Source organism: Anaerococcus tetradius ATCC 35098, assembly GCF_000159095.1.
Classification (GTDB): domain Bacteria; phylum Bacillota; class Clostridia; order Tissierellales; family Peptoniphilaceae; genus Anaerococcus; species Anaerococcus tetradius.
Genome location: NZ_GG666296.1, coordinates 8,799 through 60,268, shown reverse-complemented (window position 1 = coordinate 60,268; position 51,470 = coordinate 8,799). Strand labels below are relative to the sequence as shown.

41 protein-coding genes and 1 other annotated feature are annotated in these 51,470 nt (G+C 35.4%); of the genes, 32 read left to right on the top strand and 9 right to left on the bottom strand.

The window, feature by feature from the left end; genetic code table 11:
* The first annotated feature begins 71 nt into the window (after window positions 1-71).
* The 8 genes from HMPREF0077_RS03355 (at window position 72) to HMPREF0077_RS03320 (ending at window position 10,513) form a co-directional block, all read left to right on the top strand.
* Entirely contained in the window at window positions 72-1,340 is a 1,269-nt protein-coding gene (locus HMPREF0077_RS03355; RefSeq protein ID WP_004836553.1) for an ISL3 family transposase, read from the top strand.
* Window positions 1,341-1,534: 194 nt separating this feature from the next.
* A complete protein-coding gene (locus HMPREF0077_RS03350; RefSeq protein ID WP_004836551.1) occupies window positions 1,535-2,839 on the top strand; it encodes a DUF438 domain-containing protein in 1,305 nt (434 codons plus the stop codon).
* 182 nt (window positions 2,840-3,021) lie between these two features.
* Window positions 3,022-5,826: a DNA methyltransferase gene (locus tag HMPREF0077_RS03345; protein WP_004836550.1), complete on the top strand. Its 2,805-nt coding sequence runs from the start codon at window positions 3,022-3,024 to the stop codon at window positions 5,824-5,826.
* Window positions 5,813-6,112, top strand: a complete 300-nt coding sequence (locus HMPREF0077_RS03340) for a cupin domain-containing protein (protein ID WP_040349373.1) — start codon at window positions 5,813-5,815, stop codon at window positions 6,110-6,112. The genes HMPREF0077_RS03345 and HMPREF0077_RS03340 overlap by 14 nt, the downstream gene beginning before the upstream one ends.
* Window positions 6,113-6,256: 144 nt before the next feature.
* Window positions 6,257-7,330 (top strand): zinc-ribbon domain-containing protein, encoded by a 1,074-nt coding sequence (locus HMPREF0077_RS03335; RefSeq protein WP_004836547.1) that lies wholly within the window; start codon window positions 6,257-6,259, stop codon window positions 7,328-7,330.
* 9 nt (window positions 7,331-7,339) lie between these two features.
* Window positions 7,340-8,467 carry a hypothetical protein gene (locus HMPREF0077_RS03330; RefSeq protein WP_004836545.1) on the top strand — a complete coding sequence of 376 codons (1,128 nt, stop codon included), beginning with the start codon at window positions 7,340-7,342 and terminating at the stop codon, window positions 8,465-8,467.
* Window positions 8,452-9,204, top strand: a complete 753-nt coding sequence (locus tag HMPREF0077_RS03325) for a hypothetical protein (RefSeq protein WP_004836544.1) — start codon at window positions 8,452-8,454, stop codon at window positions 9,202-9,204. Before HMPREF0077_RS03330 ends, HMPREF0077_RS03325 begins: the two co-directional genes overlap by 16 nt.
* 13 nt (window positions 9,205-9,217) lie before the next feature.
* Window positions 9,218-10,513: a type IV secretory system conjugative DNA transfer family protein gene (locus HMPREF0077_RS03320; RefSeq protein ID WP_004836543.1), complete on the top strand. Its 1,296-nt coding sequence runs from the start codon at window positions 9,218-9,220 to the stop codon at window positions 10,511-10,513.
* Window positions 10,514-10,553: 40 nt separating this feature from the next.
* On the opposite strand, the gene HMPREF0077_RS03315 is transcribed toward HMPREF0077_RS03320, so the two are convergent.
* Window positions 10,554-11,462, bottom strand: coding sequence for a hypothetical protein (locus tag HMPREF0077_RS03315; RefSeq protein ID WP_040349372.1), 909 nt, complete (start codon window positions 11,460-11,462; stop codon window positions 10,554-10,556).
* 236 nt (window positions 11,463-11,698) lie between these two features.
* Between HMPREF0077_RS03315 and HMPREF0077_RS03310 the strand changes: the two genes are divergently transcribed.
* From HMPREF0077_RS03310 to HMPREF0077_RS03265, 10 genes are all read left to right on the top strand, one after another.
* Complete coding sequence (locus HMPREF0077_RS03310) at window positions 11,699-13,453, top strand: peptidoglycan amidohydrolase family protein (protein ID WP_040349370.1); 1,755 nt, start codon at window positions 11,699-11,701, stop codon at window positions 13,451-13,453.
* 325 nt (window positions 13,454-13,778) lie between these two features.
* Entirely contained in the window at window positions 13,779-15,920 is a 2,142-nt protein-coding gene (locus HMPREF0077_RS03305) for an ABC transporter substrate-binding protein (RefSeq protein ID WP_004836539.1), read from the top strand.
* 375 nt (window positions 15,921-16,295) lie between these two features.
* On the top strand, window positions 16,296-18,461 hold the full coding sequence (locus tag HMPREF0077_RS03300) for an ABC transporter substrate-binding protein (RefSeq protein ID WP_004836537.1): 2,166 nt from the start codon (window positions 16,296-16,298) through the stop codon (window positions 18,459-18,461).
* 334 nt (window positions 18,462-18,795) lie between these two features.
* Window positions 18,796-19,758: an ABC transporter permease gene (locus HMPREF0077_RS03295; protein ID WP_004836536.1), complete on the top strand. Its 963-nt coding sequence runs from the start codon at window positions 18,796-18,798 to the stop codon at window positions 19,756-19,758.
* A gap of 1 nt (window position 19,759) precedes the next feature.
* The gene (locus HMPREF0077_RS03290) at window positions 19,760-21,724 is read left to right on the top strand and encodes an ABC transporter permease subunit (protein ID WP_004836535.1); all 1,965 of its coding nucleotides are present in this window, start codon (window positions 19,760-19,762) and stop codon (window positions 21,722-21,724) included.
* An 8-nt stretch (window positions 21,725-21,732) separates the two neighbouring features.
* On the top strand, window positions 21,733-22,731 hold the full coding sequence (locus tag HMPREF0077_RS03285; RefSeq protein WP_004836534.1) for an ABC transporter ATP-binding protein: 999 nt from the start codon (window positions 21,733-21,735) through the stop codon (window positions 22,729-22,731).
* The gene (locus HMPREF0077_RS03280) at window positions 22,724-24,343 is read left to right on the top strand and encodes an oligopeptide/dipeptide ABC transporter ATP-binding protein (RefSeq protein WP_004836532.1); all 1,620 of its coding nucleotides are present in this window, start codon (window positions 22,724-22,726) and stop codon (window positions 24,341-24,343) included. Before HMPREF0077_RS03285 ends, HMPREF0077_RS03280 begins: the two co-directional genes overlap by 8 nt.
* Window positions 24,340-24,528, top strand: a complete 189-nt coding sequence (locus HMPREF0077_RS03275) for a hypothetical protein (RefSeq protein ID WP_004836530.1) — start codon at window positions 24,340-24,342, stop codon at window positions 24,526-24,528. The genes HMPREF0077_RS03280 and HMPREF0077_RS03275 overlap by 4 nt, the downstream gene beginning before the upstream one ends.
* A gap of 237 nt (window positions 24,529-24,765) precedes the next feature.
* Window positions 24,766-26,589 carry a glutamine--fructose-6-phosphate transaminase (isomerizing) gene (gene glmS / locus HMPREF0077_RS03270; protein WP_004836529.1) on the top strand — a complete coding sequence of 608 codons (1,824 nt, stop codon included), beginning with the start codon at window positions 24,766-24,768 and terminating at the stop codon, window positions 26,587-26,589.
* Between the two features lie 167 nt (window positions 26,590-26,756).
* Entirely contained in the window at window positions 26,757-27,044 is a 288-nt protein-coding gene (locus HMPREF0077_RS03265) for a hypothetical protein (protein ID WP_004836528.1), read from the top strand.
* A 226-nt stretch (window positions 27,045-27,270) separates the two neighbouring features.
* On the opposite strand, the gene HMPREF0077_RS03260 is transcribed toward HMPREF0077_RS03265, so the two are convergent.
* Window positions 27,271-27,510 carry a YkvA family protein gene (locus HMPREF0077_RS03260; protein WP_004836527.1) on the bottom strand — a complete coding sequence of 80 codons (240 nt, stop codon included), beginning with the start codon at window positions 27,508-27,510 and terminating at the stop codon, window positions 27,271-27,273.
* Between the two features lie 254 nt (window positions 27,511-27,764).
* Here HMPREF0077_RS03260 and HMPREF0077_RS03255 point away from each other — a divergent pair, with 254 nt between their 5' ends.
* The 10 genes from HMPREF0077_RS03255 to HMPREF0077_RS03210 all read left to right on the top strand — a co-directional run bounded on the left by HMPREF0077_RS03255 (window position 27,765) and on the right by HMPREF0077_RS03210 (window position 38,950).
* Window positions 27,765-28,928 (top strand): fused N-dimethylarginine dimethylaminohydrolase/saccharopine dehydrogenase domain-containing protein, encoded by a 1,164-nt coding sequence (locus tag HMPREF0077_RS03255; RefSeq protein ID WP_040349368.1) that lies wholly within the window; start codon window positions 27,765-27,767, stop codon window positions 28,926-28,928.
* A gap of 9 nt (window positions 28,929-28,937) precedes the next feature.
* Complete coding sequence (locus HMPREF0077_RS03250) at window positions 28,938-30,041, top strand: ornithine cyclodeaminase family domain (RefSeq protein ID WP_004836525.1); 1,104 nt, start codon at window positions 28,938-28,940, stop codon at window positions 30,039-30,041.
* A gap of 139 nt (window positions 30,042-30,180) precedes the next feature.
* Window positions 30,181-31,185, top strand: a complete 1,005-nt coding sequence (argF, locus tag HMPREF0077_RS03245) for an ornithine carbamoyltransferase (RefSeq protein ID WP_004836524.1) — start codon at window positions 30,181-30,183, stop codon at window positions 31,183-31,185.
* Between the two features lie 91 nt (window positions 31,186-31,276).
* On the top strand, window positions 31,277-32,284 hold the full coding sequence (locus HMPREF0077_RS03240; RefSeq protein WP_004836523.1) for a DUF4236 domain-containing protein: 1,008 nt from the start codon (window positions 31,277-31,279) through the stop codon (window positions 32,282-32,284).
* 140 nt (window positions 32,285-32,424) lie between these two features.
* The gene (locus HMPREF0077_RS03235) at window positions 32,425-32,742 is read left to right on the top strand and encodes a DUF6110 family protein (RefSeq protein WP_004836522.1); all 318 of its coding nucleotides are present in this window, start codon (window positions 32,425-32,427) and stop codon (window positions 32,740-32,742) included.
* Complete coding sequence (locus HMPREF0077_RS03230; protein WP_004836521.1) at window positions 32,742-34,817, top strand: heavy metal translocating P-type ATPase; 2,076 nt, start codon at window positions 32,742-32,744, stop codon at window positions 34,815-34,817. The genes HMPREF0077_RS03235 and HMPREF0077_RS03230 overlap by 1 nt, the downstream gene beginning before the upstream one ends.
* Window positions 34,818-34,971: 154 nt before the next feature.
* Window positions 34,972-35,982 (top strand): ornithine carbamoyltransferase, encoded by a 1,011-nt coding sequence (gene argF / locus HMPREF0077_RS03225; protein WP_004836520.1) that lies wholly within the window; start codon window positions 34,972-34,974, stop codon window positions 35,980-35,982.
* Between the two features lie 80 nt (window positions 35,983-36,062).
* Window positions 36,063-36,291: a binding site (T-box leader), on the top strand.
* 56 nt (window positions 36,292-36,347) lie between these two features.
* The gene (locus HMPREF0077_RS03220; protein ID WP_040349366.1) at window positions 36,348-37,322 is read left to right on the top strand and encodes an ABC transporter substrate-binding protein; all 975 of its coding nucleotides are present in this window, start codon (window positions 36,348-36,350) and stop codon (window positions 37,320-37,322) included.
* A gap of 10 nt (window positions 37,323-37,332) precedes the next feature.
* Window positions 37,333-38,208 (top strand): ABC transporter permease, encoded by an 876-nt coding sequence (locus HMPREF0077_RS03215; protein WP_004836518.1) that lies wholly within the window; start codon window positions 37,333-37,335, stop codon window positions 38,206-38,208.
* A complete protein-coding gene (locus HMPREF0077_RS03210) occupies window positions 38,195-38,950 on the top strand; it encodes an ABC transporter ATP-binding protein (RefSeq protein WP_004836517.1) in 756 nt (251 codons plus the stop codon). The genes HMPREF0077_RS03215 and HMPREF0077_RS03210 overlap by 14 nt, the downstream gene beginning before the upstream one ends.
* A gap of 125 nt (window positions 38,951-39,075) precedes the next feature.
* On the opposite strand, the gene HMPREF0077_RS03205 is transcribed toward HMPREF0077_RS03210, so the two are convergent.
* From HMPREF0077_RS03205 to HMPREF0077_RS03175, 7 genes are all read right to left on the bottom strand, one after another.
* Complete coding sequence (locus tag HMPREF0077_RS03205) at window positions 39,076-39,870, bottom strand: metal ABC transporter permease (protein WP_004836516.1); 795 nt, start codon at window positions 39,868-39,870, stop codon at window positions 39,076-39,078.
* Complete coding sequence (locus HMPREF0077_RS03200; protein WP_004836515.1) at window positions 39,864-40,535, bottom strand: metal ABC transporter ATP-binding protein; 672 nt, start codon at window positions 40,533-40,535, stop codon at window positions 39,864-39,866. The genes HMPREF0077_RS03205 and HMPREF0077_RS03200 overlap by 7 nt, the downstream gene beginning before the upstream one ends.
* Entirely contained in the window at window positions 40,532-41,914 is a 1,383-nt protein-coding gene (locus tag HMPREF0077_RS03195; protein WP_004836514.1) for a metal ABC transporter substrate-binding protein, read from the bottom strand. The genes HMPREF0077_RS03200 and HMPREF0077_RS03195 overlap by 4 nt, the downstream gene beginning before the upstream one ends.
* Window positions 41,898-42,593, bottom strand: a complete 696-nt coding sequence (locus HMPREF0077_RS03190) for a ZinT/AdcA family metal-binding protein (RefSeq protein WP_004836513.1) — start codon at window positions 42,591-42,593, stop codon at window positions 41,898-41,900. Before HMPREF0077_RS03190 ends, HMPREF0077_RS03195 begins: the two co-directional genes overlap by 17 nt.
* 303 nt (window positions 42,594-42,896) lie before the next feature.
* Window positions 42,897-44,426 (bottom strand): alkyl hydroperoxide reductase subunit F, encoded by a 1,530-nt coding sequence (gene ahpF / locus HMPREF0077_RS03185; protein ID WP_004836512.1) that lies wholly within the window; start codon window positions 44,424-44,426, stop codon window positions 42,897-42,899.
* 1 nt (window position 44,427) lies between these two features.
* On the bottom strand, window positions 44,428-44,997 hold the full coding sequence (gene ahpC, locus HMPREF0077_RS03180) for an alkyl hydroperoxide reductase subunit C (protein WP_004836511.1): 570 nt from the start codon (window positions 44,995-44,997) through the stop codon (window positions 44,428-44,430).
* A 363-nt stretch (window positions 44,998-45,360) separates the two neighbouring features.
* Window positions 45,361-46,275 (bottom strand): DMT family transporter, encoded by a 915-nt coding sequence (locus tag HMPREF0077_RS03175; RefSeq protein ID WP_004836510.1) that lies wholly within the window; start codon window positions 46,273-46,275, stop codon window positions 45,361-45,363.
* A gap of 176 nt (window positions 46,276-46,451) precedes the next feature.
* Between HMPREF0077_RS03175 and HMPREF0077_RS03170 the strand changes: the two genes are divergently transcribed.
* From HMPREF0077_RS03170 to HMPREF0077_RS03155, 4 genes are all read left to right on the top strand, one after another.
* Window positions 46,452-47,591, top strand: a complete 1,140-nt coding sequence (locus HMPREF0077_RS03170) for an extracellular solute-binding protein (RefSeq protein WP_004836509.1) — start codon at window positions 46,452-46,454, stop codon at window positions 47,589-47,591.
* A 227-nt stretch (window positions 47,592-47,818) separates the two neighbouring features.
* Window positions 47,819-49,282, top strand: coding sequence for an ABC transporter permease (locus HMPREF0077_RS03165; protein WP_248596429.1), 1,464 nt, complete (start codon window positions 47,819-47,821; stop codon window positions 49,280-49,282).
* 1 nt (window position 49,283) lies between these two features.
* Window positions 49,284-50,213, top strand: a complete 930-nt coding sequence (locus tag HMPREF0077_RS03160) for an ABC transporter ATP-binding protein (RefSeq protein ID WP_004836507.1) — start codon at window positions 49,284-49,286, stop codon at window positions 50,211-50,213.
* On the top strand, window positions 50,210-51,406 hold the full coding sequence (locus HMPREF0077_RS03155) for a glycosyltransferase family 4 protein (protein WP_004836506.1): 1,197 nt from the start codon (window positions 50,210-50,212) through the stop codon (window positions 51,404-51,406). The genes HMPREF0077_RS03160 and HMPREF0077_RS03155 overlap by 4 nt, the downstream gene beginning before the upstream one ends.
* The last annotated feature ends 64 nt before the right edge of the window (window positions 51,407-51,470 follow it).

Genomic DNA, 51,470 nt, shown 5'->3' with positions numbered 1-51,470 from the left:
GTAAAAAAATAAGACATATTTAATCATTTACCCTATAATTAAATCACCACAATCAAAAAAGGAGATTAAATATGTCTAACAATTATTTTATTACAAATTTACTGAATATCAAAGATGAAAATCTTAATTTTTCTGATGGAATACACCACAAAGTCATTAAAGGTGTAACATATACAATTCTAACAGCTAAATTAGAATATTCTGACCAAGTTTGCCCTCATTGTGGCTCTAATCATAATCTAATTAAATATGGCTTTAAGTCATCTAATGTCAGATGTTCTAGAGCTGGTGATTATCCTGTAATAATTGATTTAAAGAAGCAGAAGATGTTCTGTAAATCTTGTAATAAATATTTCTTGCTTGAAACTAAGATAGTTGATAAGCATTGTAATATTTCTAATCAAATCAAAAGACATATATTGGCTAGTTTAACCAAGAAATTATCAATGAAAGATATTGGTAGCAATAATTACGTATCTACTACTACAGTTGCTAGGTTCATGGCTAAGCTTGATAATGAATTCAATGTAGATTTTTCATATTTACCTTATCACCTATCATTTGACGAGTTCAAATCAACCAAAGATGCCAAAGGAGCTATGAGTTTTATATATCTAGATTCAGATAATCACAAGGTTATTGATATTGTAGAGAATAGACAGTTACCTTACCTAAGGAAATATTTCTTATGTTATCCAAGATATGTTAGAGACAAGGTTAAGACTGTATGTATTGATATGTATAGTCCATATATTTCACTTATCAAAGAACTATTTGTAAATGCAGAAATCATTATTGATAGATTTCATATTATAAAGTTATTTACAAACTCTTTTAACCATACAAGGATTGATACAATGAAGGCTTATTCTACTAGTAATATTAAATACAAAAGACTTAAAAAATATTGGAAGCATTTTCTAAAACCTTACAAGTTACTTGATCCTATACACTTTTTTAAACGTGTTCATTTCCCTGGCAGTCTTGTATCTGATGAGGATATAGTGGATATTAGTCTTAACATTGATAAAACCTTGAAAGATACATATGAATGTTACCAATGCTTGAGGGAAGATATTGAGAAGAGGAATTTTGAATTATTTACATTTCATTTAAGTTATTTTAAAGATAAGGTGAATGACAAAATGAAAACCTCAATAGATACTTGTTTTTATTACCTAGAATATATTAAGAACTCATTTATCTATGATTATTCTAATGGACCTATAGAGGGTGTTAACAACTTCATAAAAGTCTTAAAGAGAATAGCCTTTGGTTACAGTAATTTTGCTAATTTTAGAACAAGAATATTTATCACAAGGAATTTATTAGCAAACTAAAATTCAGGGATAGAAATTTCTATCCCTGATTAATAATTTGGTTGATTTTTATTTACCAACACGATTTGACAAAGAGCCGAAAAGATGAAATAGATCTCCAGTGGAGGTCTTTTTTCTTTTCTCCTGTAACAAATGTTACTGATTATTATTATCAAAAGCTATATAATAATAAAAAAGACATATGGAGGTAAGCTATGAAAATTGATATAAATAAAAATGTCTACGACCTAGTTACAGAAAACCCTCAAATAAAAGATAAACTTATAGACTTAGGCTTTAAGCCCCTATCCAACCCTATAATGTTTAACACCATGGCAAAGAAAATGTCCATCAAACGTGGGGCAAAGATGCTAGGCATAGAAAACATAAAAGAAAAACTAGAAAAAGCGGGCTTCGAGGTAATAGATGGGTCAGAAAATCCTGAAGTTAAAGAAAGAAAAGAATTAATAAAAACTTACATCAACAGATTGACCTCGGGCGAAGACCTAGAAACAGTAAGAAAAGACTTTGTAAAAAACTTCGATGGAGTATCCTCATCTGAAATAATGGATGCCGAAGAAGACTTGCTAGAATCAGGAGTAGATAAGGAAGAAGTAAGGAAATTATGTGACGTTCACTCAGCTCTCTTTCATGGAATGACGGAAAACGAAAAAAACAAAGAAACTTACACAGACCCCTTCATTTCCTATATGGCAAGAGAAAATGACAAGATAAAAGAACTTATCCAAAAAGCGAAAATTGGAGAAGAAATAGAAGAAACCATAAAAAACATAGGATCTCACTACAAGAAAAAGGGAGACCTCATTTATCCAATTCTCAAGGTAAAATATAACAAACCAGGCCCATCAGAAGTGATGTGGGCAGTAGATGTTGAAATAGGGAAAAATCTCAAAAAAGCCCTCAAAGAAAATAAGGAAAAACTCCTAAATGAAAGCCTACAAAGAGCGGAGGAGATGACCTACAAGGAAGAAAATATCCTCTATCCCCTAGTAAGTGATAACGTAAGCGAAGAAGACCTCGATCTCCTCTACCAAGACCTGGAAGACTATGACCACAACTTGATAGCCTACGGAAAAGAAAAGCTAGTCGAAGATAAGACTAACGAAGATAATTACATTCACTTCAAGAAAGGCAAACTAAGAATCGACCAAATAGAAGCCATGCTAGATACCATGGAATTTGAAATAACCTTTGTCGATGAAAATGACATAAACACTTACTACAACGACCACAAGGGATCAAAAGTCTTTAAAAGACCGACAAGTTCACTAGGAAGAGAAGTCTACACCTGCCACCCACCTCAAGTAGAGCCAATAGTAAGAGGGCTAATAAAAGACTTCAAAGACAAAAAGAAAGACTCCTTCAAACTAATAAAAAATATAGCTGGTAAGGACTTTGCCATCTCCTACTACGCAGTAAGAGACAAGGAAGAAAACTACAAGGGAGTCCTAGAAATAGTCCAAGATTTAAGCTTCTATAAGGAATATCTCACAAAATAAGAGTCTAACTTATAAAATTATCAAAAACTAAAATCATCACCTCTCAAATCATAATTGAAGCATGCTTTGAGAGGTGGTTTTTATTGGAAAATCTACCCAACCACAAACTAACCTCCCATCTCTTAACTTTTAAAAATAGGTCCTTATGATATAATTTAGATATAAATACCAAGGAGAAGACCGTGAAACTAAGTGAACAAAAAATAAGAGCTAAAGAATTTAGCCAAAGATGGGCAAATACAGGAGATGAAAAAAGCGAAAGCCAAAAATTTTGGCTTGATTTACTTGAAAATGTACTCGGAGTCAAAGATCCATATTCCTACATAGACTTTGAAACTAGGGTAAAACTAGACAACACCTCCTTCATAGATGGCTACATAGAAAAAACCCACGTCCTAATAGAACAAAAATCATCCAAAAAAGCTTTGGATAAAGCAATAGAACAATCTGACGGTTCCTACCTAACCCCCTTCCAACAAGCAAAAAGATACTCGACAGAACTACCCTACTCTCAAAGACCTAGATGGATAATAACCTCTAACTTCAAAGAGTTCTACATCTATGATATGGAAAAACCAACAGGAGAACCAGAAAAGATTAGGCTAAAAGACCTAGAAAATGAAATTTACAGACTAAACTTTTTGGTAAGAGAAGAAGAAGACTTCATAAAAAAAGAAACCCAAATTTCAATCGAAGCAGGCGAGATAGTAGCAAGCATCTATGAAGCCCTACTTATGGAATACAAAAACCCCGAAAGTGAAAAGACCCTACATTCCTTAAATATACTATGCGTAAGGCTAGTATTTTGTCTATATGCAGAAGACGCGGGTCTATTCGGCAACAAAAATATGTTCCACGATTACTTAAACAAGTACAAGGACACAAACCCGAGAACAGCCTTAATAAATATATTTAGAATCTTAAATCAAAAGGAAGAAGACAGAGACCCCTACGAAGACAAGGACCTCCTAGCCTTTCCTTATGTTAATGGTGGGCTTTTTTCTGATATGGATATAGAAATTCCTAGATTAAATCCAAACATAGTTGATATCATCCTAAATAGGGCTTCCCTTGGCTTCGATTGGTCAGAAATATCCCCAACCATCTTTGGCTCAGTATTTGAATCAACCCTAAACCCAGAAACTAGAAGAACTGGAGGCATGCATTACACATCTATAAAAAACATCCACAAGCTAATCGATCCCTTGTTCCTAGATGACCTAAAAGAAGAATTTGAAGAAATTAAGGAAATTGCCCAAGTAAAACAGAAAAAACAAAGGTTAGAAGAACTTCATAACAAAATAGCAAATCTTAAATTCCTCGATCCAGCCGCAGGCTCAGGGAATTTCCTCACAGAAATCTACATTTCCCTAAGAAAACTCGAAAATAAAATTATAGAAGAAAAAATAAGGAAAAAAGATGTTATATCCATATCCTTTATAGATGAAAGTTCAGAAGAATTAGAAAATCCTATTAGGGTTAATCTTGGTCAATTTTACGGAATAGAAATAAATGACTTCGCAGTAACCGTAGCTAGGACAGCCCTTTGGATTTCAGAAGACCAGATGATGAAAGAAACCATGAACATCATCCATCAAAAAATGGACATCCTTCCCCTCAAATCTTATGCCAATATAGTAGAAGCCAACGCCCTAACTATGGACTGGAATGACCTAGTAAAGGCAGAAGAGCTAGACTATATAATGGGCAACCCTCCTTTTGTAGGGGCAAGACTTATGGATAAGGAGCAAAGAAAAGATTTGGAAATAGTATTTGGATCTAAATATAAGAATATTGGAATGCTTGATTATGTTACAGGTTGGTATAAAAAAGCTTTTGATTATATAAAAGCTACTAAAATAAAAGTAGCTTTTGTATCTACAAGTTCAATATCAGAAGGGGAAATGGTTGGATATCTTTGGAAACCCTTGTTCGAAAATGGTTTAAATATTGTTTTTGCTCACGAATCCTTTAAGTGGATTTCTGAAGCGAGCGATATGGCTCAAGTCTATGTTGTAATAATAGGATTTAAAGATGGAATTTTCGATGAAAAAAAATATCTATACTCTAATAACAGTGTAAAAAGTGTAGCGAATATCAATGCTTATTTGAAAGATGCCCCTAATGTTTTCGTAGAAAGGATAAGAAAACCTATCTTTGATGTTCCTAAAATGCACAAGGGGTGTCAACCTACTGATGGTGGAAATCTTATAATAGAAGCAGATGAACTAGAAGCATTTTTGAAAAAAGAACCAAAGGCAAAAAAATTCATAAAAAAATTAATAGGTGCTAGAGAATTTATTAATAATAAAGATAGATATTGTTTGTGGTTGGTAGATGCGACTCCATCCGAACTTAGAGCAATGCCCTTGGTAATGGAAAGAATCAGAAAAACCAAGGAGATGAGGCTTGCAGCAAATTCTAAAGGAACTCAAAAATTAGCAGAAACACCCCATCTTTTTAGAGAAACCTATAATTATAAAGCATTTATAGCTATACCTAGGGTATCATCAAGTAACAGAAAATATATACCAATAGGTTTGTTGCGAGATGATGTAATCGCAACAGATGCATTATTAATAGCAAATTCAATTAATCTATATGAGTTTGGGGTTATATCATCAAATGTTCACATGGGGTGGATGAGAGTTATTTCAGGTAGATTGAAAAATGATTATAGATATTCAGCAGGAATAGTCTACAATAATTTCCCATGGCCAAGTCCTAATGAAAAACAAAGAGAAAAAATAGAAAAAACAGCCCAAAAGATTTTAGATGCCAGAGCCCTCTATCCTTCATCATCTCTTGCCGACCTCTATGACGATTTAACCATGCCAGCTGAATTAAGAAAGGCTCATATGCTTAATGACAAGGCAGTTATGGAAGCTTACGGCTTTGATTGGAGGACTATGACCGAGTCTGAATGTGTGGCTGAGCTTATGAAGATGTATAAGGCTTTACTAGGAGATGATGATGGAAGTTTTTGATTTATTGGATAATTTGAAGTTTTCGAAGGAAGAAGAAGTTGAAGAGAAAGTTTATGAAGATGAGAAAGTTAGAGTTCTTAGGACTATGTCCCTTGATCAAGTTACAGACTTTATGATCCAAGATGAGGATGAGTTTGTTGTTCTGATGGAGGGCAAGGCTTCTATTGAGACTAAAGGAGAAGTTATTGAAATGAAAAGAGGAGACTTTCTTTTTATAGAAAAAGGCCTTAGGCATAGGGTCATAGACCAGGATAAGGCTGTTTGGTTTTGCCTTTTTGTAAAATAAAGGATAGTTATTTGATAATCTTTACAAGTATTTAGCTAGATAAAACTTACAGTATTTATTTTAATGAATTTACTTAATAAATTATTTTGTTATCTATTGACAAAAGAATAAGGATATGATAAAAGTATCTTAAAGGAGCTTGTTATGTTTTGTAAAAAATGTGGTTATTTGAACAAGGATGATTCCAAGTTTTGCGAAAATTGTGGAGCGAAACTTGATGGGGATGATAGTCCTACTGAAAAATTAAATTTGAATGAGGATATGGATTCTTATAGGAGAAGTTACCAATCTTCTTCTCCTAAGCCTTCTTATGAAAGCCAAGCTAGGAACAGCTATAAGGCTTATAGTAAAGATTCTAGTGATGGTGGAGATAAGAAGAAGTTGTTTTTGTATGGGCTTGTAGGGGTTTTGATTATAATTCTTCTTGCCATAGTTGTTAAGTCTGCCTTTTTTTCTGATTATAGTAAAAATGCTGGTGATGATATTAGCGAGCATGAAGAAAATATCAGTAGCGAGGATAAGGAAGCTAAAGACGAGAAATCTATCTATAAGGATAAGTTAGCTGATGCGAGAAAGGCAATTGTAGATAAGGACTATGAGAAGGCTTTATCTTTAATAGATGAGATTCCAGCAAGTGCTGGCAAAGATTATAAGCTAGCACTTAGTGAGAAGAAAAAAGTTGAAATGGATATAGTTGAAGAGCTTAATAAGTACATTGAAGCTAAGGATTATGCAAAAGCCAAAGACTTATCTGATTCTTATTTGGGACTAATGCCTGATAGTCAAGATATATGGGATATTAATTTAAAAGCTAGTGAGCAAATCAAAAAGACTAACGAAGAAAAGTCGAAAAAAATCAAAGATAATGAAAAAAGCAATCAGGCTAAGAAAGAAGCTAATATAAAAAATAGCGAAGTATCCAATGATGAATTAGTAGATTTGGACGAGCTTAGAAGGAATAATTCTTATGGTGAAAATGGAAACCCTAAATATACAGATATTTATAAGGAAAGTGACTTCCTCCACAAGAGTTTTAGGGTCATGACTGATGTAGGTATGGTTAGACAAGGCCACAGCTTGAATTCTAAGGCAATAGGCAAAGTCTATAAGGGTGATGTAGTTTATGTAGAAGATTGCGTTAGTGATGGTGAAAGATACTGGTGTTATATAGGTAGCGGTTGGGTATCAACCAAGCTATTTACAGGAGAATATAATTAGGAGGATTTCATGGCGAAATTTTGTAATCAATGCGGTAGGCCTTTAAAAGAAGGCGAAGTTTGTGATTGTCAAAAAAATAAGACTGAAAAATTAGATAAAAAAGATTTTGCTAGGGCTGAAGAAAATAGGACCTATGATTATTCTAATAGTGCTTCTAATACTTCAAGTTCACATTCAGATGATAAGAACATCATGGATGATATAAGTTATTGGCAAGGTAAATTCCAAGATAAGCTAGGTGCATCTTTTAAGGAAAAGGTCGACGATTTCAAGAAGATGAATGAAGAAATTAATTCCTACAACGATGATGTTGTTATTCCTAGCCTTATTAATGCGAGTGAAGGGGAGGTTTGCGTAAAACAATACGATATAGCGACCTTTAAGAATATGATCATGGGCTTTATAACTTACTCTAAGGCTAATTGTAAGCTTTTGGTAACTAACAAGAGGGTGCTCCTATCTGCTAGGGGAAGGGATATAAAGGGAAATCTTAATTTCCAAAATGAGTTTTCTTTAAGTGATATAGCAGGAATTAGTCTTGTAAGCGAATATATACCTAACCCTTTTAAGTTTATACTAGGGCTTATCATAAGTATTTTTATCAATACTATATTAGTAACTATGGGTGGTGGAAATTATGATAGCGGTGGCTTCGTTATGGGTATCTTATGCATTATTATTGGACTTATATCCAGCATAATGATAAAAAATAACAATATTCTATCTCTTTTGGCATCAAATGTCATCCTTGCAGGAGCGACTTTATCGGGTGGAGTTGGTGCTTTAACATCAATGATGACTTTTGAATCTCGCCAAACAGCCCTACTAAAGCTAATTATTTTTGGTATAATAGCGTTTTTTGCCTTGATTTATACTTTTCTAAGGATTTGGGCATTTGCTCAAGTGCCAAATCTTACCTTATCTATAAATACCAGGTCTTCTTTTCCAGCTATAGATATGAGAAAGAGAGAGAAGAAAATGTTCGGTCTTATATCAGATGCAAGTGGAACTAATACAGGTTTTGATTATGTAGTTCCAGCCAGAGATACAGAATTGGCAATTAGGGAATTGGGAAGTCTAATTTCAGATATCCAATCTCATGGTGATTATGGTATCGAAAAATGGAAGAATATCTAAAGGAACAAGGAAAAAAATTTAATATTGAAAATTATTTTAAGCCTGAATCCTATACTATCCCTAATGCTTTAGGCTTTGCTATTGACGAAGATAAGCTTAAACAGAACAAGAGAAATGAGTTTGAAGAGGAATTTACAAAGTCTTTAGAAAATGCACCTAACTTAGAATCAGTTTCTCTCTTGGGGAAATCAAGTGGATATAATTTGTTTAAGCTTGGTAATACAGAAGCTTCGATCGATTTAGACCATGAAAAATTAATTGATTCACCAGAAGATGCTATTTCCATAGGAACTAAAGCAAAAATATCAGATAAATTCGCTCTAAAAAGCAAACATAGTTTCTATAAACAAAAGCTTAGCATCTCACAAACTATAGTAGAATCAAAAGATAAGAAGGTTAAATTTAGTCAGGACATGGGCCTTGCCCTTAAAAGCCCGAATCTATCTTCTGATAATGAAAAAGATGATTATGACCTAGAAGCATCTAATAAATTCGCCTTAAAAGTTGGGGATTTCAAACTAGAACAAAGTGGAACATTAGGACTATTGTCAGAAAATAGCGAAAAATTCGATTTTGATTTTTCCTATGAGCCAGAAGATCCAAATATCGCCCAAAAAGCCCTACTTGAGAGCATTAGGACTACATCAATACTTAAAAATTTTGCTTTGATGGATAATTCATCTAGCAAGGAGACTAACAAGAATGAAGAGGGTATTAACAATGATATCGCTCTATGATGAGGAGAATTAATTGAAGAAAATAGAAGTATTTGAAGGAGATGAGCTTTCTTTCAGCCCCAATTTTATCGAAAATACTGATGATTCTATATATCTTTTTGGTGAAAGCTTCCTAGGCCATCCTATGAACATTCCCCTAAGCCAAGACTTGTTAAGCAAACACGTCCTAATCTTAGGAAATATAGGTAGTGGTAAGACTAACGTCTTCTTTCAAATCCTAGATCAGTTAAGCTCAAGGATAAAGAAGGACGATGTAATAATAATTTTTGATACCAAGGGAGAATTTTACGAAAGTTTCTATAAGGCTGGTGATATTGTAATTTCTAACGATGGGACAGCGACAGGACGTGATGGTGAAGATTATTGGAATATATTTAGGGAAATTGACGATGATAAGCTAGAAGAAAGCATAATGGAGATAGCATCCACCTTTTTTGAGGGGAAAATTTCTTCTACTACACAAAAATTTTTCCCTATGGCGGCTAAAGATATCTTTGCAGCAATCCTTACTCATTTTTATAGGTCTAGGGATAAAATCGAAGTCAATAATGCCCTGCTTAGGGAATTTTTGGATATAGGTTCAGCTGACTTGATTAGAAAAATGTTAAGCCAACATGAGGATTTAGCTAATCTTATTTCCTACATTGATAATGACAAGTCCGGCCAAACTCAAGGAGTCTTATCCGAGCTTCAACAAGCTGTAAGGGAAATCTTGATAGGAAACTTCAAAAAGGAAGGCTCTCTATCAATAAGAGATGCAGTAAGAAATAAGGATGGAAGAAAAATTTTTGTCGAATATGACCTAGCAAGTGGCAAGGTCTTATCTCCAATCTATACCCTTCTCTTTGATTTGGCTATAAAACAAGCCCTATCGAGAAAAAAGAGTCAGGGCAATGTCTATTTTATTATAGATGAGTTTTCCCTCCTACCAAACCTATCCCACCTAAATGATGCCATAAACTTCGGCAGAAGTCTTGGAGTTAAATTTATAATAGGCGTTCAAAACATAGAACAAATCTATGACTCCTACAAGGAATACCAGGCAAGGTCAATCCTTTCAGGTCTTTTAACTTCGATTTGCTTTAAGGTAAACGAAGAAAGCTCTAGAAAGTTTATCAAGGACTTGTATGGGAGAAATCGAAAGAAGGATACCTTTATCTCAGCTATACAAAATCGAGGTATAGTCGAGCAAGTTAGGGATTCTAATGTAGTAGAGGATTGGAATATATCAAATCTTAAAGTAGGAGAAGCCATCATAGGTCTAGCTAATTCAAATCCATTTTTATATAAATTTAAAAAGAGTAAATGACAGAAAAAGTCTCTCGCAAAATGTGAGAGACTTTTAGTATTTATTCACCAGGATACATAGTTGATGAGCCTGGATACATTTTAGCAAGCTCGTTGATTATTAGTCCTATATCACCGAAACCTGTTTGTTCTAGTTTCTTTTGGGCTCTAGTATAGGCCTTATCAATATCGTCGTTGGTCATTTTATCAACGGCATCTTGCTTAAATTCATAATTATCTACTAGGGATTTTTTGAATTCTTCGTAATCGCTATCTTTTTCTCCAAATTTTAGGGTCTTATCTTTAGACTTTGAATCTTTAGAAAATAATTCTTCTCCAGCTAGTTCTACATAATCATTGTAGAGGCCTTCTGGTTTCTTATCGTAGGCCTTTTTGAAGGCTTCTTCCAACTTCTTGTCAGAAATTTTTGCTATTTCATCTTCATCATAGCCTAGATTTGCTATAGCCTTTCTTTCATCTTCATACTTATCAGTAACTTTATCTGTACTCTTTGGCCAGTTGTAAAGAGTCTCGATAGATTCAAGCGGGAATTTGTTTGAATAATTTTCGTAATCCTTAGCAAGCTCTTGGAAAATAAAATCTTTTATATCCCAATAACCAGTCTTTTCACTTGCAGCTTTGGCACGGACATAATATTCTTTGATATCTTCATCACTTAACTCATCAAGGATGGCTGGATTGAACTGTCCGATATCTACTATGTACTGTCTTATCTTTGCATAGTCAATTTTGTTAAGGGCATCTCCTATATCTTTCTTGTCAGAATCTTCTTTATCTGCTTTTACTTTATCGCCTAGGAGATCCTTATTATTATCCTTATCAGGATCTTCTTTTAGTGCTTTTTCTATAGTTTGTTCAGAAACATTTCCCTTGGCGTTTCCTGTTAAATTAGAACAAGAACTTAGTCCTAGTATTAGGGCAAATGCTAATAATATTTTTCTGCTTTTCATATAACCTCCTGTTTTTACTATCATACCCTTTTTGCATTTTTTTAATAATTCTACCTTTTATTGGAGGTGTTTTGTAGAAAAACCATAAAATTCATAAAATTGTAACCTTTTTGTTGCAATTTATCTTAAAATGGTCTATAATAGTCATGAAATATCAAAAAATCGGATTAAATTAAAAACTACTATAGAAATTGTAATTAAATTGTAATTTAAATATTTATGTGAAAGAGGTAGAGATGAAAAAGGTTAATAAGACAATACTCTTTGCATCAACTTTGTTTATATCTTCTATATTTGCAGGAGCGAATCACTCATATGCCCAAGAAGATTATAAGTTAGATGATAGCTTGACACAAGCACAAAATAAAGAAAGTTCAGATTCTGATTCGACTAAAGAAAATAATCAAGAGCCTGTGAACTATGATTATGAAGGCCTTGAAAAAGCCCTAAATGAAATCGAAAGCGATAAGGCTAGCGATGGTAAGGGAGAAATAGAATCAACAAAAGCTATCAATAAAGAAGAGCAAAATCTTCCTACACAAGAAGAAATCTCTATTAAAGAAATATCTGGAGATAAGGGTCCTAAGGATGCCAAGAACACTAACTACCAAGATATAGTTTATTATGATAATTCTAAACTAGATGAAATCTATAAAGAAGCAAAAACTAAGCCACAAAAGGCGAACTTACCAAGTTCTAGCAGGGGAGCTTCCAAAGAAGAAAGACAAGCTAGTAAAACTAACTGGTATGAAGAAAACTCTAAAGTATATCACAAGGACGATAAGGGTAGCCTTAGCAAGGGCCTTAGTGAAATAGAAGGTAAGAAATACTACTTTGACAAGGATGGAGTTCTTCAAACTAATAAAAAAATAATCACCAACAATTCCTACTACGAGGCAAATGATAGGGGAATCCTAAGCCAAAAACCTAATTCTTGGGTAAATGTTAATAAAAAAGTTTATCGCACTGATAATAAGGGAAACATCCTAAAGGGCATATCTAAAATCGGCAAAGATCTTTATAATTTTAGCGACGAAGGAGTTCTTCAAGCTAATATCAAGGAAATCAAAGACGATATGATCTATATGACAGATAAGTTAGGAAAGATTTCCAATCCAAAGAACTTCTGGGCAAATATTGGCGGAAAAACCTATAGGACTGGTAAGGATGGAAAAATTCTTACTGGGGCTAACAACATAGAAGGCAAGACCTATGTCTTTGATAAAGACGGGGTAATGGCTAAAAACAAAGGCATAATGTCTCAAGGTAGATTTTACAACACTGACAGCAGGGGTGTAGCAAATAACCCTAAAAATGCTTGGATAAACTTCAATGGTAAAAAATACCACACCAACCCTAATGGCTATGTTCAAGAAGGTGTATGGAAGATTGATGGAAAACTTTACTATTTTACATCTAATGGTCTTCAAGGAAATGCTGAAGTTGTTCAACAAGGAGTTGTATATAAGGTAGATGCTAATGGTATAGCAAAACCAGTCGATAACAATATAGATGGTGAAAAGAACCTAGATAAGGTTATAGAGTGGATGCTTACAGCAAGAAAAGCAGGCCTAAGGTACGATATGCATTGGAAAAACAGGGTTTCCGACAAGGCAGCCGACTGTTCATCAGCAGTATATAGGTCCTTAATATATGGTGGCTTCCTAAAACAAGGTAGTTACATAGGAAATACTGAAACTCTCTTTAAAATGGGAAGAGAACGCAAGATAATGTATGAAGTAAAAGAATCAGAAATAAGATATGGAGATATCTTCGTGGCTGGAACTCCAGGAGAAAGTAGTGGAGCTGGTGGCCATACAGGCTTTATCCTAAATAGAGCAAATGACACTATAATCCACATGTCTTATGGTCAAGATGGGGTTGCTATAACTCCTAGAAAAGGATACATGGGAGATAGCTCAGGCCTACCAGTAAGATATTATAGACTTATTGGAGCAGGTTCAAACAATATATATGAAAATGAGAAATAAAACTATAGGAGTTCTATTAGCTTAGCTAGTAGGCTCTTTTTTTTGTTTAAAAATTAAAAGATATACATAAATATATTTATATAGAAGTTGATTTTCTAAGTAAGAAGACAATAATACGAATAATATATGTATATAATTACTTTAGGAAAAGAAAAAACACAGGGGATAAAAAGTCCTTTAGGCTGATAGTACAACATCTAGAAATCTATTAAACTGAAAAAAGGAAATTAATATATATACAAAAATCTTTGACTGAAATGAATAAAGGAGGTAGAGTGTAGAAAATTTTATTAAATAATCTACATAGATTATAAGGAAGGTTAGTATGAAAAACAAAAAACTTTATTCATCCCTAATGGCTTTGGCCTTAGCCCTAAGTCTTTCGGCTTGTGGTTCTAAGACGGATTCTACTAAGGATACTGGAAAGAAAACAAGTGGACAAGAGGAAAGCAAAAATTCTAAAAATGATCAAGGACAAAGTCCTGATGATTTTGAAAAGCAAACAGCTGATGATACCATCGTTTTAGGTGTTGGTACTATCAATGGAGACTTCATCCAAGGTTACAATAATGATGCTAATGATGTAAATGTTAGAAAATTCATGGGTATTGAAGGTAATAATGGCTACAATTGTTATGTTGTAGATGAGTATGGACAGTTTAAAGCTAATACTTCTGCCCTTGAAAAAGAGCCTGAAGTAACTATGAATGAAGATGGGTCTAGAACTACTAAATTCACCATCAAAAAAGATTTGAAATGGTCTGACGGCGAGCCTATTACAGCTGATGACTACCTTTTCGGAATCCTCCTAGAATCTGACAAGGATTTTAATCCTCTTACAGCTTCTTTGAATGTTGGTGCTGATTCCCTCAAGGGATATAAGGCCTTCAAGAATGGCGATACAGATTCATTCGAAGGACTTAACAAGATAGATGATTATACCTTCTCTCTTACAGTTGATGCTTCTCAATTGCCATATTTTGAAGTGCAAGCCCTATCAAATGCTGGCCCAACTCCTATTCACTATATCGGAGAAAATTTAGCTGTGGCAAAAGATGGTAAGAAACTTATTGTCAAAGATGGATACAAAGTAACCGATAAGGATAAAGAAAATTATAAGAAATCTATAGATAGGCAAATCTCCCTCCTAAAAGAAAGCTTTGACAAAGATAACGAAGGAGTTGATAAGGCCAGTGATGATTACAAGAAAGCCAAAGAAGAGTTAGATAAAAAAGAAAAAGACTTAGAGGCTCGTAAAGCTGGTGATGTTGATCCAACAAGACTTCTAATTGAAGAAGCTATGATAAAAGAAACTAGTGATTACAGATTTAATCCTAAGGTTACTTGTGGGCCTTACAAATTCAATAAATTTGAAAATAACATGGTAAAACTTGACCTCAATGAGAATTACAAGGGTAACTTCAAAGGTCAAAAAGCAACTATACCTCACATAATCGTACAATTGGTAAATAGAAATATAGGCCCAGACCTTCTAGAAAATGGCGATATTGACATTTGGGAAGGAGAAACTGATGGTGCTAAAATAGACCAACTCAAAAAAGCGAAAGAGGCAGGGAAAATCCAATTATCTTCTTATGAAAGAAATGGTTATGGAAATATAATCTTCTTAACAGATAGGGGAGCTACTAAATACAAAGAAGTAAGACAAGCTATAGCAAGTCTAATGGATAGAAATGAGTTTGTTCAAGCATTCCTCGGTGGTTATGGAGTTGTAACAAATGGTATGTATGGCACGAGCCAATGGATGTATAAGGAAAGAGGAGCAGACCTAGAAGGAAAACTTACAAACTGGGTTTTAAATATTGACAAGGCAAACGAGTTATTAGACAAGACCCCTTACAAGTTCGAAAAAGATGGTAAGACTGCCTGGGATAAGAAGAAAGCCTTGGATGAATTTAGCAAAAACCAAGAAGGCTTTGACTATTATAGATATGACGATAAGGGAAATAAACTTGTTGTTAACCAATATGGAGCAGAACAATCTCCAATAACAAGTCTAATATCCAATCAACTTCCTCCAAATGCCAAACAAGCTGGTTTGGAATATAACGTAACAGCAGGTTCCTTCTCAACCCTAATGGATCTATTAAGTTTCCCAAAAGATGATGCCCAATACACAGCCTTCTCAATGGCTTCAGACTTTTCAACACCATTTGACCCATGGTTTTACTATTCATCACAAGGGCCATTTAACAGAAGCAAGGTCAACGATCCAAAGGCTGATGAAGTAACAGCAAAGCTAAGAAAAACAGATCCATCTGACAAAAAAGGCTACCTAGACAAATGGGAAGAATTCCAAAAATGGTACAACGACTATCTACCAGAAATCCCACTATATTCAAATGTCTTCCACACAGGATATTCAAACAGGATTAAAGGTTTTGATGTTATTACACCAGTATGGCAAGCAAGTGATCAAATTAACGCTATGACTCTTGAAAAATAAATATTGTTATTCAACTTATTACAAAAACTGGACTAGTTAACAAACTAATCCAGTTTTTTTGAATATTTTATATTTTGCAAGATATAGGCCTTATCAATAAAAAAATAAAAATACAAGTATTATTTATTCTAAAAACATTTATATTTTTTTCGAATGTGGGAAAACGTTGGAATTTAGGATATCATCGCTTTATTGGGGCTTAAAAGTCTGAATTATATTGCAAAGACCCTTGCAACAATAGCCAAAATTGAGGATATTTAAAGAATAAAAATACCTAATGATGTATAAAATAAATGGGGAAGCTTGACAAAATCCATTTATTAAGTTAAAATATATAAATATAAAAGTTACTTAATTTTTTTAGGGGGAAAACCAATGAAAATGAAAAGAGTTTTTTCTTCATTGATGGCACTTGGACTAGCTAGTACACTAGTTGCTTGTGGCGGTGGAGAAAACAAAGACAAGAAAGCCGATGACAAATCAGCTGATAAAAAAGCGGAAGATAAAGGCGAAGCCAAAGAAGGTGAACAAACTGCTGAAAATTTCCAAAAACAAACCTCAGACGATACTCTAGTAGTAGGTCTTGGTGAGCTTAATGGAGACTTCTACACTGGTTGGACCAACAACGCTGGAGATGTTAAGGTAAGAAGATATCTTGGTATCGAAGGAAACAACGGTTACCAAACAGTAGTTCAAGATGAATCTGGTGCTTGGGTAAACAACCCAGTAGTTCTTGATGGTGATCCTGTATCTGAAAATAATGCAGATGGTTCTAAGACTGTTACTTTCAAAATCAAAAAAGATCTTAAATGGTCTGATGGTAAGCCTGTAACAGCAGATGACTACCTATTTGGTTCACTACTTCACACTCATCCAGAATATGCTAAGCTAACAGCTTCAACAAACCCAGGTTCTGATTCACTTAAAGGCTATGAAGCTTATAAGAAGGGTGATAAGGATGTATTCGAAGGACTCCAAAAGGTTGATGACTATACATTTAAGATTACTATAGATAAATCATTCCTTCCATACTTCGAAGAAGCATCTCTACTAGCATTTACTCCACACCCAATGCACTATCTAAACGAAAACTTAGCTGTTTCTAAAGAAGGTAACAAACTTGTTGCTAAAGATGGATATAAGCCAAGTGATGAAGAAAAGAAGAAATACGTTGAAGGAATTGATGCTCAAATCAAAAAGCAAAACGAAGACTTCAAAGCTAACAACCCAGCTCCAGATGATAAGGCTAATGAACAAGACAAGAAGGCTTACGAAGAAGCTAAGAAAGCTCACGAAGAAGCAATCAAAGACCTTGAATCTCGTAAGAGCGGTGATGTAGATCCTACTCAACAACTTATCGATGAAGCTATGCTTAAAGAAGTAAATGAATACAGACTTAAACCAGAAGTTGTTACAGGACCTTACAAGTTCGATTCTTTCGAAAACAACATGGTTAAACTAAGCCTAAATGAAAATTACGCTGGAAACTTCAAGGGTGATAAAGCTACTATCCCACATGTAATTCTTCAAACTGTAAACAACAAGATTGCTGCTGACCTACTAGAAAATGGAGACATCGATATTTGGGAACAAGAATCTGATGGTGCTGCAATTGACAGAATCAGAGCAGCTAAAGATAAGGGAAAAATCGGTGGATATAACACATTCGAAAGAAATGGTTATGGTAACGTTCAATTCCTAACAGACAGAGGAACAACAAAATACAAAGAAGTAAGACAAGCTATCGCTCACTTGATGGATAGAAACAGCTTCGTACAATCATTCGCTGGTGGTTACGGTGTAGTAACAAATGGTATGTATGGTACAAGCCAATGGATGTATAAGGAAAGAGGAGCAGACCTAGAAGGTAAGCTAATCAACTATCAAATGAACCTTGACCAAGCTAACGCCCTTCTTGACAAAACACCTTACAAGTTCGAAAAAGATGGTAAGACTCCATGGGATAAGAAGAAAGCTGATGAAGCATTCAAGGCAAATGCTGATAGTTTCGACTACTATAGATACAACGAAAAAGGTGAAAAACTTGTAGTTAACCAATATGGTTCAGATGAATCACCAATTACTACATTAATTTCTAACCAAGTACCAAACAATGCTAAACAAGTTGGTATGGAATACAATGTAACAGCTGGTTCATTCGCAACCCTACTAAACTACTACTACTACCCAGAAGAAAACCCACAATATACAGCATTCAACATGGGTACAAACTTCGGTACACCATTTGATCCATGGTATCAATACAACTCACAAGGACCTTACAACTACTCAAAAGTTAAAGATCCAAAGGCTGATGAGTTAACAACAAAACTTCGTAGAGTAGCACCAGATAAGAAGGAAGAATACCTAGACGCTTGGGAAGAATTCGAAATTTGGTACAATGATTATCTACCAGAAATCCCACTCTACTCTAACCAATATCACACAGGTTATACAAAGAGAGTTAAAGGATTTGATGTTAACACACCAGTATGGCAATCAGAAGATCAAATCAATGCTATCAAACTAGAAAACAAATAATAATTAACAAATAATTTGGGGCTCACGTGAGTGAGCCTTTTTATTTGATATAAATATATACATTAATTATTAGATGAAATACTGAATAATCATAAAAATATTAAAAAATATTGAATAATAATGTCGTAATTTCGCCGAGCCTTAAATCTTTATATGATTTTTATTTACAAATTAAGTAATGGTCATGGTTGACAAAAGGCGACTAATATTATAACATATAACTTATAAAAATTATTAACTTGGGATTGTTTAATCTTTTTTAAAAATACTACATAATTATCAGTGCACTTTAGCTAGATAATCAGTTTCAAGTCACAAAATAGGAAGGGAAAATATGTTTCGTTATATAGTTAAGAGAATAATAAATCTAATACCAGTTGCTCTAATTATATCTGTTATGCTTTTTGCTTTCTCAAAGGCTATGCCTGGAGATCCAATCAAAGCCATGATGCCAACTACAGGGCGAATGACTAAAGCAGAGCAAGAAGAGTTATACCACACTCTTCAAGCAAGATATGGGCTTGATAAATCTTTGCCAGAGCAATATGTAAGATGGTTAGGAAGAACTCTCAAGGGAGATTTGGGAGAATCTACAAGGGTTAGAAGACCAGTGTCTGAATACCTTGCAGAACCTTTGAAAAATACAATTTTTCTAAATATAGGCTCTACTATCTTATCATTTGTCCTTTCGGTCTTGATAGGAATTAGGTCGGCTACGCACAAGGGAGGATTTTTCGATAAGACCTTCCAGACTTTAACCCTAGTTGGTTTATCAATTCCAGTATTCTTTATTGGACTTATATTGATATTTGTTTTTGCCTTTAGGCTAGGATTATTCCCTGCCAATGGTATGCCTAGAGAAAATACTTTCTCCGAATGGGTAAGATATTTGGTGCTTCCAACGGCAACTCTTACTATAGGTTCTCTTGCATCCTTATCAAGATATGTAAGAAACTCTATGCTAGATGCCCTAGACCAAGATTATATTAGAACTGCAAGAAGCAAGGGTCTAAAGGAGAAGACTGTTGTCTATTCACATGCCTTTAGAAATGCGTTAATTCCTGTAGTTACCGCCCTCACATGGGCTATTCTTGGTATGTTTTCAGGATCAGCTATAACAGAGAGAATATTCTCTTTTAGGGGAATTGGTAATGAGTTGATACTTGCAGTAATGGCTCAAGATTACAATGTAATCCTTGCTCTTTCAATGTTTTACGCAGTCCTAACACTTCTCGGAAACCTACTTATGGATGTGGCTTATGCCCTAGTAGACCCAAGAGTACAATTGGAGGCCTAAGATGAATGCAATAGTTAAAAAATCTTTTAAATCATATGGAAATTTCTTGAAAAATTTCTTCTTTAAGGCCTTTACTTTCTCTAAGGGAGAGGAGTTTGAAGGAGATTTTGATTCTAATAGAAATTTAGGAGAAGATGAACTTCTTCACTCAGATAACAAGAACATAGACAATGGACCAAGAAAAGAAGATGAGAATGACAAGCTTAAAGAAGAAGCTATCATGTCACCTGGTAGGGTTGCTATAAGAAACTACTTTAGAAACCCTCTAGGTATAATTGGACTTGTTCTTTTCCTAGCTATTGTTCTTGTAGTTTTTGTAGGAAGCAAGGTTCTTCCTTTTAATCAATATTACTCACAAGGTAACTTAACAAATGTAGCTCCAGGTGGGGCATATATGAATTATCCTTCTGCTATTGAAAAAGAAGGAGTTGAAAAAATTGCTATCGGTAATACTTTCTCAGCTGGCCTTACCAAAGAAGGCAATATCTATGTTTGGGGCTCAGACAATGAGGATAAAGTTTTACAAATACCAGATAAGGCAAAGGAAGCCTTCAAAAATAGCAAAGTTAAGGATATAGCAGCAGGTGATAGACACATTATTGTTGCTACTGAAGATAATCAAATATATGGTTGGGGAAATAATTCCTTCCAACAAACCCAAACTCCTCCAATGGAAGAATCTAAGATTAAAGAAGAGGGAATCAAGAAACTTGGTGCAGGAGTGCAATATTCTGTAATTCTAACTAACAAAGATAATTTGGTAGTTTGGGGTTCTACTCTTGCAAGTAGACTAAACCTTCTTCCTTCAGATATTAAGGGAAAGGTTGTTGATTTTGCTACAAATCCTATCAATATCTTAGCTATCATGAAAGATGGCTCAATAAGATTATTAGGAGTTATGGGGGCAGAAATTGATACCCAAATGCCTGCCGAGCTTAAAAGCGGCAAGGTTAAGGTTAAGAAGGTTGCCCTAACGAGCTCATCTGCAGCAGCTCTTTCAGAAGATGGCAAGCTTTATGTATGGGGCCCATCAAGAGATCAAGTCTCTGGAGAATATCTACCAAAATTCGATGCAAATATTGTAGATATCAAAGCGAGTGATTCAGTTTTCACTGCCCTTGATGAAAAAGGAAAAATTTATCAATGGGGTAAGGAAAACTACGGCGAGCTAAAGACTCCTGAAGGAGAATTTGATCAAATTTATTCTTCATACTTTAACAATTACGCAGTAAATAAAGAAGGAAAAGTAGAAACTTGGGGTCTTAATGGATTTAGATTTGGATCAGATGATCAAGGTCGTGATATCTTTACAAGGCTTATCCATGGTGGAAAGATGACTATGGTTATCTCCTTGATTTCTACTGTTATACAAATTGTCCTTGGTGTACTAATTGGTATGATATCTGGTTTTGCTGGAGGAAAGATTGATAACGTATTGATGAGATTTTCTGAGATTGTATCCTCATTCCCATTCTACCCAATGCTTATCTCTCTATCTGCCCTCTTGCCACCAGGGGCAAGCCAAGAGCAAAGAATTACTATGGTAATGATTTTATTAGGTCTTTTGGGATGGACGGGTCTGGCAAGACTTGTTCGTGGTCAAATCTTAGCAGAAAGAGAACGTGACTACATTACAGCTGCTAGGGCCTTGGGAGTTAAGAACTGGTCAATAATGATCAAGCATATTTTCCCAAATATCTTATCAATAGTTATAGTAAATGCTACAATAGGCTATGCAGGAAACTTATTAACAGAGTCAGGTCTATCCTTCCTAGGTTTTGGTGTTCAAGAACCAACTCCTTCTTGGGGTAATATGCTAACTGCTGCTCAATCATCAGATGTACTTAATACATACTGGTGGAGATGGGTATTCCCAGCACTTGCAGTATTTTTGACATCATTTTCTGTAAACCTAATCGGTGATGCATTAAGAGATGCCATCGACCCAAGAGCAAATGAGAGATAGGTGATAATATGAGTTTATTAGAAATAAAAAATCTACACACCTACTTCGAAACAAGACGTGGTCTTATCAAGGCTGTAAATGATGTTTCTTTTACAGTCGATGCTGGTAAGACCTTGGGTCTTGTTGGAGAGAGTGGATCAGGTAAGAGCCAAACAGCTATGAGTATCCTCCAGTTGTTTGAAGCTAACCAAAAGATTTACGAAGGTGAAATAATATTTGATGGAGAAAAGATTTCTTCCTACAAGACTAGCCAAATGGAAAAAATCAGAGGGAATAAGATTTCTATGATTTTCCAAGAGCCAATGAGCTCCCTTAACCCAGTCTTTACTGTAGAAAAACAGATTTCAGAAGTTCTTATGCTCCATAAGGGAATGAACAAGAAAGAAGCAGCCCACAGGTGCGAAGAGCTTCTAGCTGCTGTAAAAATCCCTAACCCACATGTTGTAACTAAGCAATATCCTTTCGAGCTTTCTGGAGGAATGAACCAAAGAGTGATGATTGCCATGGCCCTTGCTTGTGAGCCAAAGCTACTAATAGCTGATGAGCCTACAACAGCCCTAGACGTAACAATCCAAGCCCAAATCCTAAGGCTTATGAATGACCTAAAGGAAAAAGCTGGAACATCCATCCTTTTTATCACCCACGACCTTGGTGTAATCAACCAAATGGCAGATGAAGTTGCGGTTATGTATTGTGGTCAAATTGTTGAGCAATCTCCAGTAGAGTTTATCTTCAAACACGATATTACAGATTATAACCATCCATATACAGTAGCCCTTCTTAATTCAATTCCATCTATCACTTCAGATAGAAATGAAAGACTTGATATCATACCTGGAAGCGTGCCACATCCACTTAACCTACCAAAGGGTTGTAAGTTTGCCGACAGGTGTAAGTATGCTACAAAAAAATGTATAGAAGTAATGCCTGATCTTGTTGAAATTAACGAAAATCAAAAGATTAGATGTCATTATCCAAATAGAAAGGAGAGGGAGGAAAATGAGTAATAAAGAAGAGAAAAAAGTCTTATTTAAGATTAGAAATCTAAAGAAATATTTCCCTCTCAAGAAAAAATCCTTATTTGATAGGGGACCTGGTGAGTATGTTCACGCCAACGAGTCTATAAGCCTAGATATCTATCAAGGTGAGACCCTTGGTCTAGTTGGAGAATCTGGTTGTGGTAAGTCTACCTTTGGTAGAACTCTTCTACAAATTTATGACCAAACAGAAGGAACTACCCTTTATTATGGCAAGACAATCGAACAAACAGCTCCTGCCTACATGGCTGATATGATTAAGAAAATCCCTAGCCAGTTTCCTAAATACCACAAGGAACTTGACGAACTTAATGAAATCTACAAGGGCCTAGAAGAAGCTAATACAGACGAAAAAAGAGCAGAGCTAAATGAAAAGGCTATGTTTAAGCGTCGTGAGATAGAAGAAGACTACCTAAATATGATAAGAATTGCTGGGGGCCTTTTGGCAAGCGATGATCTAAACAAGGTTTCTTCAATGCTAAAAGAAAAATATGACATCCTAAAGCAAAGAGCAGCTGTCCTAACAAGCCTAGAAGAAATTGAGCAAAAAACTCAGATGAGATCTAGAACTTGGGATGAATACTATGCTTATCTAGAAAAAAATCCAAAATACAAGGAGCTTCAAAATCAAAAAGAAGCTAAAACTAAAGAAATTGAAGCGAAGGATGCTATTATTGAAGACTTTAGAAAAACCCTTGAGTCTAAGGATAAATTTGATGAGCTTGAAGCTCTTCGTGATGATGGAATTGACCTTTCAGAACTTAACAACGAGGAGATGAGAGCCCTTCGTAAAGACCTACAGATGATCTTCCAAGATCCATATGGATCTCTTGATACCAAGATGACTGTTGGAAATATAATCGGCGAAGGAGTTTTGGGTCATGAGCTCTTTAAGAGTAGAAAAGAAGAGGGCTATAACGAATATATAAGAGAAACTATGGAAAAATGTGGACTTGCTCCATACTTCCTCCATAGGTATCCTCACCAATTTTCTGGTGGACAAAGACAAAGAATTGGTATAGCAAGGGCCCTTGCCTTAAAGCCAAGCTTTATAGTTTGTGATGAGGCAGTAAGTGCTCTAGATGTATCTATCCAATCGCAAATCATTAACCTTCTCCAAGACCTAAAGGATGAAAACAACCTAACCTATCTTTTCATCACCCACGATTTGTCAGTAGTAAAATATATATCTGATAGAATAGGTGTAATGTACTTGGGTGTGTTGGTAGAACTTTGCGAATCAGAAAGAATCTTTGAGAACCCTCTCCATCCTTACACAAGTGCCCTACTTCGTGCTATTCCTAGAACGGATGTAGACCAAGGTCAAGAGCTTCAAATAATTGAGGGAGATATACCATCAGCAGTAAAACCACCTAAGGGATGTAGGTTCCATACTAGATGTGAATATGCTATGGATATCTGTGCCCACTTTGAGCCAGAGCTTAAAGAAAGAGAAGAAGGCCATTTTGTTGCCTGCCACTTACTTGATGTAAGCGAAGAGGAAAAACAAAAGGCTTACGAAAAAAATAAAGCAGAAAAAGCTAAAAAAGAAGAAGAATTGGAAGAAATGAGTGCTATATGAAAGCTCCTATAGATAGATTTAAGGGAAAAAGTCTGGAAGAAATCTATAAAAAAGAGAGACTCCTAGATAGGGATAATCTCGATAAGAACGATCAATTAGCCATGTTTCTTGCAGCGATGAAGGTGTTTTTGCCTTGGCTCTTACTAATACTTTCACCACTGATAATCTTTGCTTTACTAATATGACTTAAATCCCCTGCAATTGTAGGGGATTTTGTTTTAGCCTAATTTAAGAAGTATAATAAATAGATGAGGCAAAAAAATAAGAAGCGCCAGATCCCTTAGAGGATGACGAGGAAGACAGTTATCGAAAATTCGGCGGGTGCTGTCTGGGTTCACAGCCCTAGTATCTAACAAAACATGGGAGTAATCCTATGGACAGAGAAGATACAGTGGCCTCATAAAAATAAATAGGAGGTTACTATGTGCGGAATAGTATCGTATAAGGGAAAGCTTGATGCAAGAGATGTAATTGTCGATGGTCTAGAAAAATTAGAATATCGTGGTTATGACTCAGCAGGTATAGCTGTGATTGAAGATGGTAAGATTTCTTGTGTAAAAAGAGCAGGAAAACTCAAGAACTTAGAAGAGGCTTTGAAGGAAAATCCTATAGATGGAAATATTGGTATAGGCCATATCAGATGGGCAACTCATGGGGAAGCTAACGATGTAAACAGCCATCCTCATCTTTCAAATAATGGCAAGATTGCTGTAGTTCATAATGGAATTATAGAAAACTACAGACAACTTAGGATGGAGTTGGAAGAAGAAGGCTATAGCTTTAAATCATCAACAGATACAGAAGTTATAGCTGTAATGCTAGAAAAATATTATGATGGAGATCTCTTAGAGGCTGTAAAAGAAGTAAGAAAAAGACTAGAAGGAGCCTTTGCTTGTGGAATAATTTCATCTGATGAACCAAATAGACTTATAGGAATTAGGGTTGAAAGTCCACTTGTTGCAGGAATTATGGATGATTCTTATATCATGGCAAGCGACATTCCTTCAATCTTAAAATATACCAGAGATGTAATCTATCTTGAAAATGGAGATATAATCGACTTTTCTGATGATGGCTACACTATCTATGATGAAAATGACAAGAAGGTTGAAAGGGAGATTAAAAAGATTCAATGGTCAGTTGATGCAGCAACTAGGGCTGGCTACGATCATTTTATGATTAAGGAAATTAACGAACAAGCTTCAGTAATTAATGAGCTTATAAGGTTAAATATCAAAAATAATGATGTCGTTTTTGATGGAGACTCTTTTAGTAAAGAAGAAATAGAAAAATTCAAAAGAATCTATATAGTAGCTTGTGGAACAGCCTACCATGCTGGTCTTATAGGAAAGGTAGCCATAGAAAAGCTAGCCAAGATTCCTGTCATTTGTGATCTAGCATCAGAATTTAGATATAATGATCCTTTTCTTGATGAGGACAGCCTAGTTATCTTTATTTCTCAATCAGGAGAAACAGCTGATAGCCTCAAGGCCCTAAGACTTGCCAAGGAGAAAAAGGCTAAGACCCTTCTTATAACAAACACCCTGGCATCATCTATGGATAGGGAAGCTGATAGGTCTATTTATTGCTATGCAGGCCCAGAAATTGCCGTAGCAAGCACTAAGGCCTATACCAGCCAAGTTCTAAATCTCTATCTCCTAGCTCTAGATTTTTCTAAGAAACTAGGAAGAATTGATGATAACTACCATAAAAACATCATAGAAAATTTGAGGGAAATTCCAGGAAAGATCGATCAAATCCTAGCTTACGATGAGCTTATAAAAGGCTTTGCCGAAGAGATTAAAAATCAAAAGAGTCTATTTTATATAGGTCGTGGTATTGACTACGCAACAGCTATTGAAGCAGCCCTCAAACTCAAGGAAGTTTCATACATTCACACAGAAGCCTTCGCAGCAGGCGAGCTAAAGCATGGAACAATCTCTCTAATAGAAGATAAAACCCCAGTAATAGCTATAATGACCCAAGAAAATCTAATCGGCAAGAGCCTATCTAATGTAGAAGAAGTTGTAGCAAGAGGAGCTAATGTCTTTATAATCACATCCCACAAAGACACAAGAATGGAAAAAATTACTGAAAATATCCTAGTAGTTCCAAAGACCTTGGATATACTCTATCCTCTCCTAACAGCCCTACCTTGCCAGCTTATGGCCTACTACACATCTCTTGCCAAGGGCATTGATGTAGATAAGCCAAGAAACTTAGCTAAATCTGTAACTGTTGAATAAGAAAATTTGTAAATATTAATAAGATATCGTCATTTATTTTGTAGATGGCGATATTTTTTTGGAAAATCTCCATAAAAAACTAAAAAAGATGTTTAGAAAATAAATATGGGGGTAATAAAATAACAAGAAAGATTAATCATTCTAATACAATCAAGGAGGAAGGTCCGATGGGTGATTTCGAATCGTTTAGAAAAACCCCATACGATACTTGTCCTAGAGTTTATTATCTATGTAAAGGAAGAATGGATAGGCTCTCATCCGATTTTGAATCTCACTTAGACTCAGAGATTACTTTTAGGCAAAGATTAGCTATGAAGGATGCAATTGGCAAGCTAGCTTGTGGGGATAGATTAAAATTGAATAGAGATGGACACATGGTCTTTGATGAAAATATTAATTTAGGAGTAAATAAAGATATGGTCTCTGATGTATTGACTAACCTAGGTTGGCTCTAATCGCTTATTGGACTTAACTAAGCTTTATTAGAAGATGAAGCTATGAATGTTAAGTGAGACTTAAAAATTATTAAGCGATTCTTGCAGAAATCTAGGTTTTTTATTTACCCAAAGATCAAAGGAAAAATACAAAGACTTAGATTTTCATTAAGAAAAAAATGATAGTTTCTCTAAGAAGGAGAAAACCTATCATTTTTTTGATTTTACTTATTTTAATTTCCTATCCTTAATTAGGATAGACTTTTTCAGGAATCATCTTGCTTGTTAGATAGATTAGAAAAGGAAGAACTACGGCATCGTCTAAAATTCCTAGGAAGGGAATAAAGTCGGGAATCATATCCGAAGGTGTTATGGCATAGGCTATGGCAAATAAGCCTAGTAGCTTTGCTAAAAGAGGTGTATCTTTATCTTTCATAGCTCTTAGATATCTTGGTATGAAATTTTTAATCTTTATCAATTTATTCATTATAAACTCCTTGTAGAAAGTTCACATATCTTTATATGTATCTTAATTATACTTGAAATATTACTATGTCAAATTAATTATATAAAATTATACTTAAAATAAGTTCATGAAATGTTTTTAATGAAGATTACAAAAGTAAAAGAAGATAAAGGAAAAGTCACAAAATTAATAAGAATATTAAGGATATTGACTTATTAATTATTATCCACTATCATAATATAAAGAGTTTTTTGTTTAATAAGCAGGAGGAAGAAATGAGAGAAGACTTACTATTTACCCCACCTGATTTTTCAGATGAGAAATACGCTTCTTCTAAAGATGTTTCGACAGTAGAAGTTAAGAAGGACGGGGTAAGCCCACAAGGATTTTATTTGACAAGCCATATGCCAACCTACTACAAAGTAGATGGTAAGTGGCAAATTCCTGATAGAAGCTCCCAAGATTGCCTAGCAGTTGTTGAAGAAGGAAAGATTTATATAAGAGAATTTAGAAATCTTAGGAAGGGAGATAGGGTCGTTGTAGCAAGGTCTAGCGATGGTTCAGAAGGGGTATTAAAATACCCAGAAGGTTTTTCTGATGAAGTTATAAATCATGGTGGTGATTTTGTCGAAGCTTCTAATACTTCTAATTACAAACTTCTTTATGAGTTAATGAAGAAAAAAAGGGCTAATAAGGGAAATATTTGCTGGGTCTTGGGCCCTGCAGTAGTTTTTGATTATGATACTAGAAATGCCTTATCAAAACTTGCTGAGAATGGATATGTTAATTCTCTTCTTGGTGGAAATGCCATGGCAACCCACGATCTAGAGGGAGGTTACTTAAATACTGCCTTGGGTCAAGATATATATACACAAATTTCTGATCCCCTAGGTCATTACAATCATCTGGATACCTTAAATGCTATAAGAAAGCTTGGCTCCATTGATGAATTTATAAATAGGGGCAAGGTTCGTGATGGTTTTGTTAAGACCCTAAAGAGGCTAGGTGTTCCTATAACTCTTGCAGGATCAATTAGAGATGATGGACCCCTTCCAGAGGTTACAGGAAATGTTTATGAGTCTTTGGATAATGTTAAAAGACAAACTGATGAGGCTGATTTAATCATATGTCTGGCAACAACTCTTCACTCAGCATCAACTGCTGAAACAGCTTCAAGCTATAAGATAGATGAAAATGGCAAGCTAATCCCAGTTTTCTTATTTACAGTAGATGTTACAGAAAATGCTGTAAGAAAGGTATCTAGTGCTAGAGATAAAATAGCTGTAAGAAGCCTTGTGACCAATGTCCAAGACTTTGTGGTAAATCTAGAAAAGGAGCTTATTGCAGGCGATTACCAATCCTATGATGAAAAACACTTAAGGGATGGCAAGGATACTTTGGAAGAAAACAAGTTAGAAGCTTCTGGAAAAAGATATTAAGGAGTGAGTATGGACTATAAATTTGAAATGCCAAAATACTTCCCAAAAGAATTTGACGAAAGATTTGATAAATATCCTAATGCAAAACTAGTAGAAGTAGAAAAAGACGGTATAAGCCCAGAAGGCTACCATGCTCTATCAGTATTTCCAGAATACTTCAAGATAAATGGCAAATGGGTGCTCGCCCTCCAATCTAGGATGGATACAGTAGCTGTTGTTAATGATGAAGCTGGTAAAGAAAGAGTCGATGTAGTAGAGTTTAGAAATCTCAAAAAGGGAGATAAGGTAGTCCTTGGACGTAAAGAAGATGGATCTGAAGGGATTTACGTCTATACTGAAGGCTTTGTAGATAAAACAGAAAAAGAAGAAGCTACCTTTGGTTTTAGGGAAGGAAGATCTAGAGAAACCGCCTTTTCCAAAGATTATGACGAGCTTTATGAGATTTTAAAATATGAAAAAAAGAATAAAGGCTTTGTAACATGGGTCTTGGGTACAGCAACAAGCTTAGATGAAGATAGCGATGATGCCCTAGCAAGGATAGTAGAAAATGGCTATGCCAATGCAATCTTTTGTGGAACAGCAGCAGTAGCCTATGATCTTGAGAGGGCTAAATTTAATACAGTCGAAGGTCAAAAAGAATACCTCAAGATCCAAAACACTAGAGAAAATTTCTATGAAATAATAAATAGGGTAAATGAAGTAGGCTCAATTGCAGAATATGTAAAAAAAGAAGGAATAAAAACTGGTTTTGTTCAAGCAGCAGTTAGAAATAAGGTGAAGCTTGTAATTGCAGGTACTATAAGAGATAGGTACACCTTTAAGGACACTTATAACAATGTTTACGAAGCTCAAGATGCTATGAGAAGTAATATCAAAAAATCATCGACAGTAATCATGTCATCAGCTATACTCTTTACAATAGCCACAGGCAATATGACCCCATCATATAACGAGATAAACGGAGTTATAAGACCAGTATTTATGTACACAGTAGATATCCAAGAGTTTGCGGTAAATAAACTATCTGACAGGGGAACCCTAACAGCTAAGTCTATGGTAACCAACTCTCAGGACTTTGTAAAAAACATCGACAGGAATATAAATAGAAAATAAAAAGTTTCTTTCGTAGGAAGATTTCTTAATGTATAATTATTAGTGAGATAAGATAAGAAAAGCTTATACTAGGATAAGAAAATCAGCAAAGGGGTCTTAGGATTTTTTCGGACCCTTGTAAAAATTAAGGAGAATAAAAATGGGAGTTAATTTAAGAGGACGTAGTTTACTAGCGATTAAAGATTTTACAGAAGATGAAGTTTTGTACTTAATCAAATTATCAGAACAATTCAAAAACCTTAAACTTACAGGAACGCCACATAACTATCTTCAAGGCAAAAATATAGTCTTATTATTCGAAAAAACATCAACAAGAACAAGATGTTCTTTCGAAGTAGCGGGTATGGATTTGGGAATGGGAGTTACTTACCTAGATCCAGGTTCAAGCCAAATGGGCAAGAAAGAATCAATAGCAGATACAGCAAAAGTCCTCGGCAGATTCTATGATGGTATCGAATATAGGGGCTTTAGGCAAGACTTAGTAGAAGAATTAGCAGCAAATGCTGGAGTTCCAGTATGGAATGGTCTTACAGATAAGTGGCATCCAACACAAATGATTGCTGATATGCTTACAATCAAAGAAAACTTCGGTAAACTTCGTGGACTAAACTTTGTATATATGGGAGATTGTAGAAATAACATGGCCAACTCCCTTGCAGTAACTTGCGCAAAACTTGGTCTAAACTTCATCGGTTGTGGTCCTAAGGACCTATGGCCAGAAAAAGAAGTCCAAGATATAGCTAGAGAATTTGCCAAAAAACACGGCTCAAAAGTTGAATTTAGTGAAGATGTAATGGCTTCAACAAAGGATGCAGATGTAATCTATACAGACATTTGGGTATCAATGGGAGAAGCGGAAGAAGTTTGGGGAAAGAGAATCGAAGAACTTCATCCTTACCAAGTAAACAAAAAAGTTATGGCCAATGCCAAAGAAGAAACAATTTTCATGCACTGTCTCCCATCCTTCCATGACCTAAACACAACAGTCGGCAAAGAAATCTACGAAAAATTCGGCGACAAATACGACCTAAATGGCATGGAAGTTACAGAAGAAGTATTTTTATCTAAACAATCCAAAGTTTTTGATGAAGCAGAAAATAGGATGCATACTATAAAAGCCATAATGTATGCTACACTTAAATAATACTTTATAATGAAACTGTCAGTTTTGCTGGCAGTTTTATTTTGTGAAAAATCATAAAAATTTGATATAATTATAAAAAAAGGAGACGTTCATGGGATTTAGATTTAGAAAAAGCATCAATTTGGGCATGGGCTTTAGGATTAATATGAGTAAGAGTGGGCCGGGATTTTCTTGGGGTGGCAAGGGCTTTAGGCTAACCAAGACTGCCAAGGGAAACATTAGGGGCACAGCCTATATTCCTGGTACAGGCCTTTCTTACCAAAAAGAATTTAAGAATCCCCTTGCTTCAGGCTTAGAAAAAACTTCTAAGGCTAAACAAAGCTCTAGGATAGAAAATACCATCAAAGAGCAAACTTATGAAAATACAAGAAACTACAAAGTGGACTTTGGTCAAATACACTCAACTGCCCTAGAGGAAATAATACAAAAAAGCGAGGCGAAAAGACCTTACAGGCTTTTGGGTCTTATATTATCAATAGGAGGAATATTTTTATTCTTCATTAACCATTACCTGATTGCCCTCACACTTATTGGAGCAATTCTTTACTTCTACAAAAAAGAAGGCGATGATATCAAGATTGATTATGACTTTACTGAAGATTCGCAAAAAGAGTATGACTTAACTCAAAAGCTTCTAGCTGGGATACTCGAAAGTGACCAAGTATTCTTTATTGATAGGCTAGGAGAAGATGGAGATAAACTTGTTATTCTTGAAAGAAGTCCGATAAGGCTAGATAATAAGCTTCCAGGAAAAATTTCTACAAATGTAGAAGTAACAAGCCTAAGGGCAAATGACATTGGTCTAAGCTTTTTGCCAGATGCACTATTATTTGACAAAAATGCTTCCTACAAGGCTGTTAGCTATGAAGATATGAAGGTGGATTTAAGATCTGATGAATTTGCTGAAAGAGGAAAAGTAGCTGATGATGCAAGTATAATAGGGAAAACATATATCCATACAAACAAAAATGGTGAGCCTGATAGGAGATATAAAGAAAATCCTGAAATAACTTTAGTAGAGTATGGGATTTTGGAGATGAAAAACTCTGATTTTGATTTTATGATAGGGTTTTCGGACACTATAATCGATGGAAAGTAAGAATTATTTTAATTTTAGAAAATTTTCCTATTTAAAAGTCAAAAAAAGGGGTATAATTGTTGTATAACAAGGTCTTAGCCACTGATGAGTTTTTTAATTTAAGAAGGTGTCTAAGCACTTGGATTTTAAGGAGGTTTTTTATGTTAGAAAAGAAAGCACTAAGTATCGGAGCAGGACTATTGGTAGGAGTAGTTGGAGGAAAGATTCTTAACTCTAAACTTGCCAAAAAGGCTACAGTAAGCACAGTTGTTGGAGGACTCAAGGTTAAGGAATCCATTGACAAAACACTTGAATCAATCAGAGTTTCAGCAGAAGATGTTATCGCAGAAGCTAAAGAAGTAAAGGCTAAAGAAGAAGCTGAAGAAGCTAGAAGAGAAGCTGAAAAAGATATCGAAAAAGTATCTTGCGGATGCGGATGCGAAGAACATGAGGAAGAAGCTGAGGAAGAAAATAAATAATGAGAGCCTCTATTGCTCATAGGATCGAGGGAAGAAGCCGTTTTACCTATGAAGATTATATTAAAGAGGAAAATCTCAATAAATTAAAATACTGCATAGAGGGTATTTCTGGGGTCAAATCATGCAGGGTATCTATTCTTACAAAGTCAATGACAGTCTACTATGAAGAAAGTAAAATTTCTCAAATAGCAAGGGCCATCCTTGACTTAGACCTTAGGACAATTGAGGAAACATCAATAGAAAGAGCTGACTTTGAGGCTCAATCTGATAATGATATTTTCCATATCCTAAGAGATGCCATGTACACCAGGATATTTTTCAAATATATCCTACCTCAACCTTTTAGCACTATCGGTCTATTTATTAGGGCCTATCCATTTATCAAAGCTGGTTTTAAATCTTTGATTAAAGGAAAGGTTAATGTTGAGCTTCTTGATGCAACTGCAATTTCCGTTTCACTTGCCACTAGGCAGTATGGAGATGCGGGTAACATTATGTTCCTTTTGGGACTTGGTGAGAAGCTTGAAGATTATACAATGAAGAAGTCCCAAGAAGACTTAGCCCATTCTCTCGCTTTGAATGTTGATAATGTATTTGTAATTGAAAATGGCAAAAAGATTATCAAAAATATCAAAGAGGTAGAAAAGGGAGATTTGGTTGAAGTTGAGATGGGTAACTCTATTCCTGTAGATGGCAAGGTTGTAAAGGGTGTAGCTATGGTAAATGAATCTTCTTTCACAGGAGAATCAAATCCAGTTAAGAAATCTATCGGAGCTACAGTTTTTGCTGGTACAGCTATCGAAGAAGGAGCTATACTAATAGAAACCAAGAAGAAGTACGATGAATCTAGACTAAGCCATATTATAGAGCTAATTTCTGATAGTGAAAAAAATAAATCTTTAGCTCAAAAAAATGCGGAGAATATGGCAGATAGCTTAGTTAAGTACTCATTTATTGGAGCTGGGCTAACCTATCTACTTACAAGAAATCTACAAAAAGCTAAGTCATTCTTGATGGTAGACTTCTCATGTGCATTGAAACTTACAATTCCTATTGCTATCATGAAGGCAATCAGCCAAGCATCTGAACAGAAAGTCTTGGTAAAGGGTGGCAAATACCTAGAAAACTTGTCTAGGGCCAACACCATAGTCTTTGATAAGACTGGTACCCTAACTAAGTCTGAACCAAAGGTTGCAAAAGTTATTGCCCTTAGCGATATAGAAGAAGACGAGTGTCTAAGAATTGCAGCCTGTCTTGAGGAGCACTTCCCACACTCAATAGCAACAGCAGTAGTAGAAGCTGCCAAGGAAAAGAAGCTAAGGCATGAAGAGATGCACTCTAAGCCAGAATATATCGTAGCTCATGGAATAAAGACTACTATAGTCGATAAGATAGCTATGATAGGCTCAGAGCACTTCGTTCTTGATGACGAGGGAATCCAAATAGATGATAAGACTAGAGAGATAATTGATAGGCTAAAAGAAGACTATTCTCTTCTCTACCTAGCCTTTGCTGATAGGCTTATAGCAGTAATTTGCATCGAAGATCCTCTAAGAGAAGAGGCTAAGGATATAGTCAAAGAACTAAGAGCCTTGTCTTTCGACAATATAGCAATGCTTACTGGTGATGCAGAAAATGCAGCAAGAAGTGTAGCTGAAAAGCTCGACCTTGACTATTACCAGTCCCAAGTTTTGCCAGAAGATAAGCAACAATATATTATGGATGAGAAAAACAAGGGAAGAACTGTTGTAATGATAGGAGATGGAATCAATGATTCAGTTGCCCTATCAAGTGCAGATGTTGGTATATCTATGCATCAAGGTGCAGATATAGCTAAAGAAATATCAGATATTTCTATAGGAAGCGATAGTCTAGATGGACTAATCGATGTTGTAAAAATTTCTAAGGCTATGGATAAGAGAATAAGAAGTGATTACAGACACATAGTATCCTTCAATTCAAGTCTAATACTCTTAGGAGTTTTGGGTATGCTATCAAATACAAACTCATCTCTCCTTCATAACCTATCAACAGTTATGATAGCTGGTAGAAATATGAAGTCTTATAAAATTTAATTAAGATTTGTAAAAGCAGGACTTACTCAAAGAAGAAGGTCCTGTTTTTTTATCCTCTTTTTCTCCTAGAAAATATAAAACAAGCCTAGGCTTTCAGCAAGGATTTTATGTAAAGAGAGCCTAAATATGGTATATTAATACAAAGGAGTAAGAGATGGAAATTGATTTAAGAAATAGAAATTTCCTCGATATGAAATATTTTTCTGAGGAAGAAATTCTTTATTTAATAGATTTGGCGGCTGACTTTAAGAAGCTCAAAAAAGAGAAGAAAGCCCACAAGTATCTGGAAGGGCAAAACTTGATTTTACTTTTCGAAGAAGCCTCCACTAGGACTAGGACCTCCTTCGAGGTTGCCGCCTTTGATTTGGGTATGGGAGTAAGTCTCATCAATTCAAATTCAAGCAAGCTCGGTGAGAAGGAATCCATAGAAGATAGTATAAATGTTTTTGATAGATATTTCGATGGAATTGTTTATAGGGGTAACAAGCAAGCCATGCTTGAAAAGCTTGTCAATATGACAGAAGTACCGATCTATAATGCAATGACCGACAAAAGCCATCCTAGCCAGATGATTTCCGATATGCTAACTATTAAAGAAAAATTCGGCTATCTTCGTGGTTTGAATTTGGTTTATTTGGGCTATCCGGGGGATATAATGCCTAATTCCCTTTCGGTAACTTGTGCTAAGCTTGGAATAAATTTCACAGCTTGTGGTCCTAGGGAGTACTTTCCTAAAAGGGACTTCATAGACCAATCTCAAGATTTTGCTGAAAGTCATCATTCGCAAGTGATTTATACGGAAAATCTCGAAGAAGCTGTAAGGGGAGCTGATATCATCTATACAGATATGTGGATTGCCCTAACTGAGATGGAAAATGTTCCTCTAGAAAGGATTTATAAGCTATATCCTTATAGGGTTGATAGGAAGGTTATGGCAAAAACCCATGACAATTCTATATTTATGCATTGTCTACCTGCCCTTCACGATAAGAAATCAAAGCTTGCCAAGAAAGTTATTAGTAAACTTCCAAAGGATATGGATTTTGATGGGATGGAAGTTACTGATGAGGTATTTAGGTCAGAAAAGTCTATGGTCTTTGATCAAACAGAAAATAGGATTCCAGCTGTAAAGGCTATTTTGTATTCTACCTTAAAGACAGAATAGTGAATATTATCTAGCAGAATAAATAATTTCACATAAATATTTGACAAGAATACTAGAAAGCTGTATTATCTATTTAACGAATAAATGTGATTACAGAAAGACAGTTTATAAGAATTATCTTAGAGAAAAGACGGTTGGTGCAAGTCTAATAAGGATTATTTACTTATTCCCTCTGTAGGCAGAATAGCTGAAATAAGTAAGCTGTTACGGGAGCTTCCGTTATCTGAAGCAAGGAGTTGATAGACTCTTGTGAGGTAATCTTTTAGATTATAAAATTAGGTGGTACCACGAATTTCACTCGTCCTATGGAGGGCGAGTTTTTTTATTGGAAGAACCTATCTATCAAAATTATTTGGGAGGACATTATGAAAAAGACAATCAAAAAAATGTTAGGAATCGGTGTTATGGCTTTGTTATTAGCCTCATGTGGAAAAGCAGAAAATAAGGATCAAGCCAAAGAAGAAGCATCTAGTGGAGATAAATTAAAAATCGGTATAGTTCAAGTTGCTGATCATCCATCTCTTGATGCTGCTAGGGAAGGCTTTATTGAAAAGCTCGATAGCGAAAATATTTCCTATGAATTAATTGATCATAGGGCAAACGGAGATCTCGCCCTTATAGCACAATTTGCTACTGACCTTAACAATAAGAAGGCTGATTTAGTTTATACCATAGGAACTCCAGCTGCCCAAGGAGTTGCCAATACTATAAAGGATAAGCCAGTTATTTATTCAGCTGTAACTGATCCAGAAGGGGCAGGGCTAAAGGCAGATAATCTTACAGGAGTTTCTGATTATGTAGAGGCAGGAAAGCTTATAGATGACTTTATAAAATTATATCCAGATACTAAGGTTTTTGGAACTATGTATAACACCAACGAGCAAAACTCAGTAGTTCAAATCGAAGCCCTAGAAAAGGCCCTAAGCCAAAGAGGACTAAAGCTTGAAAAGCAAGGCGTTTCATCTATAAATGACATCCCTCAAGCTATAGCTAGCCTAAAGGGAAAAATTGATGCTATGGTTACAGTTACTGACAACGTGGTAGTAAATGCCATGCCAGTTATTAGCGAAGCCTTGATTAAGGATAAGATTCCATCAATAGCTTATGATGAAGGAAGTGTTAAGAATGGAGCCTTAATGAGCGAGGGAGTTAATTACAAGGAGCTTGGTAGCCAGGCTGCTTCTTTGGCAGTACAAATCCTAAAAGATAAAAAAAGTCCAAAAGACCTTCCTTATGAGAAGGCTACTAGCATAAAGACTTTAGTAAATGAAAAAACAGCTAAGGCCTTGGGTCTTGATCTTAATAAGGGAATCTTAAAAGAAGCTGAAAAAGTAGATTGAGGAAGAAAAAATGACAGCTTTAATATCATCAATGGGAGCGAGCATTGAAATAGGATTGATTTTCGCAATCCTTGCCATGGGCTATATGCTCACCTACAAATTTTTAAAATATTACGACCTATCCTTGGAAGGAACTTATCCACTAGGAGCTTTCCTTGCAGCAGTTCTTATCCAAAAGGGCCTTGGCCCTTATCTAGGAATTATTGGTTCAATTGTAGCTGGAGGACTTGGAGGATGCCTTACCTACTTTTTCTACAAAAAAGTAAAGGTAGATCCCCTTCTTTCAGGAATCTTGACCCTCACCATACTCTATTCTATAAATCTTAGGGTTGGAGGAGCAAGTAATATTCCAATAGCAGGAAGCCCAAGCATCTTCGGCAATCTGCCAAAATGGCCAATCCTTCTAATCCTTACAATTCTAATCAAGCTTGCTATTGATTATTATTTAAGAAGTGAGGCAGGATATCTTCTAAAAATCACCGGAAATAATAGGAAATTAGTTAAGCAATTAGGAAAAAATCCTGATGGGATGATTATGATAGGCCTTATCCTATCAAATGCCCTAATAGGCCTTAGTGGGGGACTTATGGCTAACTACCAAGGCTTTGCCGATATACAAATGGGAACTGCTATGATAGTAACAGGCCTTGCTTCAATAATCATAGGAGATACTATAATGAAAGCTTCTGATAGGCTTAGAGATACTTCTAGGGCTATTATGGGAGCTATAGTCTATAGGATTATATCAGGCCTTGCTATATACTTAGGACTAAATCCAAATGATCTAAAACTAATCACAGCCCTAATAGTTATAGCCTTCATCGCCTACAACAACTACCTATCTAAAAGAAAATATAAAAGGATGGTAAACAATGCTAGAGATTAAAAATATATACAAATCCTTTAACCTAGGAACTAGTGAGGAAAACACAATATTTAAAGATTTCTCCCTAAGTGTTGAGGAGGCAATTGCTACAACTATAATAGGACCAAATGGTTGTGGCAAGTCTACCCTAATGAATCTAATTACTGGGGCCCTACCCCTTGATGGTGGACAAATTCTCGTAAATGGTGAAGATGTATCAAAGCTTAGCGAAGAGAAAAGATCAAAATACATGGGAAAGGTCAACCAAGATCCCAAAGATGGAGTGGCGACCAACCTCGATATCTATGAAAATATGGCCCTAGCCCTAAAAAAGGGGGAAAGATTCGGCCTTAGGTCATTAAGAAAATCTGCTGATAAAGAAGATATAATAAGAAGGCTAAAGAAATTAAATCTAGGTCTAGAAAATAAGCTACACACAAAAACTGGCCTCTTATCTGGAGGTCAAAGGCAATCCCTAGCTCTTCTAATGGCTACAGCCAAAAGACCAGACATCCTCTTATTAGACGAACACACAGCAGCCCTTGATCCAAAAACTAGCAGAAATATAATGGATATGACAAGAAGCCTAATAGACAAAGAAAAAATCACAACTCTTTTAATATCTCACAACCTAAGAGATGTAGTGAGGTATTCTGATAGGATAATAATGCTAAATAAGGGACATATAGCCCTAGATTTAAGGGCAAAGGATATAACAGAAGATGAACTTATAAAGTTGTATAAAAAAGAACTTGGCGAATAGAAAAACTGGCTAGGCTATAGGATTTCTACCGATAATATAGCTTGCCAGTTTTTATTTGCTAAATTTTAAGCTGTTACTCATTTTTCCTAAAAGTCTTATAGGTAAAATAAATCTTTTTAGTTAACTCATTTTCTTAAAAATTTTTTATAAAGTGCAAAGACAGCCATGCCGATAATTGCATTTACTACAATAGCCCCGCCTGGTTTGATGTCAAAATTATAGGATAGGATAATACCTAGCATCATATAAATAACACCAAGAATAGTAGTGATGAAAAAAGTTTGTTTGTAGGATTTAGCTACTATAAGGGCTGTTGCAACTGGAAGAACGATGAGGCTTGTAACCATCAAGGCTCCAATTATTTTAACAGATAAGGCTATAGTTATAGCTGCAAGGAGGGTAAAGATAGCATCAACAGCTTCTACCTTAACCCCAGAAAGCCTTGCAGTATTTGGATCTATGGCAATAGCTAAAAGGGCTGAATACCTGCTTACAGAAAGGATAATAACTAAGACAAACACAATGGATGTATTTATTATATCAGCAGTGGTAACTGATGAGATCGAACCAAAAAGGTAGGACTCGAAGGAATTACCACCGGGAGCGAAATCTGACAGGATGGCTGCTATACCAAGACCTGTCGACATTATTACTGCTGTTGCCATATCACCATATTGGGGAAATTTTTTTCTTATTAATTCTATAAGAAAGGCTGCTATTACACAAATAATAGCAGATCCTAAAAGAGGATCAAAGCCAAGGATAAGCCCCATACCAACGCCTGCAAGGGCCGTATGAGATAGGGCATCGCCTATCATTGAGGTCTTTCTATTGACAATAACTATTCCTATAATAGGAATCATAATAGAAAGGAGAAAACCTAGAAGTAGGGCTTTTCTCATAAAAGCAAATTCTAACATTCTACAAGCCTCCCTTCAGTCATTTCATATTTTTTCATAGTGAAGTTAAGGCTTTCCATTTCCTTTAGTTCATGAGTTACCATGACAATAGTTATGGAAAATTTCTCTGAAAGAATGTCTATGGTTTCAAAAAAATTAGCCTTACTTTCCTTATCTACACCTGCTGTAGGCTCATCTAAAATGAGGATTTGTGGGTTATTAATCATCGCTTTGGCAATCATTGCTCTTTGGGCAAGTCCGCCAGATAATTCATTAACAGGAGTATTGATAAAATCCCCCATGCCCATCTTGTTAAGGATATCCTTAGCCTTTTTGTAATGGGATTTTCTAGGGATTTTGATAAAACCGAAATCCTCATAAAGATTTAAAGATACAAGCTCCAAACAAGTTATAGGAAAAGAAATCTTATTTACAATATTTATTTGAGGAAGGTAACCGATATCTTTATAGGACTTATAATCTTCGATATTCTTTCCTAAAATCTTTATCGAACCTGTATCTTTTTTTAGTTCACCTAACATTAATTTAATCAAAGTTGACTTACCACTGCCATTACCACCAAGGATAAGGGCCAAATCTCCCATCTCTAGGCTAAAATCACAGGATTTTATGACGGGGATTTTGTTGTAGGCAAAGGTCACATCTTTTATTTCTATTGCTTTCATTTTTCCTCCTCGGCCATAGAATTGTAGAGATTTTCTAGATTCATTCTCATCAAATCAATATAGTCTTGATTTTTGTCTTTTTGTTCTTTGCTTAAAAACTCCATAGAGGCAAGAGGAGAGATCTTAGCCCCTATTTCTTCTGCCAGTGCCTTGGCTTGTTTTGGATTTTGACCATATTCATAAAAGACAGTTGAAATATGGTAATATTGCGAAAAGTCGATAGCCTTCTTGATTGTCTTTAGACTTGGACTTTCAAGGCTAGTTAGGCCCTGGAGAGGGTATTGGTTAAGATTAAAATCTCTAGCTAGATAAGCGTAAGCATAATGGAGGGTTAGGAAATTCTTCCTATTTTTATCAAGCTTTGCGAATTTATCTCTATATTCTGCATCTATATCTGTCAATTTATCAACGTATTTTAACTTATTTTTTCTATAAAGTCTTTCGTGGTCCGGATATTTTTCAATAAGTTTTTCTTGGATGGCATTTAGGTATTTCTTAGCATTGACAATAGATATCCATGAGTGAGGGTCATAGGTAATTTTATCAAAACCTGACGAAGAGCCCTCCATAAGGGAGACCTCCTTACCCTCATCCTTTAAGAAATTTCCCTTGCCATCAGCAAAGTTGTATGGGAGCAAGTCCTCGCTTATCCTATCAGAGATGAAAATCCATTTGCCAGCTTCTGGGAAATCAAAAAATACTTCACCAGATTCATGGCCCATCTCTATACCGTAAACCTTGCCCTCTTCTATCTTGCTTGTAGATTTTTGATGGACTAGTTCGCCCTTTTGGCTCATCACTTCCTTGGCCTTTTTTACCAAATCTTTTTGGCTAAGTCCTTCGTCTTTAATAAAAGCGACCCTCATCATATCCTCGTGGGTGTGGCCGAAGTCGATTTTATTCTTACCCGCTTCGACATCAATCCTTGCTAGATATTGAAAATCACCAATAGCTGCTGCCCCCTTATAAGTAATGAGGTCCACAGAATCTGAAAGCTTTAGGATATCAAGATTTGGCAAATTCTCTCTAACAGTATCAAGCCAAGGCTCCATATTTGCTCCATTAACAACTAGAAGGTCGCATTTGGCTAGCTTTTTCATATCCTTTGGACTTGGTTCCCAAATATGAGGATCCTTATCCAAGGGCATGAAAGATTCTACATTTATAGTATCCCCACCAACCATCTTTGTTAGGTCACAGATTGGATAAAAAGAAGTATAAATTAAGGGAGAATCTTTAGTCTTTTTACTGTCTTTTGAACATCCGCTTGCTAAAAAGAGGATTAGTAGGGGAAAAACTACAAGAAAATTCTTTAGCCTAAATCTATAAGGACTTTTAGCCCTAAGACCAAGGGATAATATCCTACTCACTAATTTCATCTATGATTTGTTGGTCGGTAGAAGATGGTTTAACAAAGGTTGGATACCAGCCCTCTTCTTTAAGGAGGCTATCCTTATCATCACCATATCTCATGTGGAAGTGGGTTAGACTTTCTTCACCGTGGATAGGCATCATCATGAGAACCTTGTAAGGAGCATTTTCGCTTGTAGCTTCGAAGATATCCCACTCTAATTTATGGCCTTCATGTTCTGCCTCTACTTTTTCCTTGAATTTGTAATCAGCTTCGGCAATAACTTCGCCCTTAGCTTCTGGGAATTCCTTTAAGAATTTCACATGGTCGCCTGAAATTTCAAGACCACCAAAATCACATTTTCTTTTCTTTAGGTATCCTTCTTTAGCAGTCTTTTCATCTGTATTTTCTTTTTCAGCTAGGGTCTTGTAAGCAGCTTGGATTTCAGGTTTTTCTAGGTAACCACCCATGCTGTTCCATTCGCCTTCCCAATCAGCCATGCTTACTTCTTCAGAAGCTTTATCAGCATCCTTAGCATCTTTTTTAGATTCTTCAGCTGGTTTTTCTTCCTTAGCTTGTTCTTCTACCTTAGTTTCTGCCTTACCATTATCAGAAGCCTTATCATTAGCTTGATCCTTTTGGCAAGCAGAAAGGATAAGACCTAAAGAAAGGAGAGCTACTAGAGTATATTTCTTGTTGTTTTTCATAATTCACCTCATACTTATATTTTGTTATCAGTTGACTAGTCATGATAATGATAACATATATCAAATAGTTAGTCAAGAGTGATTTGCATTATCAAAAAAAGACAGGGAATTAACAAAATTTTTTACAATAAATATTAGCTAATCAGTTTTAAGGATAGGATTTTAGGTCTAGTAGAAGACATTTAGAAGATAGGTAAATATTGCGAAGATAAAATAAAAAACGGTCAATCCCCATAAGGGGAAGAGACCGTTTCTTGGATGGATTTTAAAGTTTAGTTTATTAATAATTTATATGTTAGATTTTTATTTTCTCATCAAGAAGTTAAAAGCACCAAGGGCTGCTGTCGCACCTGATCCTGCGGCTATAACAATTTGTTTAAATAGCTCTTCTGTCACATCTCCTGCTGCAAAGATGCCTTCTACATTTGTAGCCCCATCGGGACCTGTGATAATTTCTCCTCTTTGGCTAAGTTTTACTTCTGTCTTTTCTAGCCATTCTGTATTTGGCACAAGGCCTACTTGGATAAAGCAACCTGCTATATCAATCTTGTTTTCCTTTCCAGAAATCCTGTCTGTATATTCTAGGTTTTCCAGTCTGTTAGAACCATATAGACCTGTCGTTTGGGCGTTGGTTATGATATCTACGTTAGCTAGGGATTTTACCTTTTTTTGGAGGACTTCATCAGCCTTTAATTCTGGCAAAAATTCTAGGACGGTTACATGTTTAACCATGCCAGCTAGATCAATTGCAGCCTCTATTCCTGAATTTCCTCCGCCGATTACTGCTACGTTTTTGCCCTTAAAGAGTGGGCCATCACAGTGGGTGCAATAAGCTACTCCCTTGTTTCTAAATTCAGTTTCTCCAGGGATACCTATTAGCCTCCATCTAGCACCTGTGGCTATAATTGCAGTTTTTGTTTCTAATTTTGCTCCATTATCTAGGCTTATTTCAACAAGAGCATCCTTTTTTTCTATATTATCTGCAAGGGCTCCTGTCATTATATCAACATCCAAGGCTAGGGCTTGTTCTTTCATTTGATTCATGAAATCAGGGCCTTCGGTGTATTTAAAGCCAGGAATATTTTCTATACCTAGGGTTTCATTTACCTGACCACCAAATTCGCTTGCAATAATTCCTGTCTTGATTCCTTTTCTTGCTGCATAAATTGCTGCGGTTGCTGCTGCAGGACCACCACCAATTATTAGGACATCGAAAAGTCCCTTATCAGCAAAGTGATTGGCATCTATCTTAGAGCCGAGTTTATCGAGGATAGTCTCAATTGATTGTTTGCCACCCTCGAAGAAGTCCCCATCTTTAAAAATAGCTGGAACTGCAAGTACATCACGACCTTCTGCTAGGTCTTGGAACATGGATCCTTCAATCATTGTGTGATTTACAGAAGGATTTAGGATTGCCATTATATTGAGGGCTTGGACAACATCTGGACAATTGTGGCAGGATAGGGAAACTATTGTTTCAAAATCACATCCATCAAGAGCCTTGATTCTTTTCTTTATGCTAGGATCAACCTTTGGCTCAATTCCTCCAACTTGAAGGAGGGCAAGGGCAAAGGACGCAAATTCGTGACCTAGAGGAAGACCGGCAAAGACGATTTTTCCATGGTCAAATTCTCCCTTTAGCTCGAAAGAAGGAATGTATTGGAGTTTCTTTTCTTCGACTTTTATTTTCGAAGAAAGACTTGCTACATCATCAACAAATTCTTTAACTTTCTTAGAATTTTCATCTTCATTGACAGAAAGCCCAATAACGACTTCTGTCTTTAATAAGTCAAGATATTGGGCTAGCTGGCTTTTTAGTTTTTGATCTAACATATCAGATTTTTCCTACAAGATCAAGACCTGGTGTTAGGGTCGCATCTTCTTCACTTTCCCATTTAGCAGGACAAGCTTCACCTGGATGGGCAGCAACGTACTTAGCTGCTTTAATCTTGTTGATATTTACATTTGCCTTTCTACCGATTCCATCTGCGTTGATTTCGATAGTTTGGATTACATTTTCAGGATCTACTACAAGAGTTGCCCTTAAAGCCTTGCCTGAAGGGTCAAGAAGGTCAAGTTCTCTAGTAAGTTCTTTGTTTGAATCACCAATCATTGTGTATTCAATCTTACTAATTGCTTCGCTGTTGTCATGCCATGCCTTGTGAACAAAGTGTGTATCAACAGATACTGAATAAACTTCAGCTCCAAGTTCTTTTAATTGTTTATATGATTCTTGCATGTCTTCAAGCTCTGTTGGACATACAAAAGTAAAGTCTGCTGGATAAAAAATGAGGACAGTCCACTTATCAAGGAGGTCCTTGTCAGTAATTGTAACAAATTCTTCCTTAGCTGGGTTGTAAGCGTCTAAACTAAATTCTGGTAATTTTCTTCCTATAAAAGCCATAATTTTCTCCTTTTGTTTTATACTAAGTCATAATTATAATCATTATCACTCGCTATACAATAATTATAATCATTCTAAACTAAAAGTCAAATTAGTTGGTAAATATATTTTTATTTACCAGCATAAATTAAAGAAAATAGCTAAGTTAAGTTATTAGTTTAGCCTAGCTGTAGATAGAAGGAAATTTTTAGGCAACTAGATTTTTCTTTACTTATCTTTACTTTATTAAAAATTAATAGGAAATTTCTAAATTTTGTTAGAAAATCTTTCCAAAGAATTTAGATAGACTAGCAAATTCAATATCAAAAAAACCCCCTATTTCAATCAAATAAGTGATTTGAAATAGGGGTCTAAGCCTTAGCTTTATCTATTAAGCTTTTTCTTATTTAAGTTTAAAATCAAGGAAGCTGATAGGACGAGGACCATGCCACAAGCAAGCCTTGTTGTAAAACTTTCTCCGAGGATTATCACTGAGAGGATAGATCCAAATAATGGAACGAAAAGTTTGTAAATGCCAAATTCGTTAGCTGAATGGATTTGTAGAACCTTAGTCCATATGCTAAAGGAAGTTGCTGATATGAAGGCAGCATAGATTAGAAGTATAGCCGCTTTCATTGTAAAGTGCAAAGTATTTGATGATACAGCAGTTCCCACTAAAATTAAGACGATTGAGCCTACTAAAAATTGGATTCCCGTCAACAAGAAGCCATTTATGCCCTTGCCATATTTTCTAACTAAAACAGTGCAGAAGGCGTTTATTGATGTTGATATGATGATGAAGCCCTCACCATTAAGCTTCATAGCTTCACCGCCTATTGGTTTTCCAGTGTTAGTTATTACAATACCTATTGTTCCTATAATAAGGGCAAGAATCATTTTTGAATTAATCTTATCTTCTGGCAAAAGTAGGGCGGAAAATATTACAACTATGAAGGAATTGGCTGCCTGGATAATTGAAGATTTGACCCCAAAGGTATTTGATAGACCTATATAGTAAAACAAGTATTGGATACTTGTTTGAACTAAGCCCAGGATTAAGACAAATTTCCAATTTATTTTTTTAACATCCTTAAAAGACCTGTCAAAAATGAAAAAATATAACAAGGTTATGATTCCAGCCATGAAAAACCTTATTCCAGCAATTAATATCTTTAGTCCAGTATCGCTAGGACCAATGCCTAGTTCTAGATAGGTAGTTTTTATGGTAGGGATGGCTGAACCCCACAAAAGCATAGCGAAAATCGAAAAAACAATCGCTAATTTCTTATTTTTTAACAAGTTATCTCCTCCTCTTAGATAGAATTTAGTTTTTATATTATAAATTTCTAATAATTCTTTAACTACTTTACTAATTAATTGTAATTTATCAAAATGTTTTAAGAAGCGAATCGTTTTGATAAAATATTTTATTTATGTTATGATAGTAGTATATCACATATTAATAGGGAGGAAATATGAAAAAAATAACAAGACTGTTATTGGCACTGACCATGATTTTTACACTAAGTGCATGTGGAAAGGCTGCTGATAACAAAGAAGCAGCCAACAACGATGTAAAAACTGAGGCTAAAGTTGATGAGAACAAGGAAGATAAGAAAGAAAATAAGGATAACAAAGAATCATCCAAGGCTAGTGAGCTTACTTTGCCAGATTTTAAGGGAAGAAACTTAAATGTAGTTGCTACAAGTGATTCTTACGTACCTTTATTCGATAAATTTAGCGAGCTTACAGGAGCTAAGGTAGAATTTTTATCAATGTCTTCTGGAGAAGTTATAACAAGAACTAAGGCTGAAGGAAAGCCAATGGCAGACTTGTGGTTTGGTGGCGGACTTGATGCTTTCATGGCAGCTAAAGAAGATGGGCTTCTTGATTCTTATAAGTCAGAAATGACAGATAAGATTCCAGAAAAGTTTAGGGATAAGGATGGCTTTTATACTTCTAAGGGTCTAACTGTGGTAGGTTTTATTGTAAATGATAAAATTTTGAAAGAAAAGGGACTAGAAGCACCAAAAACATGGAAGGACCTTGCCAAGGAAGAGTACAAGGGAGAGATAATCATGTCTAACCCTGCTATATCTGGAACAAATTATGCAGCCTTAAAGGGACTCTTAGACCTATATGGGGAGGAAGAAGGCTGGGCTTTATTTGAAAAAATCAACGAAAATATAGATTTCTATTCAAAAAGAGGAAAAGACCCTCAAGAAAAGACAGCCCAAGGAGAATTTGCTATTGGAATTATTCCAGTTGATAAAAAAGCCTTCGATGCTGCTAAGGATAACGGACTTTCTGTAGTTTATCCAGAAGATGGAATTAGCTGGGTACCAGAGGGAGTAGCTGTATTTAAGGATAGCGAAAATGCTGATGTAGCTAAAGCTTTCGAAGATTTCATGCTTACAGCTGAAGCCCAAAAGATGATTGCTGACATTGATGGCAAAGATACTAACCAACTAATTGTTGAAGGAGCCAAGGGCTTCGACCTAGGCCTTCCAAAAGATAAGCTAATTGACGAAGACCTATCAACTTTTGGTACAAAGAGAGATGAAATATTAAATAAATTCAAAGAAATAGCCAAGGATAAGGCTAGCGAAAAATAATAGCTGGGGAGCTTTTACAAAATTAACTTATAAAAAAGTTTGCTTGTAAAAGCTCTTTTTTGTGAGAGGGATGCGATTTGCTAAAAAAAATAAAATCCTTAATAGTTCCGTCACTATTAAGTTTGAGTGTAATAATTTTTATATTAATGCCCTTAATCTTCGTCTTTAAGGAGGCTTTTTTCATAGGGCCAAACTTTACTTTGGCTAATATAATAAGGGTATTGAAGATGAAGAAGTTGATAGGCAATTCTCTAAAGCTTTCCATTGGCACTAGTATCTTGTCAGTAGTTAGCTCTGTTTTTGTTAGTCTTTTCTTCTATTTTTCAAACAAAAAGATTAGGCTAATAATTACCACTATCTTATCTATAACACTAATCTCTCCGCCCTTTGTAACGAGTCTTTCCTACATAAATCTTTTCGGCAGGCGAGGCTTTATTTCCTATGGGATTTTGGGTCTATCCTTAAATCCCTACAATATGTGGGGGATTATGTCCATGCAAAGCATTTCTTACCTATCCTTAAATACCTTACTTCTTGTAGGCTTCTTAGAAAAAATTGACCAGAGGATAATAGATTCAGCAAGAAGTCTTGGGGCTAGGACAAATAATATAATTATAGATATCCTACTTCCTTCTATGAAAAATGGAATTTCTGCTGTCTTTATGCTAAGTTTTTTCAAATCAATAGCAGATTTTGCGACTCCTAATATAATTGGAGGTAAATTTTCTGTCCTAGCCTTAGAAGCATATTTTGAGGTCATAGCCAATGGAAATCTTTCTCTTGCAGCGTCTATGAATATAATAATTCTATTTTTGACTCTCTTAGTTTATTTTATCTTTGCGAAAAATAGGCAAAATTATACAAGTCTAGGTCTTTCATCTCAAAGAAAGGCTATCAAGCTTCATGATAAGACTATCTTGTATTACACGATAGCATTTATATCAAGCCTCCTCCTCTTAACCCTAAGTATCTTATATATATCAATAATATTTACTGCCTTTAGCCGCATGAAAGATGGAAGCTTAGTCTTTAGCTTAGAAAACTTCAAAGATACTGCTAGATATATCAACTCAATTACTATAAGGTCGATTACTTATTCACTTATATCAGCCCTAGGGGGGAGCTTGCTTGGTATGTTAATCGGATATTATTTGATAATAAAAAAAGACTCTTATATGAAAGTCATTGATTATTTTGCAAACCTACCTTATGTAATTCCTGGCATGTTTTTTGGCTTGGCCTATCTTTTATTTTTTAGGGATAAGCCCTTATACCTAACTGGGACAAGTGCCATAGTTATCCTCAATGTTTTATTTAAGCAACTGCCTTTTTCAACTAGGATATTTAACGCTTCGATGAAGTCTGTCGATAAAAATATATTAAAGGCAATAAGGGATTTGGGAGGGGGATCCTTTTATGAAATCAAGGATGGAATCCTTCCTCTAAGTAAAGAAAGCATGAGGGTAAGCCTTATAAATGCCTTCACTACCACAATGACTACAGTGGGCTCTATCATCTTTTTAGTTTATCCATCCAAAAAACTAATGACCTTGGTAATGTTTGATGTAATTAACAGTGGCAAATACAATGAAGGCTCTGTTATTGCCCTCTATATCCTTGTGATTTGCCTAATCTTTAACCTACTAATCCAAGTCCTTACAAAAGAAAAAAGCCACTGGCTAAGGAGATAAGATGTATCTAGAAATAAAAAATTTAACTAAGAAATATGGACAGGCCTACGCCATAAAAGACATATCCTTTGGCCTAGAAGAGGGAAAATTTTTGTGCCTGTTGGGCCCTTCTGGATCTGGCAAGTCTACAATCCTTCACTGCCTAGGAGGCTTTTTAGACCATGAAGGAAAGATTATTATAGATGGAGAAGATGTAAGCGAAAAAAGCCCGGAAGAAAGAGATGTTTCGACAGTTTTTCAATCATATGCAATCTTTCCCCACATGAATGTCCTAGAAAATGTAATGTACGGTCTAAAATTCAGGGCCAAGGGCCTAGCTAAGGATGAAAAAAAGAAGAAAGCTTTGGAAGTTCTTGAAAAAGTTGGACTTAAAGGCCTTGAAAAAAGATATGAAAGTGAATTATCTGGTGGACAAAAGCAAAGGGTGGCACTTGCAAGAAGCCTAGTTGTAAAACCCAAACTACTCTTGATGGATGAGCCCCTATCAGCCCTTGACTATAATTTGAGAAATAAAATGCAAGAAGAGATAAAGAGTATACAGAAAGACTTTAAGATAACGACCATCTTTGTAACCCACGACCGAAATGAGGCCTTCGCTATGGCTGATGAAATAATTATATTAAATAAAGGAAGGCTCATAGAAAAGGCAAGCCCAGAAGAAATATATAATCACCCGAAGGATGAATTTTCCCTAAAATTTATGGGTAAGGCCAATCTCTTTGATGGAGGCTATGTGAGACCAGAAAAAATTATAGAAAATGACAGGGGAGAAGAATTTGTCATAGAGAATCTTAACTTTGATGGGGATAGGCTAGGAATTTTCCTAAAAAACGACAAAAGAGAAATGGAAATGACAAAATTAAATGATGGCAAAAAATACAAGGTCGGCCAAAAGATAAAAGTAACCTACAAGATTGAGGAAATAAGATGAAGATACTGCACGTTTTAACCCAGCTTCCACAAAAAACTGGATCTGGAGTCTACTTTACAAATTTAATAAAAAGCTTTGAAGATATGGGCCATGAAAATCTAGCCCTCTACGGGACAGAAGAGGCAATAGAAATTGATTTTCCTATAAAAAATTCCAAAGAAGTAGTCTACATGACAGAAAAACTGCCATTCCACATATGTGGAATGAGTGATATTATGCCCTATGAGTCGACAGTTTATAGCAAGATGAGTGAAGATGAGATAGATATGCTAGAAGAAGCTTTTAGGGATAAGCTAATTGAAATAAAAGATTCTTTCAAGCCAGAGCTTGTAATAAGCCACCACTTATTTTTTGTAACAGACTTAGTAAGAAGAATATTTCCACATTTAAAAGTCGTGGGCATATCCCACGGAACCGACATAAGACAGATAAAAAAATATCCTAGATTTTTAAAAAGACTAGGCCATATCAAAGAGCTCGACCAAGTTTTGACAGTAACTGACCAAGAAGATGAAAGTATAAGGGAAAAACTTGGAGTAAAAAAAATTAGTCTAATAGGGGGAGGATTCAACCAAGAAGTATTCTATGAAAACCCAAAGGCAAAAACCGATGATATCATCAGAATAATGTATGCAGGAAAAATCACTAGGTCTAAGGGGGTCTTTGAGCTTGCCAAAAGCCTAAAGACCTTAGAGAAAAAATATCTAAAGATAAAAATGTATATAGTCGGAAATGCAAGTGAAGAAGATAAGAAAATCCTAAGAGAAAATACCGACAATTCAGAAAATCTAATAATTCACGACGCCGAAGACCAAAAAACAATGGCAGATCATCTAAGGCAGATGGATATATTTGTCCTACCATCATACTTTGAAGCCTTGGGACTTGTGGCAATCGAAGCCTTGGCTTGCCATAAACTAGTAGTAACAAGCTACATAGAAGGTCTAGATAAACTATTAAGCCCAATAATTAAAGAGAAAAAGGCTATAGAATTTGTAGCCCTACCAAGAATAAAAAACGTTGACCAGCCTTACGAAGAAGATGTCGATTCCTATGTAGAAAGAATAGCAGGCAAAATCGAAGAGCAAATAGAAAGACTAGACGAAGAAATCTTCACAGAAGATGTGAATAAAGAAATAGAAAAATACTCTTGGAAAAATATGGGAAGAAAGATATTTGAAATAATAAGCTAGACCAATCAATTAAATTCGAAGAAATTAATTGATTGACTTCCTTAACAAAATTTTAAAAAAATTT

Bases quoted from the DNA above. Each gene is read 5' to 3' on its own strand.
- HMPREF0077_RS03355 (WP_004836553.1), top strand. From the start codon at position 72: ATGTCTAACAATTATTTTATTACAAATTTACTGAATATCAAAGATGAA.
- HMPREF0077_RS03350 (WP_004836551.1), top strand. From the start codon at position 1,535: ATGAAAATTGATATAAATAAAAATGTCTACGACCTAGTTACAGAAAAC.
- HMPREF0077_RS03340 (WP_040349373.1), top strand. From the start codon at position 5,813: ATGGAAGTTTTTGATTTATTGGATAATTTGAAGTTTTCGAAGGAAGAA.
- HMPREF0077_RS03335 (WP_004836547.1), top strand. From the start codon at position 6,257: ATGTTTTGTAAAAAATGTGGTTATTTGAACAAGGATGATTCCAAGTTT.
- HMPREF0077_RS03330 (WP_004836545.1), top strand. From the start codon at position 7,340: ATGGCGAAATTTTGTAATCAATGCGGTAGGCCTTTAAAAGAAGGCGAA.
- HMPREF0077_RS03325 (WP_004836544.1), top strand. From the start codon at position 8,452: ATGGAAGAATATCTAAAGGAACAAGGAAAAAAATTTAATATTGAAAAT.
- HMPREF0077_RS03315 (WP_040349372.1), bottom strand. From the start codon at position 11,462: ATGAAAAGCAGAAAAATATTATTAGCATTTGCCCTAATACTAGGACTA.
- HMPREF0077_RS03310 (WP_040349370.1), top strand. From the start codon at position 11,699: ATGAAAAAGGTTAATAAGACAATACTCTTTGCATCAACTTTGTTTATA.
- HMPREF0077_RS03305 (WP_004836539.1), top strand. From the start codon at position 13,779: ATGAAAAACAAAAAACTTTATTCATCCCTAATGGCTTTGGCCTTAGCC.
- HMPREF0077_RS03300 (WP_004836537.1), top strand. From the start codon at position 16,296: ATGAAAATGAAAAGAGTTTTTTCTTCATTGATGGCACTTGGACTAGCT.
- HMPREF0077_RS03295 (WP_004836536.1), top strand. From the start codon at position 18,796: ATGTTTCGTTATATAGTTAAGAGAATAATAAATCTAATACCAGTTGCT.
- HMPREF0077_RS03290 (WP_004836535.1), top strand. From the start codon at position 19,760: ATGAATGCAATAGTTAAAAAATCTTTTAAATCATATGGAAATTTCTTG.
- HMPREF0077_RS03285 (WP_004836534.1), top strand. From the start codon at position 21,733: ATGAGTTTATTAGAAATAAAAAATCTACACACCTACTTCGAAACAAGA.
- HMPREF0077_RS03280 (WP_004836532.1), top strand. From the start codon at position 22,724: ATGAGTAATAAAGAAGAGAAAAAAGTCTTATTTAAGATTAGAAATCTA.
- HMPREF0077_RS03275 (WP_004836530.1), top strand. From the start codon at position 24,340: ATGAAAGCTCCTATAGATAGATTTAAGGGAAAAAGTCTGGAAGAAATC.
- glmS (WP_004836529.1), top strand. From the start codon at position 24,766: ATGTGCGGAATAGTATCGTATAAGGGAAAGCTTGATGCAAGAGATGTA.
- HMPREF0077_RS03265 (WP_004836528.1), top strand. From the start codon at position 26,757: ATGGGTGATTTCGAATCGTTTAGAAAAACCCCATACGATACTTGTCCT.
- HMPREF0077_RS03260 (WP_004836527.1), bottom strand. From the start codon at position 27,510: ATGAATAAATTGATAAAGATTAAAAATTTCATACCAAGATATCTAAGA.
- HMPREF0077_RS03255 (WP_040349368.1), top strand. From the start codon at position 27,765: ATGAGAGAAGACTTACTATTTACCCCACCTGATTTTTCAGATGAGAAA.
- HMPREF0077_RS03250 (WP_004836525.1), top strand. From the start codon at position 28,938: ATGGACTATAAATTTGAAATGCCAAAATACTTCCCAAAAGAATTTGAC.
- argF (WP_004836524.1), top strand. From the start codon at position 30,181: ATGGGAGTTAATTTAAGAGGACGTAGTTTACTAGCGATTAAAGATTTT.
- HMPREF0077_RS03240 (WP_004836523.1), top strand. From the start codon at position 31,277: ATGGGATTTAGATTTAGAAAAAGCATCAATTTGGGCATGGGCTTTAGG.
- HMPREF0077_RS03235 (WP_004836522.1), top strand. From the start codon at position 32,425: ATGTTAGAAAAGAAAGCACTAAGTATCGGAGCAGGACTATTGGTAGGA.
- HMPREF0077_RS03230 (WP_004836521.1), top strand. From the start codon at position 32,742: ATGAGAGCCTCTATTGCTCATAGGATCGAGGGAAGAAGCCGTTTTACC.
- argF (WP_004836520.1), top strand. From the start codon at position 34,972: ATGGAAATTGATTTAAGAAATAGAAATTTCCTCGATATGAAATATTTT.
- HMPREF0077_RS03220 (WP_040349366.1), top strand. From the start codon at position 36,348: ATGAAAAAGACAATCAAAAAAATGTTAGGAATCGGTGTTATGGCTTTG.
- HMPREF0077_RS03215 (WP_004836518.1), top strand. From the start codon at position 37,333: ATGACAGCTTTAATATCATCAATGGGAGCGAGCATTGAAATAGGATTG.
- HMPREF0077_RS03210 (WP_004836517.1), top strand. From the start codon at position 38,195: ATGCTAGAGATTAAAAATATATACAAATCCTTTAACCTAGGAACTAGT.
- HMPREF0077_RS03205 (WP_004836516.1), bottom strand. From the start codon at position 39,870: ATGTTAGAATTTGCTTTTATGAGAAAAGCCCTACTTCTAGGTTTTCTC.
- HMPREF0077_RS03200 (WP_004836515.1), bottom strand. From the start codon at position 40,535: ATGAAAGCAATAGAAATAAAAGATGTGACCTTTGCCTACAACAAAATC.
- HMPREF0077_RS03195 (WP_004836514.1), bottom strand. From the start codon at position 41,914: ATGAAATTAGTGAGTAGGATATTATCCCTTGGTCTTAGGGCTAAAAGT.
- HMPREF0077_RS03190 (WP_004836513.1), bottom strand. From the start codon at position 42,593: ATGAAAAACAACAAGAAATATACTCTAGTAGCTCTCCTTTCTTTAGGT.
- ahpF (WP_004836512.1), bottom strand. From the start codon at position 44,426: ATGTTAGATCAAAAACTAAAAAGCCAGCTAGCCCAATATCTTGACTTA.
- ahpC (WP_004836511.1), bottom strand. From the start codon at position 44,997: ATGGCTTTTATAGGAAGAAAATTACCAGAATTTAGTTTAGACGCTTAC.
- HMPREF0077_RS03170 (WP_004836509.1), top strand. From the start codon at position 46,452: ATGAAAAAAATAACAAGACTGTTATTGGCACTGACCATGATTTTTACA.
- HMPREF0077_RS03165 (WP_248596429.1), top strand. From the start codon at position 47,819: ATGAAGAAGTTGATAGGCAATTCTCTAAAGCTTTCCATTGGCACTAGT.
- HMPREF0077_RS03160 (WP_004836507.1), top strand. From the start codon at position 49,284: ATGTATCTAGAAATAAAAAATTTAACTAAGAAATATGGACAGGCCTAC.
- HMPREF0077_RS03155 (WP_004836506.1), top strand. From the start codon at position 50,210: ATGAAGATACTGCACGTTTTAACCCAGCTTCCACAAAAAACTGGATCT.